Source organism: Dongia sp., from assembly GCF_041918875.1.
GTDB lineage: Bacteria > Pseudomonadota > Alphaproteobacteria > Dongiales > Dongiaceae > Dongia.
Window position 1 is genome coordinate 1 of sequence record NZ_JAYRUV010000022.1, and the last position, 56,293, is coordinate 56,293.

Sequence of the window (56,293 nt, forward strand, 5' to 3'; positions counted from 1 at the left end):
GGAGAGGGTTCAAGAGGTGCCTCAGGGCAAAGTTTGGGGGGGGGGCAGATTGGGCTAAACAGAAGGTATCAGTTCCATGGGTTTCAATTGCGGTATCGTCGGCCTGCCCAATGTCGGCAAATCGACTCTGTTCAACGCGCTGACCGCGACCGCCGCGGCGCAGGCGGCCAATTATCCGTTCTGCACGATCGAGCCCAATGTGGGCCGGGTCTCGGTGCCGGACGAGCGGCTGGAAAAATGCGCGGTGATTGCCAAATCCGGCAAGCTCATCCCGACCCAGCTGGAATTCGTCGACATCGCCGGCCTGGTGCGCGGCGCCAGCAAGGGCGAGGGTCTGGGCAACAAGTTCCTCGCCAACATCCGCGAGGTCGACGCCATCGTCCATGTGCTGCGCTGCTTCGAGGGCGAAGTCACCCATGTCGAAGGCTCGGTCGATCCGATCCGCGATGCCGAGACGGTCGAGACTGAATTGATGCTGGCCGATCTGGAAAGCGTCGAGAAGCGTCTCGATGCCGCCAGCAAGAAGGCCAAGAGCGGCGACAAGGAAGCCAAGGCGCTGGTCGATATCCTGGCCCCCGCCGTCGAAGCCCTGCGCGAGGGCAGGCCCGCGCGCACCGTGCTCAAGGATCTCTCGCCCGAACAGAAGATCCAGTTCCGCCAGCTGCAGCTGATGACCGGCAAGCCCGTCCTCTATGTCTGCAACGTCGAGGAAAGCGCCGCCGCCACCGGCAATGCCTGGTCGGCAAAGGTCGCCGAAATGGCCAAGGCGCAGGGTGCCGCCACCGTGGTCATCTCCGCCGCCATCGAGGCGGAAGTGGCGCAGCTGACCGACGAAGCCGAGAAGCAGGAGTTCCTCTCGACGCTCGGCCTCGAGGAAACCGGCCTCGCGCGCGTCATCCGTGCCGGCTACAAGCTCCTCGACCTCATCACCTTCTTCACCATCGGGCCGAAGGAGGCGCGTGCCTGGACCGTGCGCCATGGCGCCAAGGCACCGGAGGCGGCCGGCGTCATCCACACCGATTTCGAACGCGGCTTCATTCGCGCCGAAACCATGTCCTGCGACGATTTCATCGCTTATGGCGGTGAAGCGGGCGTCAGGGAAGCCGGCAAGTTCCGCCAGGAAGGCAAGGAATATGTCGTGGAGGACGGCGACATCTTCAATTTCCGCTTCAACGTCTAGCACGTCGGCAGGCCCGGCCAATTCCCGCGGTGCCCCGTTTCCGCCTCGATCGGCGGGGTGCGGGCGGCGCCTGGCTAGCCAGCCCGCATCGGCGGCATCGCTTTGCAGACCTGACCATAGCCATGGGCGCTGTTTCGGGCGGGATGGCGCTTTGGCCTGGCCATCGCTATGGTGGGGGCCGCCTCCGTCGCCCATGATTTCAGTCCCTTCATGAACGTCCCAGCCAAAGCCCATTCGCCCCACGCGGCCGATCGCCCGATCTTCGCTATCTTGTTGATGAATCTGGCCGTCCTCATTTTCACGTCAATGGACGGCTTGGTTAAGCACGTCTCGGAGATCTATCCGACCGGCCAGATTGTCTTCGTGCGCAACCTCTTCGCCTTCCTGCCGCTCATCGGTTACATGCTGGTGGTGGAGAAGCGCCTGCAGTTGCGCACCGCCCGGCCCTGGGGCCATGTCTGGCGGGGTGCCGCTGGCGTCTCCGCCATGTTCTGCTACTTCCTTTCCTACAGGCTCCTGCCACTGTCGGACGCGATCGCGCTGGGTCTGTCGGGCCCGATCTTCCTCACCATCCTCTCGGTGCCGCTGCTGGGTGAAAAAGTCGGCTGGCGGCGCTGGAGTGCCGTCACCGTGGGCTTCATCGGCGTGCTGATCATGACGCGGCCGGGTTCCGGCATATTCGACGTGGCGGCCCTGGTGCCGCTGCTGGCCTCGGTCTTCTATGCGCTGGCGATGATTTCCATCCGCCGCCTTGCTGCGACCGAGCCGCCGACCACCATCGTCTTCCATTTTACCTTGTTCGCGACCGTCGCCGCGCTCTTCACCCTGCCGCTGGGCGCACTGGATGCCGGTCTTGCCTGGCGCTGGCCGCAATCGCTTGACGAACTCTGGCCCCTCATTCTCATCGGCATCATGGGGGGTGCGGCGCAGATCGCCCTCACCACCGCGTTCCGCCGCGCTTCGGTTTCGGTGGTGGCGCCGTTCGATTACATGGCCCTGGTCTATGGCTTCCTGATCGGCTTCATCGTCTTCAGCGAACGGCCCGACCGCTATCTCATCGTCGGTGGCGCCGTCGTGGTGGCGAGTGGTATCTACATCATCCACCGCGAAACCGTGCTCGCGCGCCAGCGCCGGCGCAAGGCGTCGGTGCCCTCGCTGCCCGTCACCGAATAGGAACGCAGCCCACTTCCCGCGCGGCCAACACCATGATCGGCATGTTTCTGGAACTTTCCGAATAGAATCAGCGGCGACTTATTTTTCACGCGGAAAGGCCCGTTTTTCCTACACTTCCTGGCGTTTCAACCGTCTTGGGGAGATGTGGATCATGGCAATCATCAACGGCACCAATGCGCCCGAGGAACTCTACGGGACCGAAACGGCCGACACGATCAACGGCTGGGCGGCGGCCAATCTGCCGGGCGATTTCGGTCCCGCGGACGACAATGACACGATCTTCGGCTTTGCCGGAAATGACGTGCTGAACGGGGGCAGCGGCAATGATGCGCTGGTTGGCGATATCGGGCTCGATACGCTGTCCGGTGGCGCCGGCAATGATGGATTGTGGGGCGGCGACGAGAACGATTCCCTGCGCGGCGATGCCGGCGACGACCAGTTGAACGGCGATGCCGGCAACGACTATCTTTCCGGCGGCGGCGGCAATGATTTCATCTGGGGCGGCGCTGGTGTCGACACGTTGAAGGGCGAGGACGGCAACGACTATCTTTCGGCCGATGACGGCGACGATTTCGTCAATGGCGGCAATGGCGACGACGATGTGCGCGGCGGCGGCGGCAACGACACCGTTTCCGGTGGCGAGGGCAACGACATCGTCATCGGCGAGGACGGCAACGACAAGCTCCATGGCAACGATGGCGACGATCGCCTATGGGGCGGCTTGGGCGACGACAAGCTCGATGGCGATGCCGGCGATGACGAACTCAATGGCGAGTTCGGCAACGATACCTTGGATGGCGGCGCCGGCAACGACATCTTGTTCGGCGAGGACGGGGCCGACAATCTCAGCGGCGGCGCCGGCAACGACCAGCTTGTCGGCGGCGCCGGCACCGACACGATCGCGGGCGGCGTCGGCGACGACTTCGCCTGGGGCGGCGACGGCACCGACAGGATCATGGGCGATGCCGGCAACGATTGGCTGGAAGGCAATGACGGCCATGATTCGCTCTACGGCGGCGTCGGCGACGACACGCTGCTGGGCGGTACGGGGAATGACAGCCTGACCGGCGAGGACGGTGCCGACCAGATGGTGGGCGATGCCGGCAACGATTCGCTCTATGGCGGCAATGACGGCGACATCCTGTGGGGTTCGGATGGCGAGGATCGCCTGTTCGGCGATGCCGGCGACGACAATCTCATCGGCGGTGCCGGCAACGATACGCTGACCGGCGGCACGGGCGCCGACACCTTCACTTTCGGCCTTGAAGCAGGGATCGACACGATCAAGGATTTCAGCGTCGCCGATGACGGCATCGCCTTCGACCGCGCCGCCTTCGGCATTGCCGAGGATGCGGCGATCGAGGATTACCTGCTCTTCTCCGCGAGCAGGACGCTGCCCACGGCGCCCAATGCCGGTCATGGCTACTTCCTGGTTTCGACCGGTGCCGTCTGGTGGGACGCGGATGGCAGCGGATCGGAGAGCGCCGTGGCACTCACGCGCTTTGGCGTGGAGACGCCTGGGCTGAACGCTGCGAATTTCGAGTTTGCATGACGAAGCCCTCCTCCCCCCACCCGTCGGCGAATGCCGACATGCGTCGGCGGCGGGGCGAGGGGCGCGCTGACAGCCCGGCTGGGAACGCTCTAGGGTTGGGGTGAGGGGGCTATCTCAGAGCCTGGCTTCGATCGCGTCCCAGATCCGGTCTTCGAGGCAGACGCCGTCGAAGCGGTTGATCTGCTGCAGGCCCGTGGGCGAGGTGACGTTGATTTCGGTAAGATAGCTGCCGATCACATCGATGCCGACGAAGATGAGGCCGCGTTTTTTCAGTTCCGGGCCGATGATCTCGCAGATTTCGAGGTCGCGCCTGCTCAATTCCGACTTAACCGCCTGGCCCCCGACATGCATGTTGGAGCGCGCCTCGCCCGCCGCCGGCACGCGATTGATGGCGCCCACGGCCTTGCCGTCGATGAGGATGATGCGCTTGTCGCCCTGGCGCACGGCCGGCTCGTAGCGCTGGATCTGGATCGGCTCGCGGTAGAATTGCGTGAACATCTCCAGCAGCGAGGCCAGATTCTCGTCATCCGGTTTCACGTGAAACACACCGGCGCCGCCATTGCCGAACAGGGGTTTGACGATGATGTCCTTATGCTCGTTACGGAAGGCCATGATCTCGTAGCGGTCGCTGGTGATGAGCGTCGGCGGCATCACATTCCTGAATTCGGTAACCGACAGCTTTTCCGGCGCATTGCGGACATGGCTGGGGTCGTTGACCACCAGCGTGTCGGGATGGATCCGCTCCAGGATATGCGTCGCCGTGATATAGGCCATGTCGAAGGGTGGATCCTGCCGCATCAGGATGACATCGAGCTTGGAGAGGTCCAGGACCTCCTCGGCGCCCAGTGTCGCATGGTTGCCGCGTTCGCGCCGGAACGTGACGGGCCGCGCCCGCGCGGTCACCTTGCCGTCTCGCCAGGATAGTTGGCGCGGATGGTAATGATAAAGATGATGGCCGCGGGCTTGTGCCGCAAGGCCCAGCACGAAGGAAGAATCGCCGTCGATATCGATGGTTTCGACGGGATCCATCTGAATGGCAACCGCAAGGGACATGTGGGCAATCTCTCGAATGATGTTCGGGCAGGAGTTTAGCGGGCGATGGCGCTGACGCAAGCCATCGCTATTGCAGGCGCTGATCGATATCCTGCAGCAGGCGCGCCACCTGGTGGCGCTGCGCGTCATTGTCGGCGAGATCGAGGAAGCGCGACAAAGCCAGCTTGGCCGCCAGCAGATTGCCGAGCCGCGAATGGATGAGGCCGGCTTCGCGCCAGAAGGGGGCGGCACCGGGCGCCACCAGCAGCATGCGTTCGACCACCGCGGCCGCCCGCGGCAGGTTGCCCTCCTGGATGAGACGAACCTTGATGTTGTTCTCTAGCCGCAGCAGGATATCGCGGTTGCCGATGGCGGCATAATGGCTGGGCTGCAATTCCGCCGCATCGCCGAGCGTGGTCTTCAGGCGCTGCCGAAGATCGCCGGTTTCCAGCACCTGCCCGCCATCGAACGGATCGAGGATCGCCGCCTTGCCGTCGTGAAACAGGCGGATGACGAAATGGCCGGGAAAGTTGACGCCTTCGACTGACCAGCCCTGGCTGCGCGCGGCGTGGATGTAGAGGATGGCGAGCGCCACGGGCAGGCCCTGGCGGCGGTCGATCACGCGCATCAGGTTGGCATTCTTGAGATCGTCGTAATTCACCCGGTCGCCGCGATAGGCGAATTCGCCGGCCATGATATCGGCCAGTATCCGGCAGCGCGCCGCCAGCCCCGCCTGCCCCGCCCCCTGCAAGGCCGGGAGGCCCGCCGCCTGCTTCATCGCATCGGCAATGGCGGCCAGATGTAGCTGATAGGAGAGGCGCGCGGTTTCCGGCCGCTCGCTTGCCGCCAGCGCCAGCGCTGCCTCGGCGAGGTCGATTTCGGCGTCGGATTGCCCCCCGATGCGGGTCAGATCGGCCTCGATCTCGGCGCTGGCGATCTTGTCTGGCATGGAATCCGGGCGTGGCTTGCGTTACGGCTGAGAAGCCGGAACGTTCTTCTGCGACGCCGGTTGCGTCGATTTCGGCAAGTCGCTGGAAGCGACGCTGACATCGGCCGCGGGCACCGCCGGCAAGGGCGCATCGCCGCCGGCAACGACCGGCGCATCCAGCGGTCCCGGCGCCGATTTTGGCTTCCGTGCGGGGATCGCGGGCAGTGGATCGGCCACCAGCCGCACCCGGCTCACCACCTCGCGCACATAGGCGATGTCGCGGGCATGGTCGATGACGCGCTGCCGCTCGGCCTCGTCCTGGGCGACGCCCATCAGGTAGACGGTGGAACGGATGCAGTCGATGGAGAAATTGTTGGCCCGGACCTGGCGGTCGGCCATCAGCTTCAGGCGCAGGCGGTTGATCAGCCAGGCATCCTCCGAATAATCGCCGAGATCCAAGCTGCGGCCGATCTTGATCTCGTTCATCACCTCGCGCACGCCGCTGGACTGCCACGCAATCTCGGTGGCGGCGACCCGGTCCTCCGGTTTCTGCACGAAGCCGGTCAGGAGCACGCGCCCTTCATGGACCTGCAAGCTCACCTTCTGGAACAGATACTGATCCTTGCGCAGCAGCCGCTCGTTGATGCTGACCCAGGTCAGATTGTCGTCGACGCCCGTGACCAGGCCGCGTTCCTGGGTGGCAAGGTTAATGGTCGTGGCGGCGACGCCCACCGCGGTCCCCACCGGCGAACAGCCCGCCAGTAAACAGGCGGCGATACCCCCGGCGGCCAGGCGCGGCGGAAGTCGTTCGATGAAACGCGCAACGGGCGGCTTGGCCGGGTTCATGGCGCGAATCATGCCCGAACTCCAGCGGAGGCTCAAGAGATGTCTTAACGATGACCTCTAACTATTTGCCAAATCTGGACGACTATGCCTCAGCCTGCCACGCGTCGATGAGATGGATCGGCCAGCCCAGCCTGCCGAAGGCGATAATGTCGCAGCGCAGATCTAGCCCGGCCAGCCCCGGCCGGGTCTTCAGGTAATGCCCCAATGCCCGGATCAGCCTTTGCCGTTGCGGTGCCAGCACCGCGCCCCTGGCCAGATCCCGGTCGCCCCGGGTCTTCACCTCGACCAGCGCCAGCACATTGCCTTTGCGCACCAGGATATCGATCTCGCCCAGTTTCGAGCGCCAGTTGCGCTCCAGGATCCGATAGCCCTTGAGGCGCAGATAGGCGACGGCGAGGCTTTCGGCGAAATGCCCGCGCTGGCGCGACTGCCGTCCGCGCCGGCGCCGGCCCAGCTGGCGCCCGCCCAGTTCGGTCATTGATGCCCCTGCTTGAGTTCCAGCGCCCGCTGATAGACCTGCCGCTTCGGAAGTCCCGTGGCGGCGGCCACGGCTTCGGCCGCCTCCTTGACCCGCATGGCGGTGAGCGCCTTCAGCAGCGCGGCGTCGAGATCTTCGGCGACGGTGCCGGAGGCGGGCAAGGGCGGGCCGACGACGAGGCAGATTTCGCCCTTCGGGGGGCCGGCGTCCCGGTAATGCGCCAGCAGCTCGGACAGGGTCCCGCGCCGCACCTCCTCGAACATCTTGGTGAGTTCCCGCGTCACCGCCGCCGGCCGGTCGCCCAGCACGGCCCCGAGATCTTCCAGCGCGGTCACCAGACGGGGCGCCGTTTCGAACAGGATGAGGCTGGCGCGCAAACCCGCTATTTCCTCCAGCTCGGCGCGCCGCGCGGCCGATTTGGCGGAGAGGAAGCCCAGAAACAGGAAGCGGTCGGTGGGCAGGCCGGACAGGATGAGCGCCATGACCGGCGCCGAGGGTCCCGGCAAGGCGGTGACGTCGAGCCCCAATGCCGCCGCCTCGCGCACCAACTTGAAGCCGGGGTCCGAAATGAGCGGCGTTCCGGCATCGGAAACCAGGGCGATCTTCTCGCCGCGCTGCAGCCGTTCGATCAACCTGGGGCGCATCTCGTCGGCATTGTGGTCGTGATAGGAGAGCAGCGGCTTCTTGATGCCCAGATGCCGCAGCAGGCGGATGGTGATGCGGCTGTCTTCGCACGCGATCGCGTCAGCCGCCTTGAGATAGTCGGCGGCACGCGGCGCCAGGTCGCCCAGATTGCCGATCGGCGTCGCCACCAGTCCCAATTCGCCCGCTTCCCGGCCTGACTTCGGTTTACTTGATGGGCCGCTATCGTTAGGCTTTGTCATCTGTTCTCAATTATTTGCCCGCCGGAGTGATCATGACGGAAGTATCGAAAACGCAGCGCCCCTTCTGTGCCTTGGCGGGTGCCGTCTTGTCGAGCTTCCTCTTGGCGGCGGGCCTCTCCGCATGCGCCCCCACCGTAGCGCCGCCGCCGCCGGTTAGCCAGCCGGCCCCGCCGCCAGTGGTGACGCCGCCCGTCGTCGCCCCCAGCACGCCGGTCGAGCCGGCCGATACCGATATCAGGGTGGGCCTGCTGCTGCCTCTGTCGGGGCCGCAGGCGAGCCTTGGCCGTTCCATGCTGCAGGCGGCCGAGATGGGCCTGTTCGATGTCGGGGGCGACGATTTCAAGCTGGTGGTACGCGACAGCGCCACATCCGGCGGACCGGCGGCGGCGGCACGCGAGGTTCTGTCCGACAAGGCGGACATCGTCCTGGGCCCGCTCTTCGGCGCCGAACTCAAGCAGGCGGCCGCCCCCGTCACCGCCGCCCGCGTACCGATGGTGAGCTTCAGCAACGATTCCTCCCAGGCGCAGTCGGGCGTCTACATACTGGGCGTCACGCCGGAGAGCCAGATCGCCCGTGTGGTCGGCTATGCCGCGCGTCAGGGGGTGAAGCGCTTCGCCATCATGACGCCCAATTCCACCTATGGCCGCCTGGTGCTGGCGACCTATCAGGAGCAGGTGGTGAAAGCCGGCGGCACGATCGCGCAGGTCACCTTCTACGATCCGAAATCGCCCGACCTCACCGTGCCGGTGCGCGAGATGGCCGACGCCTATAAGCGCAGCGGGTTCGACGCGCTGATGATTCCCGAAGGCGGCCAGAAGCTGCGCGCCTTCGCCGCCATGCTGCCGGCCTTCGAACTGCCGACGGGCCTGGTGCGCCTGCTGGGTACGTCGCAATGGCAGGATCCGTCCGTCGCCGCCGAACCGGCCCTGGTCGGCGGCTGGTTCGCGGCCCCGGCGCCGGAGCGCTTCCAGAGCTTCGCGCAGCGCTACGCCAGTCTTTACGGCAGCCAGCCCGACCCCCGCGCCGGTATCGTCTACGATGCCGTGACCCTGGCCGTGGCCCTCGCCCAATCCAAGGAAGGCGGCGATTTCTCGTCGGCCCGCATGACCGACCCCTCGGGCTTTGCCGGCGTCACCGGCGTGTTCCGCCTCAATGCCGATGGCAAGGCGGAGCGTGGCCTCGCCATCATGGAAGTTGCCCCGGGCACCTTCACCGTGAAGGATCCGGCCCCGGCGACCTTCGCGGCCGTCATCAACTGAGCCGGACGGCAATCAGGACGCCGCTCCTAGAACGCGCGCGAAAGCGCGCGATGCCGGTCACCTTTCGTTAGTTTTTGTGTGACATAAGCGAACCCAGGTTCGCTTCGCGGCCGCCCTTATGCCGCGTCGCCCCAAAAAAATGGAGGCTGTCACAGATGCTGAGCAAGATTTCCATCGCCGGGCGCATGACCGTCACCATCGCCGCCTTTCTCGTGCTGCTTTCCGCGGGCCTCATCGTTTCGGCCTATCTGCTGGTTTCCGACAAGATGGAGGAACAGGCGACGGCAGCACAGAAGACCAGCATGCGCGTGGCCTGGGATGTGCTGAAGCAGAGCGGCACCAGCTTCAGCGTCAAGGACGGCAAGCTCTATGCCGGCGACGTCCTGCTCAACGACAATTTCGCCCTGGTCGACCGGGTCAAGGAACTGGTCGGCGGCACGGCCACCATCTTCCAGGGCGATACGCGCGTCGCCACCAATGTGATGAAGCCGGACGGATCGGGCCGGGCCGTGGGCACGAAGCTGGCCAAGAACGCGGCCTATGATTCCGTGCTGGGCCAGGGCAAGCCCTATAACGGCACCGTCGACATTCTGGGCCAAACCTTCTTCACTGGCTACGACCCGATCAAGAACGATGCCGGCGAAACGATCGGCATCCTTTATGTCGGCGTGAAGAAGAGCGACTATTTCGAGCTGGTCGACAGCCTGCTCATGAATTTCGGCCTGGTGACCCTGATCGTGACCGTGCTGCTCGCGGTGCTCGGCTTCTGGGTGACGAGACGGCTGCTGCGCCCGCTGAGGCAGCTGCGCGAAGCCCTGACGGCGTTGGGCGCCGGCAATGCTTCCGTCGAGATCCTGCACACCGGGCGCCATGACGAAATCGGCGTGATGGCCCGCACCGTGGGCCTTTTCAAGGACGGCATGGCCGAACGCAGCCGCCTGCAGACCGCCCAGGAAACCGAACGCGCGGCGGCACAGGCCGACCGCGCCAGGGCGCTGCAGGGTGTGGCCGAGCAGTTCCGCCAGTCGGTGCTGGGCGTGGTCGACCGCGTCGCGGATGCCACCAACAATCTGAAGGGGGGCGCCGATGCCGTGGCGGTACAGGTCGGTAGCACGACCGGCGATGTCGGTACGGCCAACGACGCGGCCCAGCGCGTTGCCAGCAATGTCGAAGCGGTGGCCGCGGCCACGGAAGAGCTGACGGCCTCGATCGGCGACATCTCGCGCCAGGTTGCGGAAACCTCCGCCGCGGCGGAACGCGCCGTGGGCGAGGCCAACGAGACCAGCAGCACCATGCAGAACCTTGCCGATGCCGCCAACCGGATCGGCGAAGTGGTCCGGCTCATCAACGAGATCGCCAGCCAGACCAACCTCCTCGCGCTCAACGCGACGATCGAGGCGGCGCGCGCGGGCGAGGCCGGAAAGGGCTTTGCCGTCGTGGCGTCCGAGGTGAAGAACCTCGCCACCCAGACGGCCAAGGCGACCGAGGACATTCAGACCCAGATCCTGGACATCCAGGCGGAAACGACCAAGGCCGTCGGCGCCATCGGCGGCATCGCCACCACCATCCAGGAAATCAGCAGCAAGGCGCATGCGGTGACCGACGCGGTGGCCCAGCAGATGGATGCCACCAACGAAATCGCGCGCAATGTGCAGCAGGCCTCGTCGGAAACGGAAGTGGTGAGTCAGCGCATTTCGACCGCGGCGTCCGGCGCCACCCAATCCGGTTCCGCCGCGGCCAAGCTGCGCGAGGAGGCGGTGGCCCTGGCTGGCGATGTCGAGCAGCTCCGCAGCCTGTCGGGCGACTTCATCAACCGGATCGCCACGGTCTAGGCCGCCAAGGATCTGGATCCCCGCGATCTCACAGCCTCGTCACAAATCCGTAAGGGGATGCGTACGGCCGGAATAAACGGGCGGGTTTGGCCGTTTTTTCTTTCCAGCCGCTGGCATGGCTGGCAATAAAGCGCGCTCTTCACCGCATTTCAGCCGCTTCGCGCGTACGGATGTGTGATCTTCCTTGTATGCATCTTGTCGTTTGCCGTTACCGCCGGATTCAACCTAGAGTGAAATTATAGGTGCATCTCTGCGAGTGGGCGATCCATATGGCCGGCAAGGCGGGCGCGCTGTGGGAGCGCTATGCAACTGCAGTACACAGGCTGATCAGCCGGCAGTTGCCGAATCATCCGACGTTCAATTATTGCCTCGCCCTACCGCGTTTCTGCCATGGCAATCGCCGTCTGCCGCGCCGCATGGACGATCCGCGCGCGACGCTCAACGACATCATTTTCCATCGCATGATCCGCGACGATTGGTCTGCGCTGCAGCAATCCTGCGTTGATAAAGAATATGCCAAGACCTTGGCCATGGCCAGGGCGCCGGGGGTGAAGGCGGCCCGCACGGAGGCCATCTTCCATCTGCGGGATGGGACGCGCGTGGAAGAGGTCGCGGCATGGCTCACGCCCTATCTCGGCCGCAAGCTGGTCGTCAAGCCGACCCATAGTTACGGCAGCATCCTCTATCTCGACGAGGAGCTGGAACCCGCGCGCCTGGCGCGGTTCGTCCGCTATGCGAAGCGGAACTTCTTCCATGCCGCGCGCGAGACTCAGTATCGGCGGCTGGAGAAAAAGCTGATCGTCGAGGAAAATCTCGCACCGGACCAGCGCCTCAACGATTACAAATTCACCTGCGCCGATGGCCGCGTCCTCTATGGGCGAATGGATGTCGGCCGCTTCACGCCGGACCATCGCCGGGCGCTCTTCACCGTGCCGGACTTCGACATCATTCCGGTACGCTGCGGCGGACTCGATTTCCCGGAGCGTATTGTCCCGCCGCCGCATCTCTCGGAGATGATCGGGATTGCCGCCCAATTGTCGCGCGGCTTCGATTTCGTGCGCGTCGATCTCTACGACACGCCCGACGGCGTCTATTTCGGCGAGTTCACCTTCACGCCCAGCGCCGGCGCCTGCTCCTATTCGGACGAGCGGATCGCGATTGAAATGGCCCAGCGCCTGCGCGCCGCCTCAGCCGAGCAATTCGCCCAGAACGGCATCGAGCCGCTGGCGCCCGGCATCGGTGGCCACGAGCCGGCCGTCGCGGGTCTCGAGAAAACCTCCCTCGTGCAGGCGTCGTAGCCGCGCGGGATCCAGGCATGCGGCAAAGGGCCGGCCGGCCTCCGCCTCGAAGCGCGCCAGCGGAATCCCTTCGGCAAGGCGCAGTCCCATCATGGTGAGTTCGCCGATACGTGCCTCGATGGGCACGGTGTCGGACTGGCGCGTGGCGTGACCCTGCGCTGCCACCATCTCCAGCCAGCGTTCCGGCGCGCGGTGCTGGCGCGTGGCGAGCTTGCGCCCATCCAGGGTCAGCCGGCCATGGGCGCCGGGGCCAATGCCGACATAATCGCCATACCGCCAATAGGTCAGATTGTGGCGCGATTCCGATCCCGGTTTGGCATGATTGGATATTTCATAGGCCGCCAGCCCCGCCGCCCCCAGCATGTCTTGCGTCATTTCGAAGAGCTCGGCCTGCGCATCCTCATCCGGCAGGACGAAATCGCCGCGCGCGTGAGACTGCTCGAACATCGTGCCCGTTTCGATGGTGAGCTGGTAGAGCGAGATGTGATCGGCGGCGAAGGTCAGCGCGCGCGCCAACTCTTTTTCCCAAGCCCGCGGCGTCTGGCCGGGCCGCGCATAGATAAGGTCGAAGGTGAAACGGTCGAACGTGCCCGCAGCCAGATCGAGCGCCGCCAGGGCCTCGCGCTGATTGTGCTGGCGCCCCAGGAATTTGAGATCCGCCTCATCGAGCGCCTGGATGCCCAGCGACACGCGGTTGACGCCCGCCGCGCGGAAGCCGTTGAGCTTGGCCCCCTCGACCGACGTCGGATTGGCTTCGAGCGTGATTTCGACATCGTTGGCAACGCGCCAGGCCCTCGCCACCGCGTCGATCACCGCCTCGGTGGTGGCGGGGTCCATCAAGGACGGCGTGCCGCCGCCAAAGAAGATGCTGCTGACGGTACGCCCCGGCGTCAGCGCCGCATAATGCGCCAGCTCCTTGAGATAGGAGGCGCGCCAGGCTTCCTCCTCGATCCGCTCGCGGACATGCGAATTGAAATCGCAGTAGGGGCACTTGGCCTTGCAGAACGGCCAATGGATATAGATGCCGAAACCGCGGGGGTCTTCCGTCACGTCAAGGTCTCAAGAAGATCCATGAAAACGCCTTCCGGATTCGCCAGAATTTCATTGTTCCAGTAACGCTTCACGCGATAGCCATTCCTTATGAGCCATGTCGTCCTGATTTCGTCATTTGCCGACACGGCGTGCTGACCGCCATCTGCTTCGACGATCAGCTTTGCTTTCGAGCAATAGAAGTCGACGACATAGCTTCCCAAAGGGACTTGGCGACGAAATTTCCAGCCTTCAAGTCTTCTATCTCTTAGCAAGCTCCAAAGCCTCTTCTCCGCTTCGGTCGAATTGCGCCGCAGAATCTTTGCCAAAGCCGTCTTCGTCACGGCACTACCCCCTCACCCTAACCCTCTCCCGCGAGGGGAGAGGGAATGCGCCTTTGCCGGCATTACCGTATCCGTCAAAGAGATGAAAATCGAGCCGCGTGGCAAGAGCCCCTCTCCCCTCGCGGGAGAGGGGTTGGGGTGAGGGGGTGCGACTGAAGACCCTACCCCCGCCGGCGCCGGCGCCGTCCGCCGTCATCGCCTTCGGGCTGTGCAGCCGTTTTCGGTTCGGGGAGATTCACCGCCTTGGCGAGGTGCGGATAGGGTGCCGTCTTGTGCGGCAGCGCCATGGCTTCGATGAAATGTTCCTGGAACTTCGCCTCGACCGCCGTCTCGATCTTCTCGACCTGCTTCACCACGCGCGCGATCTCGTCGCGGGCCGCGCGGTTGAGCAGGGCGATGCGCGCACCCGTGCCGGCGGCATTGCCGGCGCTCGTCACCTTGGCAAGGTCGCAATCGGGGATCATGCCCAGCACCATGGCGTATTTCACGTCGATATGGCTGCCGAAGGCACCGGCCAGCGTGATGCGCTCGACCTTGTCGACGCCGAGCTTGTCCATGAGCAGCCTGGCACCGGCATAGAGCGCGGCCTTGGCGAGCTGGATGGCCCGGATATCGTTCTGCGTGATCTTCAATTGCGGCTGGCCGTCATGCAGCAGATAGAAGAAGGTGCGGCCGTCCGCCTGGATACGCTGGCTCTTCGCCGCCATGCTGCCGTCGACGACGCCGTCCTGCGTGAGAATCCCGGCCAGGAACATTTCCGCCAGCGCCTCGATGATGCCGGAACCGCACACGCCGGTAACGCCGAAGGCTTCCGTTTCCTTGGCGAAGTCCGGATGATCCGACCACAGGTCGCAGCCGATCACCTTGAAGCGCGGCTCCAGCGTGTTGCGGTCGATGCGTACGCGCTCAACCGCACCGGGAGCCGCGCGCTGGCCGCAGGAAATCTGCGCGCCTTCGAAAGCGGGGCCCGTGGGCGAGGAGGCCGCGAGCAGCTTGTGCTTGTTGCCGAGCACGATTTCCGCATTGGTGCCGACATCGACGATGAGCGTCATCTCCTCCGCCTCATAGGGCGTTTCGGAAAGAATGACGCCCGCCGTATCGGCGCCGACATGGCCGGCGATGCAGGGCAGCACATAGATGCGCGCGTTGGGGTGCACATGCAGGTCGATCTCGCTGGCCCAGATCTGCACCGGCCCATCGGTCGCCAGCGCAAACGGCGCCCAGCCAAGCTCGATCGGGTTAATGCCCAGCAGCAGATGATGCATGATCGGGTTGCCGACGAAGGTGCATTCCAGAATGTCGTTGACCGTGCAGCCGGCTTCCCTTGCCACCGCCTGGACGAGGTCGTTCAAGGCTTCCCGCACCGCCTTGGTCATGTCGGCATCGCCGCCCGGATTCATCATGACGTAGGAGACGCGGCTCATCAGATCCTCGCCGAAGCGGATCTGCGGGTTCATGAGGCCGGACGAGGCGACGACTTCGCCGGTCGCCAGGTCGCAGAGATGCCCGGCGATGGTGGTCGACCCCACATCGACGGCAAAGCCGTAGATCCTGTCCTGGAAGCCCGGCCAGACGGCGGTGATCTGCTTGCCCTGGTGAACGGCGACGGTCACTTTCCATTCGCCCTTGCGCAGCGCCTGCTGCAGCCCCTGGATGGCGCGCACGTCGCAATCGAGCCCTTCGAGGTCCCATTGCGCCTTCAGGGCCTTTTCGAGCCGCTGCAGATCGCCGGTGGGATCGTGCATGTCGGGTTCCTGCACCTCGACATAATGCAGCCGGATGACCGGATCGAGCGTGATGTCGCGCATCTCGGCGCGCTTACGGACCACCTGCTTATGGACCTGGCTGTCGGCCGGCACGTCGATGACCAGATCGCCCAGGAGCTGGGCCGAGCAGGAGAGGCGCCGCCCCGGCTTCATGCCGCGCTTGTCGGCATAACGCTGTTCGACACTGGAGAAATCGGAAAGATGATGCGCGTCGGACGTTACGCCGAGCTTGGCGAATTCGCCTTCCGACACCACGACCTGACAGCGCCCGCAGATGCCGCGCCCGCCGCAGACGGAATCGATATCGACGCCGAGCTGGCGCGCGGCGGTGAGGATCGGCGTCCCCCTGGCGAAGCGCCCGCGCTTGCCGGACGGCATGAAGACCAGCAAGGCTTCGTCATCGGATTCAGCGCCCTTGCCGCCATTCTCCAGATTAGCCGTGCCGACATCCGCCATGATGCAAGTTCCTGCGTTGATAGTATGGTCTTTTGCGGCCCAAAAATGCCAAACCCCATCCCTGGGTTCAAGGATGGGGAAGAGAAAGTCTTCAGTTGCTCCCCCTCTCCCCGACCCTCCCCCACGTTGGGGGGAGGGAGCTCACCGAGTTCGCAGAAGCATTTGCGTTCAAGCTGGCTGGAATTCCCTCCCCCAACGTGGAGAAGGGTTCGGGAGAGGGGGCCTTCTCAGTTACGCGCTGGCCGTCTCCGGTGCGGCACCGCCGGCGGCACCGCCACCGCGACGGCCGGAGCGTTCGCGGCGGCCGCGGCCGCCGGCATCGCCTTCGGCGGCCGGTTCGCGGAAGCGCTTGATCCAGTGGGCGCAATGGGCGTCGGTGCCCATGAGCACGTCGGCGCCCCAGATGCCGGTCATTTCTTCCATGTGCAGCGGGTTCATGATGGCCGAGGTCATGCCGGCACCGATCGCCATCGCGAGGAAGGATTGGTTGAGGCCGTGGCGGTTCGGAAGGCCGAAGCTGATGTTCGAGGCGCCGCAGGTCGTGTTGACCTTCAGTTCCTCGCGCAGGCGGCGAATGAGGCTGAAGGCGGCCTTCCCCGCATTCCCCAAGGCACCGATCGGCATGACCAGCGGGTCGACCACGATATCCTTATAGGGGATGCCGAAATCGGCCGCGCGCTGCACGATCTTCTTGGCCACTTCGAAACGCACGTCGGGATCTTCCGAAATGCCGGTCTCGTCATTCGAGATGGCAACGACGGCGGCGCCGTATTTCTTCACCAGCGGCAGCACGACTTCGAGGCGTTCCTCTTCGCCCGTGACCGAATTGACCAGCGCCTTGCCCTTATAGACCGAGAGGCCGGCTTCGAGTGCCGCCACGATCGAGCTGTCGATCGAGAGCGGCGTGTCGGTCAGCGACTGCACCAGCTGGATGGCTTCGGCCAGGATGCGCGGCTCGTCGGCCATCGGGATACCGGCATTGACGTCGAGCATATGGGCGCCGGCTTCGACCTGGGCCAGGGCGTCGGACTTGACGCGGCTGTAATCCCCTGCCGCCATTTCCGCGGCCAGCAGCTTGCGCCCCGTGGGGTTGATACGCTCGCCGATCACGCAGAAGGGGCGGTCGAAGCCGATGACGATTTCCTTGGTGGCCGAGCTGACGACGGTATCGGTCATAACGAATAATCCTTTCTGATAACGGATGCTGTGGGTCAGGCCAGGGCCTCGACGGATTCCGCGGGGCGCGGAGCGCGTCTGGGCTGGCGATTCTTCATCACGCCCGAGGCGTGGATGATGTCGTTGACGAATTCCTCCTGGCGATAGGCCATGACGTGGACGCCGTGCACGCCCTCGATCTCCTTGATCTCCTGGATGAGGTCGATGGCCAATTGCTTGCCTTCCGCCTTCTCGTTCTTGGACTTTTCCATCCGCTCGATCACCGCGTCCGGAATATGCACGCCCGGCACATTGCTGCGCATCCAGCGCGCGGTCTTCGAGGAAGGGAGCGGCCCGACGCCGATGAGGAAGAAGGTTTTCTCATGCAGTCCCTGCGCGCGCACCTTGTCCATGAACGAGCGCAGCATGGGGACGTCATAGCAATATTGCGTCTGGATGAACTGCGCGCCGGCGGCGATCTTCTTGCCGATATGCGTGGCGCGATACTCGTGGGGCGGCACGAAGGGATTGGCGGCACCGCCCAGGAACACGCGCGGCGGCACCGTGATCTTGCGGCCCGAGAGGAACCTGCCCTCGTCGCGCATGCCGCGGATGCATTTGAGCAGCGAGGTCGAATCGAAATCGAAGACCGGTTTGGCTTCCGGCTGGTCGCCGGCCTGCACGCCGTCGCCGGTGAGGCACAGGATATTCTGCACGCCCATGGCGGCGGCACCCAGTACGTCGCCCTGGATGGCGATCCTGTTCCGGTCGCGGCAGGAGATCTGCATGATGACCGCATAGCCGGCGCGCGTCAGCAGCGAGCAGATGCCGACCGAGGACATATGGCAATTGGCGCCCGAGGCATCGGTCGCATTGATGGCGTCGCACACTTCCGAAAGCACCAGCGCGCGGTCATAGACATCGCGCGGGTCGGCGGAATCGGGCGGGTTGAGTTCGGCCGTCACGGCGAACTTGCCGGAACGCAGGATGCGCTCCAGGCGGCCGCCCGACGAATGGCCGGGCAGAGAGGGAAGCGGCGCGGCGGGATCGATCTGCGGGTCCATCACGCGGCCTTCCCTTCGCCGGCCATCTTTGCCGGGGCGGCAGCTTCCGGCTTTTTCGCGGGCGGAGCTTTCGGCGGCTTCGGGGCGAATTCGCCGACCTTCTTTTCCATGCGCACGACGCGCAGCCACGAGGAACGGCCTTTGAGCTTGTTGTCGACCTGGAGCTGCACTTCCTGGATCTTTCCAAGATCGCCCATGCGTTCCGCTCCGGCCCAGCCCTGGACCCAGACGCACTTCATTTCCGGCTTCACCTCGCAATGGCCATTGGGGCGCACACCGCCGCAGGGCCCATTGCGCAATGTCTTGGGGCAATTCATCGGGCAGGACATGCCGGTCGAGGAAAGCGCGCATTGTCCGCACATCTGGCAGTCGAACAGGAAGCCCTTGGTGGCTTTCTCGAACAGCTGGAAGGGCTTCTCGACCTTCTCGTAGCCGAGCTTGTTCCACAGCGGATGCAGGCCGACCAGCACGCGCTCGAAAGCCTTGTAAAAGCGGTTGAGGCCCTTTGCGTGGCGCACCGACCAGAGGCGCACGGCGTACATGGGATCAGCCTTCGCCGGCGGCGACGCCGCCAGTCTCGACAAGGGCTTTGAGTTTTTCCTCCGGAAAGGCCGCTTCCAGCGCGGCTTTGGCCTTGACGGCTTCGGCTTCCAGATCGTCGCTCACCTCGACCGGCGCCGCGCGGCGCCACTCGGCCAGATAGGAATCCGTGTCGCGCAGATTGGCGCGCATGGCGGCGCGGTCGATCGCCTTCTCGAAGCGCTCGTCGAGCTGCTTCTTGGCGCTGTCGCGGCCCTTCTTGACGATGACCTGGGCGGGAATGTCGCGCCAGTAGACGGTGATGAGCTGAGCCATCTCTTCTTCAATCCTGTTTTGCTGTACCCGCCGCCTTCTTCATGAAGGTCGCGAGCTCGCCATATCCTGTAAAACGCCGCTCGAACGCCAGATCCAACCTCTTCGCCGCATCTTCCGCCCTCGCCGTCAGCGCCGGATCGTCCACTTGCGCCAGATAGACGACACGGCGGTAATGGCCGAAATAGGCATCGCGCAATTCCGGATGGCGATCCAGCCCCATGCCCTGCCAGATCAGCCGGTCGAAATGACGGGTGATGTAGTCGGTCAGGAACAGGGTTCCCAACTCCTCCTCCATCATCCCCTCGAAGACCGCATGCCCGGCGAAGAAATCGTAGCAATGCGGGCCTTCGATCCGTTCGACCCCTTCCTCCCTCAACACCTCGTCCAGCACCCCGCCGGTGCCGCAATCGCCATAGAGCACGAAGATCTCTTTGAAGCGCTTCCTGCCCCAGCGAATTTTAGCGCGCACACCTTCCGGGATCTTTTCCGGGCGGTTATGCCAGATTGCCGGCAGGCAGGTCACCGCCAATTGATTCTCCGACCAGCCATTGGCCGCGCGTACAGCAAGGAACTCCTTCGCCAGCGCGCCGCAGGCAATGATCAGGCAACCGTTCTTGGTCTCATTCGACATTCCCACTCCGACAATCGGCTTATTGCTAGGCCGTCCACCCTGAGATGGCTGCAATTGGGGCGACCGCTGATAGTCGATTAACGACCAGCTGTCATGTCGCAAACTGAACTTTTCTCACCTGCCAGTGAGGCTGGGTCATGGTCACGGTACGGCAGGCCCGCCGATGACGCATTACGCGTTTCGAACCGGGCCGCGGCTTGCGTCATCCGTTCCGCTCCGACCGGCGGAGGCTGGACTTTCTACCCAAGCCTGGCCGGTGGAAATGTGCATTCCGTCTTTCCATAGGAACCGGACGGGTTTCCGCGCCACAGCGACCCCTTGATCTTCGTCCGCCTCGGCTTTCCCACTTCGATTGCGCTGGGTCAATTTCGATCGAGCCAGTTCTGGTAGTTATCTGCTTTGATATAGGAAGTCGCGTGGAAAACTGTCTTCAACCCTTCGACCCAGCGGGTAGGCGACATGCAGACAGCCAAACAGGATCTTCACATTGCCGAGCGCCTGGCCTTTTCCGGCATCGACGAGACGGTGCTGAAAGTCATCGGCGATTTCCGCGCCGAGATTGAGGCCGTGCTGCCCGCCGCCATCGCCGATTTCTACAACCACTTATCCAAATGGCCCCAGCTCACGGGCATGTTCGCCGATCCGCAGCGGATGGAATATGCCAAGGCGGCCCAGGTCGCGCATTGGAAGCGGCTCTTTTCCGGCCGGTTGGACGAGGCCTATTTCCAGTCCGCGCTGAAGATCGGCCTGGTGCATGCGCGCATCGGGTTGGAACCGCGCTGGTATATCGCCGCCTATTATCGCACCCTCTCGCATCTCATTCGGCGTGCCGTCGTCGCCAGCTATTCGCGCCTCCACGCCCACCGCGCCACGGTGGAGCTGGGCGACATCGTCGCCGCCATGACCCAGCTCGCCATGCTCGACATGGACATCGCCGTCTCCGCCTATTTCGACGAGCTGCAGAATCGCCACGCGCAGGAGATCGCGCGCATCGGCGAGGATTTCCGCACCAAGGTCGGTGGCGTCATCGCGGCGCTGAAGCAGGTGTCGGCACACCTGCAATCGGGCTCGACCGAATTGCTGAGCAGCGCCAATTCCGCGACCAGCGATGCCGAGGCGGTCTCGCAAGCCTCGCGCATCACGGCCGAGAATGTGGAAAGCGTCGCCGCCGCCGCCGATGAACTGACGGCCGCCATCGGCGAAATCCAGCGTCAGACGGCCAGCGCCAGCACCATCGCCCACCAGGCGGTCGGCGAGGCGAACCGTTCCAACGATTCGGTGGCGAGCCTTGAACAGGCCGCCGGGCATATCGGCAATGTGGTCAAGCTCATCGACGATATCGCCGGGCATACCAACCTGCTGGCGCTCAACGCCACCATCGAAGCGGCGCGGGCCGGCGATGCGGGCCGTGGCTTCCAGATCGTCGCCGCCGAGGTGAAGGGCCTGTCGCGCCAGACCGCCGATGCGACCAGCCAGATTTCCGGCCAGATCAAGGCCATGCAATTGGCCACCGGACAGTCCGCCCAGGCGATCCGCTCCATCGCCAGCACCATCGGCCGGATCAGCGACACCACCACCGCCATCGCCGCCGCCGTCGAACAGCAGGGAGCGGCGACGACCGAGATCGCGCGCAGCGTCGAAACCGTGTCGCAGAGCACGACGGCCGTCACCAACCGGATTGCGGCCGTGGCCAGCTCGATCAACGTCGCCAACCGCATCGCGGACAGCGTCTCGCACGAGATCGCCGACCTGCTGGCGGAAACGGGCGCGCTGGAGCGTGAAGTGGAAGGCTTCCTCGCCAGCCTCAGCGAGCGCGAATAACGGAGAAAAGATACCACGTTGTTAGGACGATTTGCGGCAGGCGAGTGATCGTTTCCCGCCTGCGCCTATACGAAGGTATCGAGATCGAACACATCTGTATCGAGCCAGGGCATTTAATCGCTTCTTCATCGATGCAGCTTTAACCTGCCCGCCGAGTGCGATTGGAATCCGTTGATATGTTTTGATCCAAAGGGGAGGACGTCGTGAGAAATCTCCGCATCGGTATGAAGCTGGCGCTGGCCATCGGCATTCTCCTTTTGGGCATGATGGGGCTGGGCGCCTTGTCGATCTACAATCTTGGCGTCGTCAACGATCAATCGACCATCATTGCCACGAATTGGCTGCCGAGCGTCGACATCACCGACAAGCTCAACATGAATACGTCCGACCTGCGCATTGCGCAGGGCACGCATATCATGTCGACGACCGATGAGGGAATGGCGAAGGCCGAAGCCGATATCGACCTGCAGACGAAGACGATCGCGGCCAACCGCGAAATCTACGAATCGCTCATTTCCAGCGAGGAGGAACGCCAGATCTATCTGGCTTTCGCCAAGCAATGGGACGCCTATCTCGCAACCAGCCGGCAAGTCCTGGCTCTGTCGCGCAAGAACATCAACGACGAAGCCTCCGCTTTGTTCAAGGGCGAGGCACGGGTGCAGTTCGACGATGCCTCCCTGACCCTGACCAGGCTGGCCGAACTCAACAGGGCCGGCGCCGATGCCGCCAGCGCCCTGGGCGATGCCATCTATGCCCAGTCGCAGCTCATCATCATCGTGACCTTCGTGCTGCTTCTGGCCTTCAGCGTCGTCATCGGCTTTGTTCTGGTGCGCAGCATCAGCCGTCCAGCCGGGGCAATCGCCGCCACCCTGCAGACGATGGCCACCGGCAATCTGGACATCGCGGTGCCGGAAACCGACCGTGGCGACGAAATGGGCGATATCGCCAAGGCAAGCCTGGTGTTCCAGGAAGGGATGCAGAAAGCCCGCAAGCTCGACGCGGAAGCCAAGCGCGAAGCCGAGCGCCAGGCGGAACGCGGCCGCCTGATGGAGCAGGCGGTAGCCAAGTTCGAAGATGTCATTCGCGACGTGGTGACGGCGGTCAATGCGGCATCGATCCAGCTGCAGGCGACGGCGCAATCGCTCTCGGCAACGGCGGAGGAAACGGCGCAGCAATCGACCGCGGTGGCCGCCGCGTCGGAGGAAATGACCCAGAACGTCCAGACGGTCGCCTCCGCCACCGAGGAATTGTCGGCCTCCATCGCCGAGATTTCCGGCCAGGTGACGGAATCGACCCGCATCGTCGGCGAGGCGGTCAGTCAGGCCAATGATACCAACGCCAAAGTGAAGAGCCTGTCCGAGGCGGCCGTGAAGATCGGCGAGGTCGTCAACCTCATCAACGATATCGCCGGGCAGACCAATCTCCTCGCCCTCAACGCCACCATCGAAGCGGCGCGGGCCGGCGAGGCCGGCAAGGGCTTTGCCGTGGTGGCGTCCGAAGTGAAGACGCTGGCCACCCAGACCGCCCGCGCGACCGACGAAATCGCCTCGCAGGTACGTTCGATTCAGGATGCGACCGACAGTTCGGCGACCGCGATCGGCGCCATCACCCAGACAATCGGCCGGGTCAGCGAGATTTCGACCGCCATTGCCTCGGCCGTCGAGGAACAAGGCGCCGCCACCCAGGAGATTTCGCGCAACGTCCAGCAGGCGGCGACGGGCAGCGCGGAAGTCGCCAGCAACATCGTCGGCGTCACCCAGGCATCGCAGCAGACCAGCGCCGGTTCCGGGCAGGTGCTGACCGCCGCCGGCGAACTGGCCCAGAACGGCGAAAGATTGAAGCGCGAGGTCGACAGCTTCCTCCGCACGGTGCGCAGCCTCTAGGATGCTTGAGCCGATTTACGCAAAAATTGTTTCACGTGAAACATTGCCGCAGGCCCAGGAAAGTTCTCTTTCGGGCATTGCATTCCGGACATGCCGTCCCCATATCGAATCTCATGACGGATGGAGCCGCCTTGCGGCCGTCCTTGTCGAGATAGGTCCGGTCATCGGCTTCACGCCAACGACCCGGACCCGCCGCCCAACCCTTTGCCAGATCACGGATGTACTGACTGGCAAGGCGCTGGGCCGGCGACGATCCCTCCTCGCGACATAATCGGATTTACTGCGCGGCCTTCATGCGATCGAGTTCGGCGAGGCTGTGCGCGATCCAGTGGCGGGTCAGTTTTTCCTGGACCGATTGCTGGCCCAGGCGCTGCCGCAGGCCGCCGAAATCGACCCGGTCGAGATCCTGATCCTGGTTGAAGCAGGAGAAGACCACGCTCTCCTTGCCCGTCACCGGATCCTTGTGCGGCTGCAGGCACTGGGCGCAGATTTCCTTCATCATGCATTGCATGGGCGAGTTGATCGAACCCACGGCGCAATGGCTGGGCTTCAGGTAAGGCTTCAGCACGTCATGCCGCGCGCGCTGGACCGCCGCCATCATGCCGTCGGAGCCGATGGCGATGATGCGGTCGACATCCTGCAGCCTGATCTCCGTGGCGCCGAGCTTGCCCTCGGCATATTGAACGATGCTCTCGATGATGTTGCCGACATGGGACTTGTCCCGCGGGCGCGTGGGTTGAAAGCCCGGCGCCTCGTCGCTGGACCAGATCACGATATCGGCCGCCGCCTCGATATCGGCGACCTTGTAGCGATCCTCGAGCTTCTTATAACCCGCGAAATAGAGCACCTTCGAGCCGGCTGCGCGCAGTGCCCGGCCGATCGAGAACAGAACCGCATTGCCAAGGCCCCCGCCCGCCAGCAGCACGGTTTCGCCCGCCGGCGTTTCGGTGGGCGCCCCCGTGGGGCCCATCAGAATCACCGGCTCGCCCGGCTGCAATTGCGCGCAGAGCGATGAAGAGCCGCCCATCTCCAGCACGATGAGGCCGACCAGCCCGTGTTCGGCATCGGTCCAGGCGCCGGTCAGCGCCAGTCCTTCCATCGCCAGCACGGTATCCTGCGTGCGCGGCGCCAGGCTTTCAAAATTCTGCAGGCGGTAGAATTCGCCCGGCTGGAAATTGGAGGCGGCCTGCGGCGCCTCGACCACCACTTCGACGATGGTGGGGGTCAGCCGGTTGACGGCGCGCACGCGGGCGCGCAGGCGCCGGTTGAGATCCCGCAGGAACGTTTCCGAACCGGGGCCTGCCGCTCGTTCAGCCAGGGACGCCGACACCACGCGCCAGCCCTGTTTGGCGCTGCCCATGGCCTTCACCACATTGCCGGCGAAGCTGGGATGGAGATCGCCGAAGAAGCTCACCGCCCGCCCATCGGGATGCGACTGCGTGATGACGCGCACCTGGTTGGGCTTGGCGAGCTTTTCCGGTGTCACCACCGCGCCGTTTTCGTCGAGCGCCCTGAAATACTGCCCGTCGAGGCCGAAATTGGCTGCATCCTCGCGCGCCAGAACGGTGTTGGGACGCGTGCCGGCGGCGACCAGGACAGACCGGGCCGGCAGGACATGTTCGGTGCCGTCGGCATGTTTCATGTGGATGCGCTCGGCGAAGCCCTGCGCATCCACATCGATGCGGGTCGGCGTCAGATTTTCGGCAAAGCGGATATTCTCCTCCAGCGCCTTTTCCACTTCCTCGTGGTTGAGCGTGTAGGAAGGCGCATCGATGAGGCGGCGGCGGTAGGCCAGCGTCACCCCACCCCATTCCTGCAGCATCTCCGAAATGCGCGGCTGGGTATCCGCCGTGGCGGCGCGGGCGCGTTCGGCGCGAATTTCCCTGGCATGGTGAAGGAACTCGTCGACGATAACGAGTTCCGCCGCCGACCAGCCGGCGCGCAAGCCAGCCTCGCCCTTCTCCGCCGCCACGATCTCGTACCGCTTCAGGAATTTCTCGACCTGCAGCGGGTAATAGGCCATCGCCTCGGTCGCCGTGTCGATGGCGGTAAGGCCTCCGCCGATGACGATTGCCGGCAGGCGCAGCTGCAGATTGGCGATCGAATCCGTTTTGGCGGCGCCGGTCAGTTGCAGCGCCATCAGGAAGTCCGACGCCATGCGCACACCCTTGGCAAGCCCGCCCGGCATGTCGAGCAGGGTGGGCTTGCCGGCACCCATGGCCAGCGCCACATGGTCGAAGCCCATCTCCCAGGCCTGGGCAAGCGTGATCGTGCCGCCGAAGCGCACGCCGCCGAACATGGCAAAGCGTGCTCGTCGCTCGATCAGCAGGCGGACGATCTTGAGGAAGTTCTTGTCCCAGCGCACGGTGATGCCGTATTCGGCGACACCGCCGAAGCCGGCCATGGCGCGGCTGCCCAGCTCCTCGGTCAACTCGGAAAGATCGCGGATCGGCTTGAAGGGCACGCGGCCGCCATCCCGCGCCACGCCGGAGATGTCCTGGGCCAAGGGTTCGATCTTCAGCCCGTCGATCGCCACCACCGTATGGCCGTCGTTCAGCAGATAATGCGACAGCGTGTAGCCGGCGGGGCCCAATCCCACGACCAGCACCTTCTTGCCGGAGGCCGGTTTGGCAATTGGGTGGCGAAGGTTGAGCGGGTTCCAGCGGGTCAGCAGGCTGTAGAGTTCGAAGCCGAAGGGCAGCGCCAGGATGTCCTTCAGCGTGCGAGTTTCCGCCTGCGGAATATCGACCGGCTCCTGCTTCTGATAGATGCAGGCCTTCATGCAATCGTTGCAGATGCGGTGCCCCGTGGCCGCCACCATCGGATTGTCGATGGCGATGATGGCGAGTGCCGCCAAGGGCTGGCCATTCGCCTTGGCCGCATGCATTTCGGAAATCTTTTCTTCCAGCGGACAGCCGGCCAGCGTCACGCCGAAGACGCTCTTCTTGAAGCCGCCATCCTTCTCGTGCAGGCCCTTCGAGCAGCTGTCCTTCCCTTGATGATGGCACCAGATGCAGTAATTGGCCTGATCGAGCGCGCCTTTGAGGTCGGTGCCGCGATCGGTGAGGGCGAAGCCTTCGCGGTGGCGCAGCTTGCCGGAGCCGAGCTTGAACGAGGTGACGCCGTTGCGCGTCTCCGTCTCCATATGAAGAAGATGCAGCGGATCGATTTTGCGCGGCGCCTTGAACAGCACGCCGGCGCCGTGCAGCGTCTTGCCCGCCTCGCTCTGCGCCGCCCAGGCCGCGTATTGCAGCGCCAGATCGATCTCGCGCGCATGGGCCGTCTCGTCCTTGCCCCATTCTTCCACCTGGGTGGCAAAGCGCAGTTCGTCGAAGGCGCCGCCGAGCAGCGCGGTCAGTTCCCGGCGCAGGGCATCGGCATCGATGGCGGCGATCTTGTCGGGCCCGTAAGCCTTGAGCGCCCGGCGCTGCACGAACAGGCGTTTGCAGGTGTAGAGCGGCGCCAATTCGTTATGCCGCGCCTGCAGCGCGCCGAGTTCAAGCGCGATGCCGAAAAGATGCCCCAGGAAATCTTCCAGCGGGCCGGCCAGATCGAGAATGAGCTGGGATTCGGTCTTTGCATCGAGCGCGCCGGCATCGGCCCGCGCCGCCCGAAGCCGCCCGGCAAGAGCCGCATCGCCCTCGCCCAACTGGGCCAGGAACGCCGCATCGAGCCTTGCAAGGCCGGCGGGATCGTAGAGATCCTCGAACCGCAGATCGTGCGCGAGCGAGAGGTCAGGCATGCGGTGGCTTCCTTCATAACACACTGAACGCGCGGCATTTAGGTGGCTCCGATGGCGGATATTATTCGTGTACAAACAAAAGCACGCAAGCCCAATCGGGGCCGCACCCCTGCGACGAAAATACCGCGATGCGAAAGCGCCGCGGCAACGGGTAACATTTCCGCTCCCAATCGCGAATTCGTGCTTGGACATTTCGCGCGCCATTCCAAATACTTGCCGACTCGCGGCATTGGACTGCGTCGGATGGGCGCCGGGTGGGACGGCAACGGAAGGACGCATGCCCCGGCCCGCTGTGACCCGCTTCACAGCAGAAGTCGGAGGTATCGGTTAACTTTTAAATCGAAGGCGGCCGGCGGATTTCGGTGCCGCGACGCCTCAACCGTCAGACAGATGCAATATCGATCGAACAGGAGAGAAAGATGACCAGTTTCCGTCTTGCCACGATTGCCGCCCTCGCGGGCTTGAGCCTTGGGCTTGCCAGCCAGGCCTTCTCGATGGGCTCGGACTCGACGGCGCCGACGGCCAAGGCCGACGATTACAAGAAGGCCGTCGACCTGATCGATGACGAGAAATACAGCGCGGCTATCCCGCTGCTGCAGAAATCGATCAAGGAAAAGGGCGAATATGCCGACGCCCTCAACCAGCTGGGCTTCGCCAACCGCAAGATGGGCAATTGGAAGGCCGGGATGGAATATTACCTCAAGGCCCTCGCCCTCGAACCCAAGCATCTCGGCGCCAACGAATATCTGGGCGAGCTCTATCTCGAGCAGAAGGATCTGCCCAATGCCGAGAAGCAGCTCGCCGTCCTCAAATCCGCCTGCGGCGATTGCGACGAATTCGACGAGCTCGAAGACGCGATCGACGATTACAAGGACGACAACAACATCAATTGAGGCCTTCCCCTCACCCCGACCCGCTCCCCGCGATAGCGGGGAGCGGGTCGGGGTGAGGGGCGCTTCATCCCCGCCGCACCACCAGATAGCCCCTCGGCTTCCCATTCGCGCAAGAGCGCGCCATTGACTTCAGGAGATGTTCGACCGGCGCCCAGGCGGGTTCGTAATCGGCTTTGTAGACATCGAGCACCAGCACGCGGTCGCGGGTGGCGTCGAAGGCGGCCAGGGGCGAGAAATGGCCGACATCCGTGCCATCGCCGTAGAAATCGTCGAGATGGAAATTGGCGATGGGAAAGATGCCGGGATCTGCTTCCAGCGCCGCGAGATCGGTGCGCAATCGCGCGGCGCTTGCCGCGTCGGCCGCCGCTATCGGCCGTCTGTCGACGCGCCATCCGTCAAGGCCGTAATGCCCCAGCGCCTCGGCAAGATGATCGGCCAGCTCCAGCAATTTGCGCCCGCCGCCTTCCGTGGCGATGCCGGCGCGCCAGTCGGTATGGTCGAAGAGATCGAGCAGCCTCTTCTCGCTGACCAGTCCGCCGATGCGGTTGAGCCCCATCTGCCCGCGCGCGGCGTTGAGCACCATGGTCGCGCTGGCCAGCGAGCAGGAGGAATCGGTGTGCTGGTGAATCTGATGCGGCATCAGCGCCCAGAAATTGGGCGCCGGGCTGGTGCGCAGATAGGCATTGTCCTCGGCCAGGCGCGACAGGATGGGTTGCTGGCGCATCTCGTTCATCGCGTCAATCCTTCATGACCCCGGCTTCCTCATGCGGCCTTTCCGCGATTTCCTCGCCGCCAGCCTCCTGCGCCGATTTCAACGCCAGCACGCCCAGGGTCTGCTCGCGCCCGCGCACCAGCAATTGATGCAGATGGGAGGCGTCATAGGCAAGGCCCGCGCGGTGGGCAACCTGCTCGGATATGACCAATTGGCTGTCGAACTCCTTGGTCGCCGTTTCCAGGCGGCTGGCCGTGTTGACCGTGTCGCCGATGGCGGTGAGGTGCTGGTTGGCGCCATAGCCCATGTCGCCGACGATGACGGGACCGAAATGAATGCCGATGCCGATGCGCAAGGGCTGCTTCAGATCGGCCGTCAGATGCCGGTTGAGGTCGTCCAGATTGACCGACATGCGCCGCGCCGCTTCGAGGGCCTGCATGCAGGCGCGCTTGCCATCGTCTCCAGCCATGCCGGATTCGATGCCGAAAAGCGCCATGACTCCGTCGCCGATGAACTTGTCAAGATAGCCGCCGGCACCGCTGACCGCTTCGCCCATCGCCTTGAAATAGCGGTTGAGCAGGAAGACGACGTCATAAGGCAGGCGCTGTTCGGAAAGCTGGGTGAAGCCCCTGAGGTCGGCAAAGAGCACGGCAATCTCCAGCTCGCGGCCGGAATGATAGTCGCCCCGTGCCTGGGCCTGTAGCGGCCCGGCCTGGGCTGGAAGGAGCGGTGCCACGGTGACCGGTGCGCTGGGCCGCAGCTGGCAGGCAAGGCGCGTATCGGGTGCCGCACCGACGCGCGCCAGCACGCGCTTCTCATCGTCGCTGGGCAGGGGCAATTGCCGGTCGCCTTTGAGAATCTTCACCCGGCAGGTCGAGCAGCGCCCGCGCCCGCCGCAGACCGAGGCATGCGGAATGTTGGCGATGCGGCTTGCCTCCAGCACGGTCATGCCGGACTGGATGCGCACCTTGGCGCCGCTTTCATAGGCGATCTCGATCGCCTGGCGGCGGTGCACCTGCTGCCGGACGAGGCGCGCCAGGAGAACCGCGCCGAGCAGCCCGCCGCAGATCCAGAGGCCGAGCATCTGGAGCGCATGCACCTCGGCCGCGGCTTCGGCGCCCGGAAGATTGTCGCGCGCGATCAGCGCCGGCAGCCAGGTTTCGTCTTCCGACCTTTCCGCGACCGCCCGGCCGGCATCGGCAAAGCCGATGAGCGCCATGACCGGCAGGATGACCGAAAAGGCAAAGAGATAGGGCCTCGCCGCGGGATACCAGGCATTGAGCCGCAGCCAATAGGTCATGCCGATACAGCCATGAATCCAGGTCGTCGCCACCGCCAGCGCCTGCAGCGCGCCATAGCCCGGCTGGAACACCCAGAGGGAAAGCAGCACATAGGCGTAGGAATCCTTGAAGTCGAAGCGGTCATGGGCATAGGCGGTGCCCAGAACATGCAGCAGCAGCAAGGGCGGCGTCGCCAGCCCCAGCACGAGCTGGGCGCCTTCCCAGAACGGCATTTTCAGCGACCGGCGCCGGTAGAGTGCAATCAGTGCCACGACGACATGCAGGGAGATCGCGGCAAAGAGCGCCCATTCGATGGGCGGGAAGCGCCAGAAACCCAGGAAGATCGCGCGCCCCGCTTCCAGCCATTTCAGGGAGACGATGCCGAGCGCGTGATTGAGATTGTGCGTCAGCACATAGGCAAAGAGGACAAGTCCCGTCACCAGCCGCACGCGGCCAAGATAGAGAGTGGCATGCGCCGCCAGCGATGCGGGGATTGTCGATGCGGGAAATGTCCTGGCGAATGGCAATCTATGCAGCTCCCGGATAGGTCGCACGCGTTGCGCTCGTTTGCGAGACGGTCGGCGGTTTGATAATAGTCGCAGCCATGACCGAATGGAAACCGCCCCAACTGCCCGCCCGCATCTTCATCAATCCACGCCTGAGCCCGGCCGAGGAAAGCCTTGCCGCTGCGGCTCCCGGCGTGGTCGACGCGGAAGGCTTCGCCCGCGCCGCCGCGGCAATCGAAGCCTGGCCCGGCTACCAGCCCACACCTTTACGCCAGCTCGACGGCCTGGCTGGCGCCCTTGGCGTGGCGCGTATCGCCTATAAGGATGAAGGCGGCCGCTTCGGCCTGGGTGCCTTCAAGGCGGTGGGCGGTGCCTATGCCGTGCTGCGGCATCTGCAGGACAAATTGGGCGGCAATGTCACCGTCGCCGACCTCATCGCCGGCAAATACCGCGCCCGCACGACGGACATCACCGTCTGCACGGCGACCGATGGCAATCACGGCAAATCGGTCGCCTGGGGCGCCCGGCTCTTCGGCTGCCGCTCCGTCATTTATATCCACCAGGGCGTCAGTGTCGGGCGCGAGCGAGCCATCGCCGCATATGGCGCCGAAATGCGCCGCATCCCGGACAATTATGATGCCTCGGTCCGGGCCTGCGCCAGGGACGCGGCCAGGAATGGCTGGCAGGTGATCTCGGACACGACCTGGGACGGCTATCGGGAAATTCCGCGCCATGTCATGCATGGTTATGGCGTCATGATGGGCGAAGTGCTGGCGCAATTGCTGCCGCGCGAGGACATCACCCATGTCTTCGTCCAGGCCGGTGTCGGCGGCCTGCCGGCGGCTGTCGCCGGCTATCTGTGGCTGGAACAGGATGCGCTGCGCCCGAAGATCGTCGTGGTCGAGCCGGAAAAGGCCGATTGCCACTTTCAGAGTGCCAAGGAAGGCAAGCCCACTGCCGTGACCGGCAAGCTGGATACGCTGATGGCGGGGCTGGCCTGTGGCGAGGTTTCTCCGCTGGCCTGGTCCCTGCTCGACAAGGCGAGCTTCGCCTTCATGACCGTGCCGGACGAGGCGGCGGTCTTCGCCATGAAAACGCTCGCGCAAGGCGTCGGCGGCGACCCCAGGATCGTCGGCGGCGAAGCCGGGGTCGGCGGTCTTGCCGGACTGATCGTCGCCGCCACCGACGGCGATGCGCGCCGCGCGCTGCTGCTCGACGCGAATTCCAAGATTCTCATCATCGGCAGCGAGGGGGCGACCGATCCCGTCCTCTATGCTCAATTGGTCGGACGCAGGCCCGAAGAGGTGCTGGCCGCCCACGAGGCGCTGACGATATGAGCGACGATGCGCGCCAGAAGGGTGTCGCCGAGGGCCAGCGCCTGATGCAGGACAAGCTCGCGCGCCAGGAACGGCGCGCCGAGCGCATGCGGCTCCTCGCTTCCGGCCCGCCCTCGCCCTGCATCAGCGTCTGCCAGATGGACCCGATGACCGGCTATTGCATCGGCTGCACGCGCACCATCGACGAGATCCGCGACTGGATCATCTCGACGCCGGACGAGCGCAACGCCATTCTCGCGCGCATCGCGGAACGCCGCGCCAAGACCCTGGAAAAGTGAGAGCGCGATGAGCGAGCAGACGAGGGCGCTGGGCGAACCGGCCCGCACCGATAGCGCGGCAACGGGCATCGTCCTGCTGGCGCTCATCACCCTCTTCTGGGGCGTCAACTGGCCGGCCATCAAGCTGTCGGTCAACGAAGTGCCGGTCTGGGCCTTTCGCAGCATCTGCCTGCTGGCGGGCGCCGGCGGTCTTTTCGCCATCGCCGCCGCGGCGCGCCTGCCCTTGCGCATTCCGCGCCAGGATTTGAAGCCGCTCCTCATCGCGGCGCTCGGCAATATCACTTTCTGGCATCTCTTCTCGGCGCTGGGCGTCACCATGATGCAGCCGGGCCGCGCCTCGATCCTCGCTTTCACCATGCCGCTCTGGGCGGCACCCATCGCCGCCATCTGGCTGAAGGAAAGGATCGACCGTCTGCGCATGGCCGGCCTGGGAATCGGCATGATCGGCCTGGCCGTATTGGTGGTGCCGGATTGGCAGGGCCTGCAGGCCGCCCCCTGGGGTCCGATCCTCATGCTGCTCGCTGCCATCGCCTGGGCCTTCGGTACGGTCGCCTTGAAGACGCATCGTTATTCGATGCCGACAACGTCGCTTGTCGCCTGGCAGATGCTGTTGGGCGGCATGCCGATTTTCATCGGCGCCATCCTGTTCGACCGCGATTTCGACCCCGGCGCCGTGAGCAGCCTGGGCTGGGGCGCCGTGGCTTACGCCGCCCTCATCCCGATGATCTTCTGCCATTGGGCCTGGTTCCGCGTGGTCGCCATCTATCCCGCCGTCGTCGCCGCCATCGGCACGCTGGCCATCCCCGTCATCGGCATCATCTCATCGGCGCTGATCACCGGCGACGTCGTTGGCTGGGACGAGATTCTGTCCCTGGCCCTCGTCGTCTTTGCCCTGTTCCTGGTGCTGGTGGCACCGCAATTGCGGCGGCGGGCCTAGCCCCTCACCCCGACCCTCTCCCCGCAAGCGGGGCGAGGAAGTTTTGACCGAACTCGCTCTGAAGCCCCTCGCCCCTCTGGGGAGAGGGGTGGGGGTGAGGCGGATCGCCGTAGATCTAAGCTTTCACGGCCACGCAGTTGAGCAATGTCTCTTCGCGGGTCTTGGGCGGCTTGATGCCGAAGCAGCGTTCGAGCAAGCCCAGATCGTTGCGGCTCCACCACAGATAGGGATAGGAGATCGCGGTTTCGCCCACGTCGAAACCGGCGCGCCGGATCATCGCGAGATATTCCGGCGCCGTGCGCTGCACATCCATCGGGTGTCGGAAGAGCAGGCGGATCATCGGCGAGTGGATGTATTTCCGGGTCGATTCGGCAAAGAGGAACAGGCCACCGGGTTTGAGCACGCGGTGGAACTCGGCCAGCGCCGTTTCCTGATCCATCAGATGATGGAAGGTCTGGTGGCAGAAGATCATGTCGACCGAGGCGTCCGGCAGCATCAGCCGCGACGAGGTCGTTTGCTGGAATTCGACCGCCATGCCCTCGCGCGCCGTCTCGGCCGCGGCGATCTTCAGCATGGCATCATCGACGTCGATGCCGACCATGCGGTGGGGGCGAAACCGCGCTTGCAGCAGGCCGAACGACCGGCCGCGCCCGCAGCCCACATCGACGATGACCGGATAGCTCGGCTGCCGGCTGGGAATCAGCCGCTCCAAATCCTTGAGCGCCCGTTCCAGCACATGCACGGCCCAGGTTTCGGTCTTCAGGAACCACATGCCGAAACGCGATTCCGGCACGAACATGCCGGCGCTGAGCGCGTCATTGCGTTGGTAGAGGGGTGAAATCATGAGCGGTCCGCGAGTTGCAGAGTCTCGGCTGTTGATGCCACTCGGAGTTGTTGCTGGCAAGCCCCACTCATGGAAACTACGCCCCTCACCCCAACCCTCGCCCCGCTTGCGGGGAGAGGGTTGGGGTGAGGGGATCTGTTTAAGCCGCCGTGCCGCCCACCGTGAGCGCGTCGATGCGCAAGGTCGGCTGGCCGACGCCAACGGGGACGCCCTGGCCGTCCTTGCCGCAGGTGCCGACACCGGTATCGAGCTTCATGTCGTTGCCGATCATGCCGACCTTGGTGAGCACGTCCGGGCCGTTGCCGATGAGGGTGGCACCCTTCACCGCCGGGCCGATCTTGCCGTCCTCGATGAGATAGGCTTCGGAGGCCGAGAAGACGAACTTGCCCGACGTGATGTCGACCTGGCCGCCGCCGAAATTGACCGCGTAGAGGCCCTTCCTCACCGAGGCGAGGATTTCGTCCGGGGTGCTTTTCCCGGCCAGCATGATGGTGTTGGTCATGCGCGGCATCGGGTTATGCGCAAAGCTCTGGCGCCTGCCATTGCCGGTCGGCTTCATGCCCATGAGGCGCGCATTCTGCCGGTCCTGGATATAGCCCTTGAGGATGCCGTCCTCGATGAGGGTCGTGCATTGCGTGGGCGTTCCCTCGTCATCGATGGTGAGGGAGCCCCTGCGGTCGGTGAGGGTGCCGTCATCGACCACGGTGACGCCGGGCGCGGCGATGCGCTGGCCCATCAGGCCGGCAAAGGCCGAGGTCTTCTTGCGGTTGAAGTCGCCCTCGAGCCCGTGACCGATCGCTTCGTGGAGCAGGATGCCAGGCCAGCCGGGGCCGAGCACGACGGGCATTTCGCCGGCCGGCGCCGGGACGGAGGATAGATTGACGATAGCCTGGCGCAGCGCTTCGTCGGCGCCGGCCTGCCAATGGGCGGGATCGACCACGCCGTCATAGGTGACGCGGCCGCCGGAGCCGAACGAGCCCGTTTCCATGCGACCGTCCTGTTCCACCATCACCGAGATGTTGAGCCGCACCAGCGGGCGGATATCCGCCATGCGGTGGCCGTCGCCGCGGACGATCTGGATGGCCGACCAGGAACCGGAAATGGAACACATGACCTGACGCACGCGGCTGTCCCTGGCGCGCGCATAGGCGTCGATCTCCTCCAGCAGCTTCACCTTCTTCTCGAACGGCAGCAGGCCAAGGGGATTGTCCGGCGCATAGAGCTGGCGGTTGGTGCCGGCGGGGCCGACATCGAGGACGCCGTCATGGCCGGCATGCACCGCCTTCACCGTCTGTGCCGCACGGGCGAGCGCCCCTTCCGAAAGGTCGCTTGCATGCGCATAGCCGGAGATTTCGCCCGAAATGGCGCGCAGGCCAAAGCCCTGCGTGGTATCGAAGCTGGCGCTCTTGAGGCGCCCGTCATCGAAGGAGAGCGCTTCCGACTGCTGGTATTCCAGATAGAGTTCGCCATCGTCGGCACCCTTGAGCGCATCGCCCACCAAGGCCTCCGTCTTGGCCCGGTCGAGGCCGGCACGTTCGAAAAACAGCTGGTCGGTAGTGGCGAGATTGGACATCGGTCGGGGCTCCGCATGCGGCGTGATGATCTGGGCTGAAGATATAGGACGGCGGTGGCGGAATTGCCACCGTCACCGTATTTCCATCAGCGGAAGCGGGGGTTAGCCGGAAATGCCGATACGCCGTTCGATTTCGGAGAGAAGGCGCGGTATATCGACCGGCTCGCCGCCGCCATTGCGCTCCTCGGCCTGGTTGGCGCCGAGGTCGAGCACCGGAATCCGGCGCTGCTCCGCCACCGCGAGGAGACGGCGGCGCGATTCCTGGCGCGACGGATCGGAACCGCCCACATCGACGAGAATGAGATTGGGCGCCATCGAGCGCATGGCAACCAGGGCCAGCTCCGCCGTGTGCACGGTGGTGAGCGAGACGGCGGGGATCTGGCCGAGCGCGCGTTCGATCAGCCGCACATGGGCCGGATTGTCTTCCACATAGAGCAGACGCCTTTGTTCCCGGGCGATCCGGGAATGGTTGGTGCCCTGGGGCGGCGGAGCGCCCTGGCCGTCCGCCGGCATGGGTGGCTCGGTGGGGGCGGCAAGGCCCTGGCCGGCGATCGGCAGATCGACCCAGAAGGTGCTTCCCTCGTCCACCACGCTCTGATAGCCGATCCGGCCGCCCATCAGTTCGACCAGCTTCCTGGTCAGCGACAGGCCGATACCGGTTCCCTCGATCGCCAGCGTTTCGGCACCCAGCCGGCTGAAGGGCACGAACAGTTCGGCCTGCCGCTCCGGCTTGATGCCAAGCCCGGTATCGCGCACCGAGATGCGCAGGAAACCGGGGCGCGTCTCGGCGCAGGTGACGTCGACGCGACCGCCAAGCTTGTTGTACTTGATCGCGTTGCTGAGCAGATTGAGAAACACCTGCCGCAGCCGTACCCGGTCGGCCAGCATCTGCGGCAGGCCCGCGGCCGGCCGGCTTACATGCAAGGTGATGGCGCGTGCCGCCGCCATGCTTTCGATGAGCGGCAACGCGTCGCCGATGACGGCCAGAGCGTCGATCGGTTCGATCTTCAGGCCGATGCGGCCGGCATCGATCTTGGCCAGTTCGAGAATGTCCTGGATAAGCTCGAGGAGATGCCGCCCGCCGGCCATGATGTCGCGCAGATATTCGCGCTGCTTGGGTTCCAGCGGGCCGGCGCGTTCGGTCTCCAGCAACTGCGCATAGCCGAGGATGGCGTTGAGCGGCGTGCGCAGTTCGTGGCTCATATTGGCGAGGAAATCCATCTTGGCGCGGTTGGCGCTTTCGGCGCTTTCCTTGGCCTGGCGCAGGGCTATTTCGGTCTGCTTGCGGCTGGTCACGTCCTGCACCGTCCCGATCGAGCGCAAGGGCGTGCCGTCCTCGGCATACGTCGTGTGGCCGCGCACCTCGACATACTTGATCCGGCCGTCCGGCATCAGCAGGCGGTGCGTCAGATCGTAAGGCATGCGGTTGGCGATCGCCTCGGCATTGGTCTTCTGGATGAGGGCGCGGTCCTGCGGATGCACGCGCTGCTCGAATATCTCGAAGGTGGGATTGGCGATGGTGTTTTCGATCTCCAGGATCGTGAACAGCTCGTCGGACCAGATGCGCGATTCGGTGCGATGCTCGATCTCGTAGGAAGCCAGCCGCGCGATGTTCTGTGCCTGCCGGAGACGCATCTCGCTGGCGCGCAGCGCCTGCTCGGTCTGCATCATGTGGTTGATATCTTCGATCACGCCGACCAGGCGATGCGGCGCGCCGTCGGGCGTACGCGAGAGAGTCACCGTGATCCGGACCCAGACCACTTCGCCGGATTTCCGGATATAGCGCTTCTCCAGCGTGTAGGGGCCCCGCGTTCCCGCAATCAGCTCGTCGCCCAGGCGCGCGTCGATGGCGATATCGTCCGGGTGCGTGATCTCGGCAAAGCTGCGCCCGACCAGCTCCGCCGCCGCATAGCCGGCGATCTCGCAGAAACGCGGATTGACGCGGATGAAGTGGCCGGCGAAATCGGAACAGCAGACGCCGACGGAACTCTGCTCGAAAAGAGCATGAAAGAGCGAAACCGATTCTTCGATTTCGTTCATCGGCTTAGCTGGGCTGATTCGCTTTTTGTCCGCCTGCATCGCTCCCATCTTACCGGTCTGCCCGGCCAGCACTGAATCGGGCGGTACGCCGGTCCAGGACCGACACCACCCCGATTTTGAGTCTAGAACCTAAGTTGCTAAAGATTCCTTAGCTGGGACAACGCATTGCCGGCAAAGAGAAACCCGCCGGCAACCATCTCCCGGGCTGCCGGCGGTCGAAGAGCTAGGACTCAATTCCATTCGATATTGAAGTCGTTCAACGTCATGCCGTTCTGGTACTGCACATTGGCAAGGGTCAGCGTCCCGCCCCCATCGAAGGTGAATTCGACCATGCCAGCCGCGTTCTGGCCGATGGCGACATCCGTGTCGTAGGCGTCGTTGAAGACCAGGAAGTCCTCGTTCACGTTGAAGTCCACGATGTCGGAGGCCAGCAACGTATTGTTGGGAGTGACCGCGAACCTGTCGGCGCCGCCGCCGCCGGTGGCGTTGTTCGATCCGGCGGTCAGGTCGAAATAATCGTCGCCGGCACCGCCGATCAGCACATTGATCCCCTCGCCGCCAGCCAGGAAATCGTTGCCGGCACCGCCATTGAGATAGTCGACCCCCTCATTGCCGAAGAGCACGTCGTTGCCATTGTCGCCATAGAGATCGTCATTGCCCTTGCCGCCGGTCAGCGTGTCGTTCTGGTCGCCGCCGAAGAGCAGATCGTCGCCATCCTCACCGAACAGCTGATCGATGCCGGAATCGCCATAGATGGAATCGTCGCCGGTGCCGCCTTTTCCGGTATCGTTGCCGGAGCCGCCACGCAGTTCGTCATTGCCCGACCCACCGGACAAGGTGTCGTCGCCGGCATTGCCGTTCAGCACGTCGTCGCCCGACCCGCCGGCGGCATAATCATCGCCGTCGCCGCCGCTGACATGATCGTCCTGTTCCTCGCCGTTGAGATAATCGTTGCCTTCGCCGCCGAACATGAAGTCCTTGCCTTCATCGCCATAAATCTGGTCGTCGCCGGTTTCTCCCCACATCCAGTCGTCGCCGGTGCCGCCATCCATCCAGTCATTGCCCTCACCGCCGGTGACGCCGTCATTGCCGGCATCGCCATAGAGACGATCATTGTGCAGCCCGCCATAAATGCGGTCGCTGTCATTGCCGCCATAGATGATGTCGTTGCCGGCACCGCCCCAGAGCGTGTCGTTGCCGTCGCCGCCATTGAGTTCGTCATTGCCGCCGGCCCCGTTCAGGAGATCGTTGCCGCCAAAGCCATAGATGTGATCGCTGCTTTCGGTCCCGAGAATCTGGTTGTAATTGTCGTTTCCGTAGATGGCGTTCTGGACCGCGTAATGGACGCGGGATTTGCGAATGGTGCCTTCGATCGGTTCGGTGGGCATGATCTTCTCTTGTCCTCACATCTTTCTGGTGGTGATGGCGGTTAGTCTCACGAGGCCCTTTGCCGGTTTTCCCGCGCGGGCATGGCTGTGACTAGGCGCACATTCGCCCATCAGGGCCTAACTATCTGAATAAGTTAGATAAAATCACGTATTTCAAATGATGGTTTTCGGCCGCCCGGGCCGAAAGAATTGGGGCGGCGTGAGGATCATTGCTCGCGAAGGAGCGGACCTGTAGGTTCCGGCCCACTTCAATCTCAAGGAAAGTCACCCCATCATGCGTCCTTCCGGCCGCGCCGCCGACCAGCTGCGCAATATCGAATTCATCGTCGGCTTCAACCGCCACGCCGAAGGCTCGTGCCTGGTGAAGTTCGGCGACACGCATGTCATCTGCACCGCGTCGCTGGATGAGAAGGTGCCGCCCTTCCTGAAGAATTCCGGCAAGGGCTGGGTGACGGCGGAATACGGCATGCTGCCGCGCGCCACGCATACCCGGGGCGACCGCGAAGCCGCCAAGGGCAAGCAGTCGGGCCGCACTCAGGAAATCCAGCGCCTGATTGGGCGCGCGCTGCGCGCCGTCACGGATCTGAAGGCCATCGGCGAAAAGCAGATCAAGATCGATTGCGACGTCATCCAGGCCGATGGCGGCACGCGCACGGCGGCCATCACCGGCTCCTATATCGCCCTTCATGAATGCTTCCGCCTGATGAAGGATCTGGGCGCCATCAAGCAGATTCCGCTGACCGACCAGGTGGCGGCCATCTCGTGCGGCCTCTATGAAGGCAATGCCGTGCTCGACCTCGATTATCCGGAAGATTCCAATGCCGAGGCCGATGCCAATTTCGTCCTCACCAACAAGGGTGGCATGGTCGAAGTGCAGGCGACGGCCGAGAAGGAAGCGTTCACCGATCCGCAATTCGCCCAATTGCTGGCGCTGGCGCGCAAGGGAACGGCCGAGCTCTTCGAGATGCAGCGCGCGGCACTCGCCGCCGCCCTGGAAAAGAAGAGATAGGAATGGCGCGGCGCTTCAGCGGCGGCAAGCTGGTCGTCGCCAGCCACAATCCCGGCAAGCTGCGCGAGATCGTCGAGCTTCTGGCGCCCTTCGGCATAGAGGTGGTCTCGGCCGGCGCTTTGGGCCTGCCGGAACCGGCGGAGACAGAGACCAGCTTCATCGGCAATGCGCGCCTCAAGGCCGTGGCGGCCGCGACCGCCAGCGGCCTGCCGGCACTGGCCGACGATTCCGGCCTTGAAGTGATGGCCCTGGGTCGCGATCCCGGCATCTATTCGGCGCGCTGGGCGGGGCCGGGCAAGGATTTCGGCAGCGCCATGGCGCGGGTGCTGAATCTCCTGAAAGATCAGAAGGGCCGGCGCGCGCGTTTCGTCTCGGCCCTGGCCCTCGCCTGGCCGGATGGGCATTGCGACGAATTCGAGGGCGATGTCTGGGGCGATATCGTCGATGCGCCAAAGGGCGCGCACGGCTTCGGCTATGATCCGATCTTCCGGCCCGACGGCTACAACGTCACCTTCGGCGAGATGGACCCGGCCATCAAGCACGCTATCAGCCACCGCGCCGTGGCCTTCCGCCTGTTCGTCGCGGGCTGTATTCAGAATTAAGCAATGGCCCTCTTTTGTCATGGCCCGCGAAGGCGGGCCATCCACGAGTTTGACCGCAATTGACGAAAGAAACTCGTGGATGCCCCGGCCAAGCCGGGGCATGGCATGTTCGATCAATCTTTCATTACACCGCGCGGCTGTGGCGCTTGGCTTCGGGCACCAGATAGGCATCGAAGGCCGCCGCCACCACGCGCTGGAACGGCAGACCACGCTCCGTCACCGTGAGGTCGCAGCCATTGAGATGGATGAGCCCGTCCTCGATCAGCGGCCACAGCGCGATCATGACCGATGCGGGATCGAAATCGAAGGCGGCGAGATCGACCGAACCATAGCACATGATCTGTTCGATGATGGCGCGGCGGCGGCGATCCTCGGCGGTGACGGCGACACCTTTCACCGCGGCAAGCCGCCCTTCGCTGACCGCCCGCGCCCAGGGCGCATGGTCCGGTGCATTCTGGATGTAGCCCTGCGGCAAGGCGGAGATGGCCGAAGGACCGAAACCGATCAGCGCGTCGGCGCGGTCGACCGTATAGCCCTGGAAATTCCGCTTCAGCGTGTGATTGTCCCGCGCCACGCGCAAGGTATCGCCGGCCCTGGCGAAATGATCGAGGCCGATCCGGCCATAGTCCGCCGCGGCCAGCGCCTGCGCCGCCGCCTCGAACTGGCGAAAGCGGGCATAGGCGTCGGGTAGGCTCGCTTCATCGATCAACCGCTGATGCGGCTTCATCCATGGCACATGGGCATAGCCGAAGAGGGCAATGCGATCGGGGGCCAGATCGACCGCCTGGGCGACCGTGCGGCGGATTCCGGAAACGCTTTGGAACGGCAGACCGTAGATGAGATCGAGATTGAGCGAACGGATGCCGCTCGCGCGCAGCTTCCCGACGCAATCCTGCACCAGTTCGAAGGGTTGCACGCGGTTGACGGCGGTCTGCACGACGGGATCGAAATCCTGCACGCCCAACGAGGCGCGGCTGACGCCGACGCGGCGCATGGCGGCCAGGAATTCGTCGTTGACGGTGCGCGGATCGAGTTCGATGGCAAGGTCGAGATCGTGCTCCAGCGCAAAATGATGGTCGAGCGCCGCCATGATGCGCTCGAACTCGTCCGGCGCCAGGCTGTTGGGCGTCCCGCCACCGAAATGAATGGAGCTGACGATCCGCTTGTGGCGGACGGCGGCCAGCAGGTCGCCCACCCGCGCGATCTCGGCCAGCAGGGTGCCGGCGAAATCGCCGATCGGCTGGTGCCGTGCCACGATCTGCGTATTGCAGCCGCAATACCAGCACATCTGCTGGCAGAACGGCACGTGAAGATAAAGCGAAAGCGGCGCTTCGGCCGGCAGGCCCGCCAGCCACTCCGCCATGGTGGCGGCGTCGATGCCGGCATGGAATTGCGGCGCCGTCGGATAGGACGTGTAGCGCGGCACCGGCCGGTCATAGACGGAGATAAGGTGATCCGTGATCATGCGACGAAGGCTAAGTGTTGACCGGCTGCAGGTTCTTGATTCAAATCAAACCGGAAAAGCGTGGCAACAAGGAAAGAACGGCCATGGGTGCGACAAATTTGACGATTCCGGCGCGCAAGGGCCTCGCAGTCAAGATCGGCAAGGATCAAACCTTCAGCGTGATCAATACACATGGCACCCAAGTGGTCGATACATGGGTCTTCAACGCCGCCGACATGGCGGAGTTCATGTCGATGGAGCATAGCCGCGCGGCCTTGCGCCGCCTCATCACCCAGATCGGCGATTCCTATGTCACCAACAAGCGCCGGCCGATCGTCACCGTGACGGACGACACCTCGCCCGGCCGCCACGACACGCTGATCGCCGCCTGCGACATCTATCGCTACCAGGCGCTGGGGCATCGGGGCCATCACGACAATTGCACCGACAATCTGCGCGGCGCCTTGGCCGCGATCGGCCTCAAGGCGCCGGAGACGCCCTCGCCGCTCAACCTCTTCATGAACATTCCCTGGGAGCCCAATGGCGATCTTTATTGGAACGAGCCGATGAGCATGGCCGGCGACGCGGTCACCTTCCGTGCCGAGATGGACATCGTCGCCGTCTTTTCCGCCTGCCCGATGGATCTGCTGCCCATCAACGGCAAGGATTGCATCGTCCGCGATGCCCATGTCGCGGTGAATTAAGGGCAGGGCTCGAGAATGGCCGGACCTTCCGCCCCCGTTTCCGGAATCGGATGGCAGGCGCCGTTGCCGCAGACCTGCCACGCACCGCCCGTGGCGCCGGAACGTGCCAGCACCAGCCGGTCTTCGACGAAGGCCAGCGCCGGGCGATAGCGCCACACCTTGCCGTCAAGGATTGCGCCTTCCGGCGGCTCCATGCCGGCCCCGCTGCCTGCGATGCGCGCCTCGACGAGCTGAAAGCCGGCAAGGCCGACCTGCCAATCTTCCTCCCAGCGCGTCTTTTCCACCGAATGCGACCAGGCCAGCGTGAAGGTGCTGCCGGCCAGAAGCAGTTTCTTGGCGCCGAGCAGCAGGCAGACATTCATGTGTGGATCGCGCGGCGCGCGCGCCAGGCATGTTGCGCCACGAACAAGGCCGCCAGCGCGAAACCCGTCTCGTCGGTTGCCGGCAGGGCGACCACCAGGCTGAAAGCGGCGATGGTGGCAAAGATCCGCTCCCACAAGGCCAGCGGACAGATGAGAAATCCGATGCCGGCCGCCCCCCAGAGGGCAATCGCCAGGATCGCCTTGAAGACGATATAGGCGACTTCGGCCGGATAGCCGAATTGCTGCGCCATCCAGCCGCCATCCTGCAGCATCAGCGACGGCGTATAGACCGCCATGAAGGGGATGACGAAACCGGCCAGCGCGATCTTCACCGCCTGGATGCCGATCTTCAATCCGGATTCCTTGGCAATGGGCGCTGCCGCGAAGGCCGCCAGCGCTACAGGTGGCGTGAGATCGGCCAGAATGCCGAAATAGAAGACGAACATATGGCTGACGATGAGCGGCACGCCGAGATGCAGCAGGGCCGGACCAGCCAGGGACGAGGTGATGATGTAGTTCGGAATGGTCGGTATCCCCATGCCGAGGATGAGACAGGTCACCATGGTAAGGACGAGCGACAGAAACAGGCTCTTCTCGCCGATCGAAACCACGAAATCGCCGAAGGTGGTGGCGGCGCCGGTCAAGGTCATGGTGCCGACGATGATCCCGACGATGGCACAGGCGATGCCGACGGGCAGCGCCGTCTTGGCGCCTTCGGCCAGGCTGTCGCGGCAGACAGCCAAGGTCCCGTGCCCCCCGCGATTGAACAGATTGACGGCGATCAGCGCCGCCAAGGCGAGCGCGATGATCCACAGGCCGAATTTGAAGGCAGCGGCGCTGGCCAACCCCAGGACCACCCAGAAGACGAGGCGCAGGCCGGTCCGCGAAACGCCCATCATGGCGCCGCCACCCAGCAACAGCATGACCGTGAGGGCAAGACCGATCGTGCCGGAAAAAAGCGGCGTGTAGCCATCGAACAGCAGATAGATGAGTGCCAGCAAAGGGAGAACCAGATGCCAGCCCTTGCGCAAGGCGCCCCAGGCCGAGGGGCATTGCTCTTTCGGCATGCCGAGCAGGCCGCGCTTGCCGGCTTCGAGATGCACCATCCAGAAAGCGGAGGCGAAATAGAGCAGGGCTGGAACGATGGCCGCCTTGACGATCTCGCTATAAGGCACGTCGATCGTTTCGGCCATGATGAAGGCCACCGCACCCATCACCGGCGGCATGATCTGGCCACCCATGGACGAGGTCGCCTCGACACCGCCGGCGAAATCAGCGCGATAGCCGAAGCGTTTCATCATCGGAATGGTGAACTGGCCGGTGGTCACGACATTGGCGACACCCGAACCGGAGATCATGCCCATGAGGCCCGAGGCGATGACGGCGACCTTGGCGGCACCGCCGCGCGCATGGCCCACCAGCCCCAGCGATACGTCGGTGAAGAGCGTGATCATGCCCGTACGCTCGAGAAACACGCCGAACAGGATGAAGAGGAAGATATAGCTCGACGACACATAGGTCGGCGTGCCGTAGATTCCTTCCGTGCCATAGGCCATCTGGTCGACGATCTGCGCGAAATCGTAGGGCCGGTGATCGAAGGGAGCCGGCAAATGCTCGCCGAAGAGCGCGTAGGCCAGGAACAGGCCCGATATGATCGGCAGCGCCGGCCCCATCACCCGCCAGGCCGCAATGAACAGCAAGGAAAGCGCGCCGATTCCGAAGAGGATATCGATCCGCGTCGGATCGCCCGCCCGCTGCAGCAGATCCTCGTAGAACAGCCATTGATAAACGCCCACCGCCATGCCGAGACCGCCCAGCAGCCAGAACAGCGCCTTCGTCGCCGGCGGATGATTGCGGACCGCACTCAGCAGGGGCAGCGCCAGCAGGATCAGGAAGGCCACATGGACGGCCCGGACCACCTGGCTTGGCAGATTGACGGCATGGGCCGCCGTCGCCAACTGGAAGACCGAGAAGGCGAAGGCAATCCAGAACAGCAGGCGTCCTTCGCGGCCGGCGGGAAAATCGGCGGCGAGCGCGTCATGCTGCGCGCCCGCCGCTGAAGGATCGGCGGTATTATTGCTCATGCGGCGGGATCAGAGAATCCCGGCTTCCTTGTAATAGCGCTCCGCGCCCGGATGCAGCGGCACCGGCATGTCCTTGGCCGCGTCCGCGAGCACGATGCCCGAGGCGGCCTTATGCGCCGCCACCATGTCGGGCAGATTGTCGAAAAGCTGCTTGGTCATCTGATAGCCGATCTCGTCCGAAACACCGTCGCGCGTGACGAGGAAGTTGACGACGGCCGCCGTCGGCACATCATCGGCCTGGCCGTCATAGGTGCCGGCCGGAATCTGCTTGGCGACATAGGGCGCGCCGATCTTGGCGACGGTATCCGCCGGCACGGACACCATCTGGATCGGCAGCGAGGTGCCGAGGTCGCGGATCGAGGCGACGCCAAGCCCGGCCGATTGCAGGGTTGCATCCAATTGCCGGTTCTTCATCAATTCGACCGATTCGCCAAACGGCAGATACTCGACCCGGCCGAGATCGTCATAGCTCAGACCGGCGGCATTGAGGATGGCGCGGGCATTGAGCTCGGTGCCGGATTTGGCGGCACCCACCGAGAGCGCCTTGCCCTTGAGGTCGGCCAGGGTCTTGATGCCGGATTCCTGCGACGCCACGATCTGGATGTAGTTGGGATAGATCGCGGCAATCCCGCGCAATTTGTCGAGCTTGGCCTTGAAACCCGCTTCCTCATTGCCGTCCCAGGCGAATTTCACCGAATCGCCCAGCGCGAAGGCAATCTCGCCCTTGCCCTGCTGCAGCAAATTGAGGTTTTCGACCGAGGCCTTGGTCGCCTGCACCTGCGTGCGCACGCCGGCGATCTTGTCGCCGTAGATTTTGGCCAAGGCCACGCCCAGCGGGTAATAGACGCCGCTGGTGCCGCCGCTCAGCACATTGACGAACTCGTCGGCGAAAGCCGGTGCCGTCATGCCGCGCAGGATGAACGGTGCCGCCAAGGCGAGGCTGCCGCCGCCGACAAGGAATTGACGCCGATTCCAATCGCTCATGCTTCTTCCTCCCGAGAGTTTATTACGCCTGACCTTGAGTCAAACTTGGTTAAGAACTATGACCTATTCATACGGAGGTCGCACCCCCCGACCTTCGTATGAGGCCGCGTCGGGCGTCGGAAACGGGTGAATTACCCCCGCATTGCATTTGTCATGGGCACGGGTCCAATATCCGACCTGAATGACGCAATGCAACATCGATCGTGGGTGTTCCCCGCGCTGGCAACATCAAGGGAGTCATCATGCAGCTCAAAGGCAAAGTCGCCCTCATCACCGGAGCCGCCAGCGGGATTGGCAAGGCCATCGCCGAGACATATGCGGCGGCGGGGGCCGCGGTGGCCATCGCCGATCTCAACCAGGCGGGCGCCGATGCGGCGGCAACCGAGATCACGGCCAAGGGCGGCAAGGCCTTGGGGCTCGCGATGGATGTGACCGATGAAGCCGCCGTCGATAACGGCACCGCGCTTTGCATCGAGAAGCTGGGCGGGCTCGACATCCTCATTTCCAATGCCGGCATCCAGATCGTGAAGCCGATCGTCGAGTTTGCGTATCGCGACTGGCAGAAGATGCTGGCGATCCACATGGACGGAGCCTTCCTCACCACGCGCGCCGCCATGCGGCACATGTATAAGGACAAGCGCGGGGGTACGATCCTTTACATGGGGTCGGTGCATTCGCATCTCGCCTCCAAACTGAAGGCGCCCTATGTGGCGGCCAAGCACGGCTTGCTTGGGCTGGCCCGCGTCGCCGCCAAGGAAGGGGCGGAATATAATGTGCGGGTCAACGTGATCTGCCCCGGCTTCGTGCGGACACCCTTGGTCGAAAAGCAGATCCCGGAACAAGCCAGGGAATTCGGCATATCGGAAGAACAGGTCGTCAAGACCATCATGCTGAAGGATACCGTGGATGGCATCTTCACTACCGTCGACGATGTGGCGCAGACGGCCTTGTTCCTTGCCGCTTTCCCGAGTGCCGCGCTGACGGGCCAATCGATCACCGTCAGCCATGGTTGGCATATGCAGTGAGCGCGCTCGCCAAACTCGCGCTGCCGGCTTACGAGACCGTCGCCCTGGTCCTGCAGGGCGGCGGGGCGTTGGGGAGCTATCAGGCCGGCGTCTATCAGGGCTTGGCGGAAGCTGGCATCGAGCCGAACTGGTTTGCCGGCATCTCCATCGGCGCCTTGAACGCCGCGATCCTCGGCGGCAATCCGCCGGCAACGCGGGTCGAGAAGCTCACCGAATTCTGGGAGACGATCTGCCAATCGGCCCTCTTTCCCGCCTTCACCCTGGGAGCGGAGGTCGCGAGCCTGCTGGGCGACGGCGACATGCGCACGCTGGCCGGTGCCTGGTCCTCCATGCGTGCGATCGTCGAGGGCCAGCGCGGCTTTTTCGTGCCGCGCCTGGTGCCGCCCTTCCTCAATACGTTCGGCGGGCCGCAATCGAGCAGCTTCTACGATACCGCGCCCTTGAAGGAGACGCTGGAGCGACTCTGCGATTTCGACCGCATCAATGCGCGGATCGAGCGCGTCTCGGTCGGCGCGGTCGATATCGAGACCGGCAATTTCGAGTATTTCGACAATGCCAACCGGAAGCTGGGGCCCGAGCATTTCATGGCGTCCGGTGCGCTGCCGCCGGGCTTCCCCGCGGTCGAAATCGACGGCAGGCACTATTGGGATGGCGGGCTTGTCTCCAACACGCCGCTGATGGAAGTGCTCTCAAGGCCGCCCCGGCGCGATACGCTGGCTTTCCAGGTCGATCTGTGGTCGGCCAAGGGACCCTTGCCGCAGAACCTGCTCGATGTCGACGAGCGCAGGAAGGACATCGTCTATTCCAGCCGCACGCGGCTCGTGACCGATGTCGCCGGCTACATGCAGCATCTGCGCCATGCCCTGCGCAAGGCGCTGGACCGGATTCCGGCCGACCAGCAGGACGATCCCGAGATCGCCAAACTGCGCGAACTCGCCTGCTCCAAGGTCTACAACACGGTCCAGCTCATCTACCGCGACAAGCAGTACGAGACCCACAGCAAGGATTACGAATTCAGCCTCGTCACCATGCGCGAGCATTGGCAGGCCGGCCTCGACGATATCCGCCACACCCTGCTGCACCCCGAATGGCTGGCCCGCCCCACCGGCAGCACCGCCGTGGTGACGCACGACGTGCATCGGGTGGAGGGATGAAGTAAAAGCGCCTCTATAGAGCCCTCCCACCTTCAGGGGGGCTATCGCATATGGCAAATGGTGCTCAATATATCCGTCATTGCCGGGCTTGACCCGGCAATCTGGTCCCGCTGCCGAGCTGTTGCGCGCAGATCCCCGGGTCAAGCTCGGGGATGACGACTCAAGAAGTAGCCATATACGATAGCCTTACCCTGAAGGGCGAGGGCGCAAATCACCGCAACGCCGCCTGCACCTCGCCGGCGCGCGTCACCCAATGTTCTTCATCATCGGTCATGGCGAAGAGCTTGCCGTGCTTGATCACTTCGGCGAGCTGGTCGAAGGAGCGCTCCTTGAAGCCCTGCTTCCACAGGAATTCGGCATAGTAGTAACGCGCTTCCAGACGCCTTGCCTCGAGGCTGTCCTTGCGTTCGAGCAGCGCCTCGAGTTCGGCGGTGGCGGTCGCGAAATCGCCGGCGCCGGCCAGGGCACGCGCGGTCAGGATGGCGCGCTCCTGGGCAAAGGATTTGGGATGCGCTTCGGCCAGTTCGCGCAAGGTCTGCCGGCACGGGGCGAACTCGCCATTTTCCAGCTGCGCCCGCGCCAGGCCCAGCAGGATGTCGGCGGCGTTGACGAAGTGACCCTCGCGCGCACTTTCATAGAGACGGATTGCGTCGCGATAAAGCTCGCGCCGCATGCATTCCTCGGCCCAGGAAATCTTGTCGTTGATCGAGCCGGTATTGATCACGTCGTCGACGCTACGCGATTTCACCTCGCGCTCACGCTCTTGCTTGGCGTGCTGCCAGCGTGCCTGCTGCATGCGCACGACCTTGGGCTGGGCTTGCAAGGTCGGCAGGATTTCGACGAAGAAGTAAACGAGGCTGCCGATCAGCGGAAAGACGAGGATGATGCCGATCCACCAGCAAGTCTTGCCATTTCGGATGACATGCACGGCCATGAAGATATCGAGGCCAAGGATGGCCAAGGACAGAATAGGCATCGCAACGAATCCGTTTGTTCTAACCTTATTGGGGGAATACAACATACGGGATACAACCCGTCAAGATAGGTGATTTCAGGGCTGAAAGAAACTTCACTTGCGCCCCCACCCCACCCTCCCCCTGAAGGGAGAAGGCCGGGGTGGGGGTTGGCGCCGCTTCACCACCACCTACAAACAAAAACCCCGCGGCATTGCTGCCGCGGGGTCTTCGACTTGATCAGTTCTGAGAGGCTTGGACTTAGAAGTCCATGCCGCCCATGCCGCCCATGTCCGGAGCACCACCCATCGGGGGGGCCTTCTTTTCCGGACGGTCGGCGATCATGGCTTCCGTCGTGATCAGCAGGCCGGCCACCGAGGCGGCGTCCTGGAGAGCGCAACGCACGACCTTCGCCGGGTCGATGACGCCGTCCTTCACGAGATCGGTGAATTCACCGGTCTGCGCGTTGTAGCCCCAGTTGGCACCCTTGCCTTCCAGGAGCTTGCCGGCGATGACCGCACCGTCGACGCCGGCGTTTTCGGCGATCTGACGGACCGGCGCCTGCAGCGCGCGGCGGACGATATCGATACCGACCTTCTGGTCTTCGTTCTCGACCTTCAGCTTGTCGAGCGCCTTGATCGAATAGAGGAGGGCGACGCCGCCGCCGGCGACGATGCCTTCTTCGACCGCCGCGCGGGTGGCGTGCATGGCGTCGTCAACGCGGTCCTTGCGCTCCTTCACCTCGACCTCGGTCGCACCGCCGACGCGGATGACGGCAACGCCGCCCGCGAGCTTGGCCAGACGTTCGGCGAGCTTTTCCTTGTCATATTCCGACGAGGTCTCGTCGATCTGGGCGCGGATCTGGGCGCAACGGCCTTCGATCTCTTTCTTCTTGCCGGCGCCGTCGACGATGGTGGTGTTTTCCTTCTCGATCACGACCTTCTTGGCCTTGCCGAGCATGTCGAGGGTGACGGTCTCGAGCTTAATGCCGAGGTCTTCGCTGATGACCTGGCCACCGGTGAGGATGGCGATGTCTTCCAGCATGGCCTTGCGGCGATCGCCGAAGCCCGGGGCCTTCACGGCCGCGACCTTCAAGCCGCCGCGCAGCTTGTTGACAACCAGGGTCGCCAAGGCCTCACCTTCGACGTCTTCCGAGATGATGAGGAGCGGACGGCCCGACTGCACCACCGCTTCGAGAACCGGCAGCATCGACTGCAGGTTCGAGAGCTTCTTCTCGTGCAGCAGGATGTAGGGGTTGTCGAGGTCGGTGATCATCTTCTCGGCGTTGGTGATGAAGTAGGGCGAGAGATAGCCACGGTCGAACTGCATGCCCTCGACGACTTCGAGCTCGGTGTCGAGGCCCTTGGCTTCTTCAACCGTGATGACGCCTTCATTGCCGACCTTCTGCATCGCCTTGGCGATCATGGCGCCGATTTCTTTTTCGCCATTGGCGGAAATCGTGCCGACCTGGGCGATCTCTTCGGAGGTCGAGACCTTCTTCGAGCGCTTCTTCACATCCTCGACGACGGCTTCGACGGCGAGGTCGATGCCGCGCTTCAGGTCCATCGGGTTCATGCCGGCGGCCACGGCCTTGGCGCCTTCACGAACGATCGACTGAGCGAGCACGGTGGCGGTGGTGGTGCCGTCGCCAGCGAGGTCGTTGGTCTTCGAGGCCACTTCGCGCACCATCTGGGCGCCCATGTTCTCGAACTTGTCGGCCAATTCGATTTCCTTGGCGACCGTCACACCGTCCTTGGTGATGCGGGGCGCGCCGAAGGCCTTGTCGATGACGACATTGCGGCCCTTCGGGCCCAAGGTCACCTTCACGGCATTGGCGAGGATGTCGACGCCGCGCAGCATGCGGTCGCGGGCGTCGGCGGAAAAGCGTACGTCTTTAGCAGCCATGTGGAATAACTCCTGTTGGGATTTTCGAAAGAAGCGGTGCCGAGCTTCAGGAAGCTCAGGCGACCTTCTTCTTCGAGCCGGAAGCGGTGCCCTCGATGATGCCGAGGATGTCCGATTCCTTCATGATGAGCAGGTCTTCGCCGTCGACCTTCACTTCCGTGCCCGACCATTTGCCGAACAGGATGCGGTCGCCCGCCTTGACGTCGAGCGGGGTGACCTTGCCGTCCTCGGACTTGGCGCCGGCGCCGGCGGCGATGACTTCGCCCTCTTGCGGCTTTTCCTTGGCGGTGTCCGGAATGATGATGCCGCCAGCGGTCTTCTCCAGGCCCTCGATACGACGCACGAGAACGCGGTCGTGGAGCGGACGGAACTTCATGGTGATCCTCCGTAAGAGTATGAAAATATTGAGTTTCCCTAGTGCGCTTGCCCTGGGCGCGTCTGCCCTGGGACCAGCGCCGCTTGGCACGGCTGTTAGCACTCAGGACAAACGAGTGCCAGCGATTTAGGCCGATTACCCCCGTCCGTCAAGGGGCGCCCCTGCGATTTCCGCCCGGCGGGCGGTCCGGAAAAGCGAATCTCGTCAAAGGCTTGGCGCACACGACTTGCCCTCACCTGGCAGCAATCATCGTTAACGAGTGCTAACTATTTGTAATCACAGAGAGTTTTATTCTTTGTTAGCAAATGCTGCGGCATCATGACCTTCACGAAACCGCCATCCAACGATCAGCAAAGGTTCACCATCGGACGAACAGCCTGAAGGAGGATAAATGGGTACGAACGCGCTCAGCCTGCAGCTCAGGGACTATCGCCTGGTCACGGCCGAAATCCTCTATCACCTGCCGGACCATCCCGGCCTGCTGCAAAGCTATGTCTGGCAGGATTACGACCTCGCCCCGCGCCTGCCGGTGCTCCACAAATTCCTCGATTTCTGGAGCCACAATCTGGACGGCAAGCTGCATTCCGTGAAAGTAGCCAAGGCCGGCATCATCACGCCGGGCGAATGGCGGCACGCCGAGGCGCTGCTCAGCATCCACTGAGACCTTTCAAGGGCAGGCGCGCGCCCCCGATTGTGCGCGTGCGAGCAACCTGTTAGGGAGGGGGCCCTTAGTTCACGCCGAAGCGGGGTCCCGCGTTGCTGCGTCGCCTTTACGATTGGATCATGCGCCTCTCCGAAAGCCCCAAGGCTCTCTGGGCGCTGTTCCTGGTCTCTTTCGCCGAAAGCTCGTTCTTTCCCATCCCGCCCGACCCGATGCTGGTGCCGATGGTGCTGGCCAACCGCCGCCGCGCCTTCACCTTTGCCGCCGTCTGCACGGTGGCTTCAGTGCTGGGCGGGATTGTTGGCTATTACATCGGTTATGCCCTGGAAGACCTGGGCATCTGGATCCTGTCTCTCTACGGCGAAAATGACGGAATGGCGAAATTCCATGCCTGGTACGCGGAATGGGGTCTGTGGATCATCTTGGTGAAAGGGCTGACACCGATCCCCTACAAGTTCGTCACCATCTTGTCTGGCATAGCGAACTTCGACCTGAAGGTCTTCATCGCCGCCTCGGTGGTAACGCGCGGGGCACGCTTCTTCCTTGTTGCAGCCCTGTTGTACTTTTTCGGCGAGCCGATCCGCGCCTTCATCGAAAAGCGCCTGACGCTGGTGACGACGCTTTTCGTCCTGCTGGTCGTGGGCGGCTTCGTCGCCCTCAAATACCTTTTCTAGGTCCGCGCAAATGTCCGCATCCAATCAAAGCTTCATCGACCCCCGGCACGTTCCCTGGCTGACCGCCGGCATGAGCCTTGCCGCCCTCTGCGCCGCCTGGCTCGCGCAATACGGTTTCGGCCTCGCTCCCTGTCATCTCTGCCTGCTGCAGCGGGACGCCTATTGGGCGGCGATCGCCCTTTCCATCGGCGCCATTGCGCTGGGCGTGCGCTCCCCGCTGCGCCGCTGGGTCTTGGCACTCGTCGGCCTGGCCTTCCTCGCCGGTGCCGGCGTCGCGCTCTATCATGTCGGCGTCGAGCGGCAATGGTGGCAGGGTTCGGAAGCTTGCATCGGCGGCATCGCCGGCCTTTCCGGTGCCGATCTCGAAGCCGCCATCATGAACGCGCCGGTCACGCGTTGCGACGAGATCGCTTTCGAGTTTTTAGGAATTTCGATGGCGGGCTATAATGGCCTGCTGTCGCTGGCGCTGGCGGCCTTCGCCTTCTGGGGCTTCGCCCGCGCCCCGCGCGCTTGAGGAAAGGTCCAGATCATGGCCGGAACCGAAAATCCACAGGGCCGTGCGCTCCCCGGAGACCTGTCGGCGCAAGCGCTGGTCGAGCGCGTCATCCGGGTCGATCATGCCGGCGAATATGGCGCCAAGCGCATCTATGAGGGCCAGTTGGCCGTGCTGGGCCGCAAGGCCGAGGGCCCCGTCATCCGGCACATGCTGGAGCAGGAGCTCAAGCATCTCGACGCATTCGAGAAACTGATGGTCGAGCGCCGCGCGCGGCCCTCCTTGCTCTTTCCGGTCTGGCATGTGGCGGGCTTCGCGCTGGGTGCCGCCACCGCGCTGATGGGCCCCAAGGCCGCCATGGCCTGCACCGTCGCCGTCGAGGAAGTGATCGACGAGCATTACCGCCAGCAGATGAACGAGCTGGCATCGTCCGAGCCCGCCATCACCGAGAAGATCGAGACCTTCCGCGCCGAGGAGGTCGAGCATCGCGACACGGGCCTGGCCCACGGCGCCGAACAGGCCCCGGCCTATGAAGTGCTGAGCGGCGCCATCAAGGCCGGCTCGCGCCTGGCCATCTGGCTGGCCGAAAGAATCTAGCGGACCGGGTCGCTCTCGGGCGCCGCTTCGGGCCCCAGGATCTCCGTCACCATCGCTTCCAGGCGCTGGGCGAGTTTTTCGCCCAAGGCGCCGCCATCGCCGCGGATGCCTTGCGCCAGCACCAGGCTGAGAGCGTCGAGGTGCGATTGGACGACGTTGAGCTCATTGTCGGAAAAAGGGCGCTTGCCGCGCGTCAGGCGGCACAGCGAATTGCCAATCCGCGTCATCAGCGGAAAGCCGAAGGACGTGCCCTGTCCCTTGATGTTATGGGCGACCGCATAGAGTTCCTGCACGGCCGCGGCCCGCGCCTCCGCCACCGTTTCGCGGGCGGTGGCCAGTTGCCCGCCGCATTTTTCGACGTCGGCCGACGCCCAGCCGACATAGCTCTTGGCAAGATCAGCGACCGCCGCCTCGGCCCGGGCGAGACGCCGCGCCATCTCGCTCTCTTCATTGTCGTCGTTCATCTCGTCGCGTATTCCACCGGCACAGATCGCAGGCCTTTTTAGAAGAATCAACGATTTATCTTAGCGGCCCTGTCACATTTCTCCTAGGGGCTTGCTGATGGCCGATGGAACCGGCCGCTCCTCAAGCTGCGGTAGTGGCTAAAGGCGACGCGGCAAATATTTGGCGAACATGCCGACCGTCAGCATCAGCAGGCCGTAGGCGATATAGACCGCGCGCTGGTCGAAGAATTGCAGCAGGGCCGAGAAGACCGCGAAGGGCAGTAGGTTGCCGATATCGATATAGGTGCGGAAGACCGACATCATTTGCGGGCGCTCCAGCGGCCGGACCGCGCGCAGGAACGGGATGTTGCCGAGCGAATCCAGCATCACCACGAAGAAGGCCGCCACCATCAGCAGGATGCCGACGGCAAGGGGACTGGCGAAGGCGAACGGGATGGCCAGCGTGGTGAGGCCGGCCCCGAAGAAAGCCACCATGATGGGCAGGCGCACGCCGGTGCGCCGCGCGATCCAGCCGAAGACCGGCGCCAGGACAAGCAGGATGTTGGCGGCACCGGTGACGAAGCCGGACCAGAAATCGTCCACCTTCATGTCGCGGAAATAGAGGGCTGGATAGACGAAGAACAATGACCACCAGCCGGAGCGGCCGAAGGCGATGGTCCAGGCAAGGCGCAGCCGCGGCTGGCCGAAGAAGCGGCCGATGCTGTGCAGCGGATTGGGCGGCGGCTTGGTGGCGGCGGCCACCGCCGGATTTTCAGTGAGGCGCAGATAGGCAAAGAGGGCGACGGCGACGAGGGCTGCACCCAGGCCCACCGCCGCCACCGACCATGTTCCATAGGCTTTGTAGAGGGCGACGCCAGCCAGCGGCCCCAAACCCCAGGGAATGCAGCCCAGCAGCAGTTTCAGGGGTTCGTAGCGGACCAGGTCTTCGCGCGGGATGAAGTCAAGCACGTAGAGGGTGAGCGCCACGATGCAGGCCGTGCCGGACAGCGTGCGCAGCACCTGCCCCGTGAATTGCCCGATCGGATTGTCGAAGGCCAGCGCCACGACGGCAAGCCCGCCGACGATAAGCCCCATCGAATAGACCCAGCGCCGCCGGTAGCGGTGAATGAGCAGCGGGACGGCGAACCCGGCGACGAGCCCGAAGATCGTGACGCCGAGATAGACCGCCGTCACGCGCGCGTCCGAGCCAAAGATTTCCTTCGCCTGCAGCGGCATCACGGTCAGCACGAGGGCCCGGGTGGTCGATTCCAGCATATAGAGAATGGCAAAGACCATCGCCCCGGGCTTGTGGCCGGAAAGCGGCGCGTTGGGAGATTCGATGGCCATGCGGCGGGATTCGGAACTGAAATGAGGCTAGGCCGATTTGAATAGCATGCCGGGACGCCGCTCACCCGAGCGGAAGCGGCATGGCTCGAATACAAATCGGCATGACGCTTCGATGAACGCATGGCCGGATTGTGCACTGCGGGGCGACAGAGCGTCTCTGCAAAGCGCCTTGGCGTCTCTGCAAAGCACCTTGCCTTCCAGGCGCAAAAAGGCGACAAGACATAAACTTACCGGCACTTCGACGGACCATATGGCGAAACGCAGCCTAGACGATATCGACCGCAAGCTCCTTTCCTTGCTGCGCAACAATGCGCGGACCCCCACGGCGGCGCTGGGGCGGCAACTCTCCCTCTCGCGCAGCGCCGTGCAGGAACGCCTGAAACGCCTGGAGCGCGACGGCATCATCGCCGGCTATACGCTGGTGGTGGGCAAGGATGGCGAGGCGCCGGGTGTCGGCGCACATGTGCTGCTCTCGGTCGA

51 protein-coding genes (1 of these 51 cut by a window edge) are annotated in these 56,293 nt (G+C 64.1%); 22 read left to right on the forward strand and 29 right to left on the reverse strand.

The genetic code is table 11. From position 1 onward, the window contains the following. Positions 1–76: 76 nt before the first annotated feature. The 3 genes from ychF (at position 77) to ACE3TY_RS18960 (ending at position 3,905) form a co-directional block, all read left to right on the forward strand. Complete coding sequence (gene ychF, locus ACE3TY_RS18950) at positions 77–1,180, forward strand: redox-regulated ATPase YchF (RefSeq protein WP_374655897.1); 1,104 nt, start codon at positions 77–79, stop codon at positions 1,178–1,180. 210 nt (positions 1,181–1,390) lie between these two features. Then, positions 1,391–2,353 (forward strand): DMT family transporter, encoded by a 963-nt coding sequence (locus tag ACE3TY_RS18955; protein WP_374655899.1) that lies wholly within the window; start codon positions 1,391–1,393, stop codon positions 2,351–2,353. Positions 2,354–2,504: 151 nt separating this feature from the next. Continuing rightward, on the forward strand, positions 2,505–3,905 hold the full coding sequence (locus ACE3TY_RS18960) for a calcium-binding protein (protein ID WP_374655901.1): 1,401 nt from the start codon (positions 2,505–2,507) through the stop codon (positions 3,903–3,905). A 114-nt stretch (positions 3,906–4,019) separates the two neighbouring features. On the opposite strand, the gene gshB is transcribed toward ACE3TY_RS18960, so the two are convergent. The 5 genes from gshB to rsmI form a co-directional block, all read right to left on the reverse strand. After that, positions 4,020–4,958: a glutathione synthase gene (gene gshB, locus ACE3TY_RS18965; RefSeq protein ID WP_374655903.1), complete on the reverse strand. Its 939-nt coding sequence runs from the start codon at positions 4,956–4,958 to the stop codon at positions 4,020–4,022. A 67-nt stretch (positions 4,959–5,025) separates the two neighbouring features. Further along, positions 5,026–5,886, reverse strand: coding sequence for a SirB1 family protein (locus tag ACE3TY_RS18970; RefSeq protein ID WP_374655905.1), 861 nt, complete (start codon positions 5,884–5,886; stop codon positions 5,026–5,028). A 21-nt stretch (positions 5,887–5,907) separates the two neighbouring features. Then, complete coding sequence (locus ACE3TY_RS18975) at positions 5,908–6,723, reverse strand: BON domain-containing protein (protein ID WP_374655907.1); 816 nt, start codon at positions 6,721–6,723, stop codon at positions 5,908–5,910. Positions 6,724–6,793: 70 nt separating this feature from the next. Next, positions 6,794–7,189 carry a YraN family protein gene (locus tag ACE3TY_RS18980; RefSeq protein ID WP_374655909.1) on the reverse strand — a complete coding sequence of 132 codons (396 nt, stop codon included), beginning with the start codon at positions 7,187–7,189 and terminating at the stop codon, positions 6,794–6,796. Further along, on the reverse strand, positions 7,186–8,073 hold the full coding sequence (gene rsmI / locus ACE3TY_RS18985) for a 16S rRNA (cytidine(1402)-2'-O)-methyltransferase (protein WP_374655911.1): 888 nt from the start codon (positions 8,071–8,073) through the stop codon (positions 7,186–7,188). Before rsmI ends, ACE3TY_RS18980 begins: the two co-directional genes overlap by 4 nt. A 32-nt stretch (positions 8,074–8,105) precedes the next feature. On the opposite strand from rsmI, the gene ACE3TY_RS18990 reads away from it, so the two are divergent. From ACE3TY_RS18990 to ACE3TY_RS19000, 3 genes are all read left to right on the forward strand, one after another. Beyond that, positions 8,106–9,332 carry a penicillin-binding protein activator gene (locus ACE3TY_RS18990; RefSeq protein WP_374655913.1) on the forward strand — a complete coding sequence of 409 codons (1,227 nt, stop codon included), beginning with the start codon at positions 8,106–8,108 and terminating at the stop codon, positions 9,330–9,332. A gap of 155 nt (positions 9,333–9,487) precedes the next feature. After that, the gene (locus tag ACE3TY_RS18995; protein ID WP_374655915.1) at positions 9,488–11,164 is read left to right on the forward strand and encodes a methyl-accepting chemotaxis protein; all 1,677 of its coding nucleotides are present in this window, start codon (positions 9,488–9,490) and stop codon (positions 11,162–11,164) included. Between the two features lie 242 nt (positions 11,165–11,406). Next, positions 11,407–12,462, forward strand: coding sequence for an ATP-grasp fold amidoligase family protein (locus ACE3TY_RS19000; RefSeq protein ID WP_374655917.1), 1,056 nt, complete (start codon positions 11,407–11,409; stop codon positions 12,460–12,462). Here the strand turns inward: ACE3TY_RS19000 and hemW are convergent. From hemW to ACE3TY_RS19040, 8 genes are all read right to left on the reverse strand, one after another. Further along, positions 12,352–13,512, reverse strand: coding sequence for a radical SAM family heme chaperone HemW (hemW, locus tag ACE3TY_RS19005; RefSeq protein ID WP_374655919.1), 1,161 nt, complete (start codon positions 13,510–13,512; stop codon positions 12,352–12,354). The two genes, ACE3TY_RS19000 and hemW, sit on opposite strands and share 111 nt — an antisense overlap. Continuing rightward, positions 13,509–13,835 carry an endonuclease domain-containing protein gene (locus ACE3TY_RS19010; RefSeq protein ID WP_374655921.1) on the reverse strand — a complete coding sequence of 109 codons (327 nt, stop codon included), beginning with the start codon at positions 13,833–13,835 and terminating at the stop codon, positions 13,509–13,511. The genes hemW and ACE3TY_RS19010 overlap by 4 nt, the downstream gene beginning before the upstream one ends. Positions 13,836–13,996: 161 nt before the next feature. Continuing rightward, positions 13,997–16,057 (reverse strand): ASKHA domain-containing protein, encoded by a 2,061-nt coding sequence (locus tag ACE3TY_RS19015; RefSeq protein WP_374655923.1) that lies wholly within the window; start codon positions 16,055–16,057, stop codon positions 13,997–13,999. A 231-nt stretch (positions 16,058–16,288) separates the two neighbouring features. Beyond that, positions 16,289–17,233: a methyltetrahydrofolate cobalamin methyltransferase gene (locus ACE3TY_RS19020; protein WP_374655925.1), complete on the reverse strand. Its 945-nt coding sequence runs from the start codon at positions 17,231–17,233 to the stop codon at positions 16,289–16,291. A 35-nt stretch (positions 17,234–17,268) separates the two neighbouring features. Next, positions 17,269–18,276, reverse strand: coding sequence for a methylenetetrahydrofolate reductase (locus tag ACE3TY_RS19025; RefSeq protein WP_374656033.1), 1,008 nt, complete (start codon positions 18,274–18,276; stop codon positions 17,269–17,271). Beyond that, positions 18,276–18,818 (reverse strand): methylenetetrahydrofolate reductase C-terminal domain-containing protein, encoded by a 543-nt coding sequence (locus ACE3TY_RS19030; RefSeq protein ID WP_374655927.1) that lies wholly within the window; start codon positions 18,816–18,818, stop codon positions 18,276–18,278. Before ACE3TY_RS19030 ends, ACE3TY_RS19025 begins: the two co-directional genes overlap by 1 nt. Positions 18,819–18,822: 4 nt before the next feature. Next, positions 18,823–19,131 (reverse strand): virulence factor, encoded by a 309-nt coding sequence (locus ACE3TY_RS19035; RefSeq protein WP_374655929.1) that lies wholly within the window; start codon positions 19,129–19,131, stop codon positions 18,823–18,825. Positions 19,132–19,138: 7 nt separating this feature from the next. Further along, positions 19,139–19,762, reverse strand: a complete 624-nt coding sequence (locus ACE3TY_RS19040; protein WP_374655931.1) for a DUF1638 domain-containing protein — start codon at positions 19,760–19,762, stop codon at positions 19,139–19,141. A gap of 459 nt (positions 19,763–20,221) precedes the next feature. Between ACE3TY_RS19040 and ACE3TY_RS19045 the strand changes: the two genes are divergently transcribed. Together ACE3TY_RS19045 and ACE3TY_RS19050 are read left to right on the forward strand one after the other, a co-directional pair. Continuing rightward, positions 20,222–21,583 carry a protoglobin domain-containing protein gene (locus ACE3TY_RS19045; protein ID WP_374655933.1) on the forward strand — a complete coding sequence of 454 codons (1,362 nt, stop codon included), beginning with the start codon at positions 20,222–20,224 and terminating at the stop codon, positions 21,581–21,583. Between the two features lie 203 nt (positions 21,584–21,786). Continuing rightward, on the forward strand, positions 21,787–23,466 hold the full coding sequence (locus ACE3TY_RS19050; RefSeq protein WP_374655935.1) for a methyl-accepting chemotaxis protein: 1,680 nt from the start codon (positions 21,787–21,789) through the stop codon (positions 23,464–23,466). Between the two features lie 277 nt (positions 23,467–23,743). Here ACE3TY_RS19050 and ACE3TY_RS19055 read toward each other — a convergent pair whose 3' ends face one another. Beyond that, on the reverse strand, positions 23,744–27,208 hold the full coding sequence (locus tag ACE3TY_RS19055) for an FAD-dependent oxidoreductase (protein ID WP_374655937.1): 3,465 nt from the start codon (positions 27,206–27,208) through the stop codon (positions 23,744–23,746). A gap of 419 nt (positions 27,209–27,627) precedes the next feature. Between ACE3TY_RS19055 and ACE3TY_RS19060 the strand changes: the two genes are divergently transcribed. Continuing rightward, positions 27,628–28,101, forward strand: a complete 474-nt coding sequence (locus ACE3TY_RS19060; RefSeq protein ID WP_374655939.1) for a tetratricopeptide repeat protein — start codon at positions 27,628–27,630, stop codon at positions 28,099–28,101. 64 nt (positions 28,102–28,165) lie between these two features. Here ACE3TY_RS19060 and ACE3TY_RS19065 read toward each other — a convergent pair whose 3' ends face one another. Together ACE3TY_RS19065 and ACE3TY_RS19070 are read right to left on the reverse strand one after the other, a co-directional pair. Then, positions 28,166–28,834: a phytochelatin synthase family protein gene (locus tag ACE3TY_RS19065; RefSeq protein ID WP_374655941.1), complete on the reverse strand. Its 669-nt coding sequence runs from the start codon at positions 28,832–28,834 to the stop codon at positions 28,166–28,168. A 4-nt stretch (positions 28,835–28,838) separates the two neighbouring features. Then, a complete protein-coding gene (locus tag ACE3TY_RS19070; protein ID WP_374655943.1) occupies positions 28,839–30,620 on the reverse strand; it encodes an adenylate/guanylate cyclase domain-containing protein in 1,782 nt (593 codons plus the stop codon). Positions 30,621–30,697: 77 nt separating this feature from the next. Here ACE3TY_RS19070 and ACE3TY_RS19075 point away from each other — a divergent pair, with 77 nt between their 5' ends. Genes ACE3TY_RS19075 through ACE3TY_RS19085 form a run of 3 tightly spaced genes read left to right on the forward strand, consistent with a single transcriptional unit; the run spans position 30,698 to position 33,151 of the window. Continuing rightward, a complete protein-coding gene (locus ACE3TY_RS19075; RefSeq protein WP_374655945.1) occupies positions 30,698–31,936 on the forward strand; it encodes a diaminopropionate ammonia-lyase in 1,239 nt (412 codons plus the stop codon). Next, on the forward strand, positions 31,933–32,214 hold the full coding sequence (locus ACE3TY_RS19080) for a DUF1289 domain-containing protein (RefSeq protein ID WP_374655947.1): 282 nt from the start codon (positions 31,933–31,935) through the stop codon (positions 32,212–32,214). Before ACE3TY_RS19075 ends, ACE3TY_RS19080 begins: the two co-directional genes overlap by 4 nt. Before the next feature lie 7 nt (positions 32,215–32,221). Next, positions 32,222–33,151, forward strand: coding sequence for a DMT family transporter (locus ACE3TY_RS19085; RefSeq protein WP_374655949.1), 930 nt, complete (start codon positions 32,222–32,224; stop codon positions 33,149–33,151). A 115-nt stretch (positions 33,152–33,266) separates the two neighbouring features. On the opposite strand, the gene ACE3TY_RS19090 is transcribed toward ACE3TY_RS19085, so the two are convergent. The 4 genes from ACE3TY_RS19090 to ACE3TY_RS19105 all read right to left on the reverse strand — a co-directional run bounded on the left by ACE3TY_RS19090 (position 33,267) and on the right by ACE3TY_RS19105 (position 38,996). Further along, entirely contained in the window at positions 33,267–33,995 is a 729-nt protein-coding gene (locus ACE3TY_RS19090) for a class I SAM-dependent methyltransferase (RefSeq protein ID WP_374655951.1), read from the reverse strand. A gap of 139 nt (positions 33,996–34,134) precedes the next feature. Continuing rightward, entirely contained in the window at positions 34,135–35,568 is a 1,434-nt protein-coding gene (gene tldD / locus ACE3TY_RS19095) for a metalloprotease TldD (protein WP_374655953.1), read from the reverse strand. Positions 35,569–35,670: 102 nt separating this feature from the next. Further along, positions 35,671–37,647 (reverse strand): PAS domain S-box protein, encoded by a 1,977-nt coding sequence (locus tag ACE3TY_RS19100; protein WP_374655955.1) that lies wholly within the window; start codon positions 37,645–37,647, stop codon positions 35,671–35,673. Between the two features lie 191 nt (positions 37,648–37,838). Next, a complete protein-coding gene (locus ACE3TY_RS19105; RefSeq protein WP_374655957.1) occupies positions 37,839–38,996 on the reverse strand; it encodes a calcium-binding protein in 1,158 nt (385 codons plus the stop codon). Positions 38,997–39,270: 274 nt separating this feature from the next. On the opposite strand from ACE3TY_RS19105, the gene rph reads away from it, so the two are divergent. Continuing rightward, positions 39,271–40,005, forward strand: a complete 735-nt coding sequence (gene rph, locus ACE3TY_RS19110; RefSeq protein WP_374655959.1) for a ribonuclease PH — start codon at positions 39,271–39,273, stop codon at positions 40,003–40,005. Then, positions 40,002–40,607, forward strand: coding sequence for an RdgB/HAM1 family non-canonical purine NTP pyrophosphatase (gene rdgB / locus ACE3TY_RS19115; RefSeq protein WP_374656035.1), 606 nt, complete (start codon positions 40,002–40,004; stop codon positions 40,605–40,607). The genes rph and rdgB overlap by 4 nt, the downstream gene beginning before the upstream one ends. A gap of 124 nt (positions 40,608–40,731) precedes the next feature. On the opposite strand, the gene hemN is transcribed toward rdgB, so the two are convergent. Then, a complete protein-coding gene (hemN, locus tag ACE3TY_RS19120; protein ID WP_374655961.1) occupies positions 40,732–42,072 on the reverse strand; it encodes an oxygen-independent coproporphyrinogen III oxidase in 1,341 nt (446 codons plus the stop codon). An 83-nt stretch (positions 42,073–42,155) separates the two neighbouring features. Between hemN and ACE3TY_RS19125 the strand changes: the two genes are divergently transcribed. Continuing rightward, positions 42,156–42,755 (forward strand): DUF1989 domain-containing protein, encoded by a 600-nt coding sequence (locus tag ACE3TY_RS19125; protein WP_374655963.1) that lies wholly within the window; start codon positions 42,156–42,158, stop codon positions 42,753–42,755. Here the strand turns inward: ACE3TY_RS19125 and ACE3TY_RS19130 are convergent. The 3 genes from ACE3TY_RS19130 to ACE3TY_RS19140 are packed head-to-tail and all read right to left on the reverse strand — an operon-like array spanning position 42,752 to position 46,185. Continuing rightward, positions 42,752–43,117, reverse strand: a complete 366-nt coding sequence (locus tag ACE3TY_RS19130; protein WP_374655965.1) for a DUF1850 domain-containing protein — start codon at positions 43,115–43,117, stop codon at positions 42,752–42,754. The two genes, ACE3TY_RS19125 and ACE3TY_RS19130, sit on opposite strands and share 4 nt — an antisense overlap. Continuing rightward, on the reverse strand, positions 43,114–45,201 hold the full coding sequence (locus ACE3TY_RS19135; RefSeq protein WP_374655967.1) for a TRAP transporter permease: 2,088 nt from the start codon (positions 45,199–45,201) through the stop codon (positions 43,114–43,116). The genes ACE3TY_RS19130 and ACE3TY_RS19135 overlap by 4 nt, the downstream gene beginning before the upstream one ends. Positions 45,202–45,210: 9 nt before the next feature. Next, positions 45,211–46,185 (reverse strand): TAXI family TRAP transporter solute-binding subunit, encoded by a 975-nt coding sequence (locus ACE3TY_RS19140; RefSeq protein ID WP_374655969.1) that lies wholly within the window; start codon positions 46,183–46,185, stop codon positions 45,211–45,213. 242 nt (positions 46,186–46,427) lie between these two features. Here ACE3TY_RS19140 and ACE3TY_RS19145 point away from each other — a divergent pair, with 242 nt between their 5' ends. Next, entirely contained in the window at positions 46,428–47,210 is a 783-nt protein-coding gene (locus tag ACE3TY_RS19145; protein ID WP_374655971.1) for a 3-hydroxybutyrate dehydrogenase, read from the forward strand. After that, complete coding sequence (locus tag ACE3TY_RS19150; protein ID WP_374655973.1) at positions 47,207–48,364, forward strand: DUF3734 domain-containing protein; 1,158 nt, start codon at positions 47,207–47,209, stop codon at positions 48,362–48,364. The genes ACE3TY_RS19145 and ACE3TY_RS19150 overlap by 4 nt, the downstream gene beginning before the upstream one ends. A gap of 211 nt (positions 48,365–48,575) precedes the next feature. On the opposite strand, the gene ACE3TY_RS19155 is transcribed toward ACE3TY_RS19150, so the two are convergent. From ACE3TY_RS19155 to groES, 3 genes are all read right to left on the reverse strand, one after another. Continuing rightward, positions 48,576–49,340: a tetratricopeptide repeat protein gene (locus tag ACE3TY_RS19155; RefSeq protein WP_374655975.1), complete on the reverse strand. Its 765-nt coding sequence runs from the start codon at positions 49,338–49,340 to the stop codon at positions 48,576–48,578. A gap of 238 nt (positions 49,341–49,578) precedes the next feature. Then, the gene (groL, locus tag ACE3TY_RS19160) at positions 49,579–51,222 is read right to left on the reverse strand and encodes a chaperonin GroEL (protein WP_374655977.1); all 1,644 of its coding nucleotides are present in this window, start codon (positions 51,220–51,222) and stop codon (positions 49,579–49,581) included. A gap of 55 nt (positions 51,223–51,277) precedes the next feature. Continuing rightward, complete coding sequence (groES, locus tag ACE3TY_RS19165) at positions 51,278–51,598, reverse strand: co-chaperone GroES (protein ID WP_374655979.1); 321 nt, start codon at positions 51,596–51,598, stop codon at positions 51,278–51,280. A gap of 391 nt (positions 51,599–51,989) precedes the next feature. Here groES and ACE3TY_RS19170 point away from each other — a divergent pair, with 391 nt between their 5' ends. The 4 genes from ACE3TY_RS19170 to ACE3TY_RS19185 all read left to right on the forward strand — a co-directional run bounded on the left by ACE3TY_RS19170 (position 51,990) and on the right by ACE3TY_RS19185 (position 54,023). Next, a complete protein-coding gene (locus ACE3TY_RS19170; protein WP_374655981.1) occupies positions 51,990–52,259 on the forward strand; it encodes an usg protein in 270 nt (89 codons plus the stop codon). Between the two features lie 95 nt (positions 52,260–52,354). Then, complete coding sequence (locus tag ACE3TY_RS19175; protein ID WP_374655983.1) at positions 52,355–52,933, forward strand: YqaA family protein; 579 nt, start codon at positions 52,355–52,357, stop codon at positions 52,931–52,933. 10 nt (positions 52,934–52,943) lie between these two features. Further along, the gene (locus tag ACE3TY_RS19180) at positions 52,944–53,447 is read left to right on the forward strand and encodes a disulfide bond formation protein B (RefSeq protein WP_374655985.1); all 504 of its coding nucleotides are present in this window, start codon (positions 52,944–52,946) and stop codon (positions 53,445–53,447) included. 15 nt (positions 53,448–53,462) lie between these two features. Next, complete coding sequence (locus ACE3TY_RS19185; protein ID WP_374655987.1) at positions 53,463–54,023, forward strand: demethoxyubiquinone hydroxylase family protein; 561 nt, start codon at positions 53,463–53,465, stop codon at positions 54,021–54,023. Here the strand turns inward: ACE3TY_RS19185 and ACE3TY_RS19190 are convergent. Continuing rightward, entirely contained in the window at positions 54,020–54,487 is a 468-nt protein-coding gene (locus tag ACE3TY_RS19190) for a hypothetical protein (protein WP_374655989.1), read from the reverse strand. The two genes, ACE3TY_RS19185 and ACE3TY_RS19190, sit on opposite strands and share 4 nt — an antisense overlap. 138 nt (positions 54,488–54,625) lie before the next feature. Continuing rightward, positions 54,626–55,813, reverse strand: coding sequence for an MFS transporter (locus ACE3TY_RS19195; RefSeq protein ID WP_374655991.1), 1,188 nt, complete (start codon positions 55,811–55,813; stop codon positions 54,626–54,628). Between the two features lie 250 nt (positions 55,814–56,063). Here ACE3TY_RS19195 and ACE3TY_RS19200 point away from each other — a divergent pair, with 250 nt between their 5' ends. Then, positions 56,064–56,293, forward strand: partial view of an Lrp/AsnC family transcriptional regulator gene (locus ACE3TY_RS19200; protein WP_374655993.1) — the 5' portion only. It continues 217 nt past the right edge of the window; 230 of the gene's 447 nt are visible here — the first part of the coding sequence; it begins with the start codon at positions 56,064–56,066; its stop codon lies beyond the right edge, outside the window.

Excerpts from the sequence above, each read along its gene's own strand:
- ACE3TY_RS19075 (WP_374655945.1), top strand. The coding sequence starts at position 30,698 with ATGACCGAATGGAAACCGCCCCAACTGCCCGCCCGCATCTTCATCAAT.
- groES (WP_374655979.1), bottom strand. The coding sequence starts at position 51,598 with ATGAAGTTCCGTCCGCTCCACGACCGCGTTCTCGTGCGTCGTATCGAG.
- ACE3TY_RS19170 (WP_374655981.1), top strand. The coding sequence starts at position 51,990 with ATGGGTACGAACGCGCTCAGCCTGCAGCTCAGGGACTATCGCCTGGTC.
- ACE3TY_RS19155 (WP_374655975.1), bottom strand. The coding sequence starts at position 49,340 with ATGCCTATTCTGTCCTTGGCCATCCTTGGCCTCGATATCTTCATGGCC.
- ACE3TY_RS19085 (WP_374655949.1), top strand. The coding sequence starts at position 32,222 with ATGAGCGAGCAGACGAGGGCGCTGGGCGAACCGGCCCGCACCGATAGC.
- ACE3TY_RS19185 (WP_374655987.1), top strand. The coding sequence starts at position 53,463 with ATGGCCGGAACCGAAAATCCACAGGGCCGTGCGCTCCCCGGAGACCTG.
- ACE3TY_RS19125 (WP_374655963.1), top strand. The coding sequence starts at position 42,156 with ATGGGTGCGACAAATTTGACGATTCCGGCGCGCAAGGGCCTCGCAGTC.
- ACE3TY_RS18990 (WP_374655913.1), top strand. The coding sequence starts at position 8,106 with ATGACGGAAGTATCGAAAACGCAGCGCCCCTTCTGTGCCTTGGCGGGT.
- rph (WP_374655959.1), top strand. The coding sequence starts at position 39,271 with ATGCGTCCTTCCGGCCGCGCCGCCGACCAGCTGCGCAATATCGAATTC.
- ACE3TY_RS19180 (WP_374655985.1), top strand. The coding sequence starts at position 52,944 with ATGTCCGCATCCAATCAAAGCTTCATCGACCCCCGGCACGTTCCCTGG.
- ACE3TY_RS19030 (WP_374655927.1), bottom strand. The coding sequence starts at position 18,818 with ATGTACGCCGTGCGCCTCTGGTCGGTGCGCCACGCAAAGGGCCTCAAC.
- ACE3TY_RS19135 (WP_374655967.1), bottom strand. The coding sequence starts at position 45,201 with ATGAGCAATAATACCGCCGATCCTTCAGCGGCGGGCGCGCAGCATGAC.
- ACE3TY_RS19060 (WP_374655939.1), top strand. The coding sequence starts at position 27,628 with ATGACCAGTTTCCGTCTTGCCACGATTGCCGCCCTCGCGGGCTTGAGC.
- ACE3TY_RS19055 (WP_374655937.1), bottom strand. The coding sequence starts at position 27,208 with ATGCCTGACCTCTCGCTCGCGCACGATCTGCGGTTCGAGGATCTCTAC.
- ACE3TY_RS18995 (WP_374655915.1), top strand. The coding sequence starts at position 9,488 with ATGCTGAGCAAGATTTCCATCGCCGGGCGCATGACCGTCACCATCGCC.
- ACE3TY_RS19105 (WP_374655957.1), bottom strand. The coding sequence starts at position 38,996 with ATGCCCACCGAACCGATCGAAGGCACCATTCGCAAATCCCGCGTCCAT.
- ACE3TY_RS19145 (WP_374655971.1), top strand. The coding sequence starts at position 46,428 with ATGCAGCTCAAAGGCAAAGTCGCCCTCATCACCGGAGCCGCCAGCGGG.
- groL (WP_374655977.1), bottom strand. The coding sequence starts at position 51,222 with ATGGCTGCTAAAGACGTACGCTTTTCCGCCGACGCCCGCGACCGCATG.
- ACE3TY_RS19020 (WP_374655925.1), bottom strand. The coding sequence starts at position 17,233 with ATGACCGATACCGTCGTCAGCTCGGCCACCAAGGAAATCGTCATCGGC.
- ACE3TY_RS19080 (WP_374655947.1), top strand. The coding sequence starts at position 31,933 with ATGAGCGACGATGCGCGCCAGAAGGGTGTCGCCGAGGGCCAGCGCCTG.
- ACE3TY_RS18955 (WP_374655899.1), top strand. The coding sequence starts at position 1,391 with ATGAACGTCCCAGCCAAAGCCCATTCGCCCCACGCGGCCGATCGCCCG.
- tldD (WP_374655953.1), bottom strand. The coding sequence starts at position 35,568 with ATGTCCAATCTCGCCACTACCGACCAGCTGTTTTTCGAACGTGCCGGC.
- rsmI (WP_374655911.1), bottom strand. The coding sequence starts at position 8,073 with ATGACAAAGCCTAACGATAGCGGCCCATCAAGTAAACCGAAGTCAGGC.
- ACE3TY_RS18980 (WP_374655909.1), bottom strand. The coding sequence starts at position 7,189 with ATGACCGAACTGGGCGGGCGCCAGCTGGGCCGGCGCCGGCGCGGACGG.
- ACE3TY_RS19090 (WP_374655951.1), bottom strand. The coding sequence starts at position 33,995 with ATGATTTCACCCCTCTACCAACGCAATGACGCGCTCAGCGCCGGCATG.
- ACE3TY_RS19035 (WP_374655929.1), bottom strand. The coding sequence starts at position 19,131 with ATGGCTCAGCTCATCACCGTCTACTGGCGCGACATTCCCGCCCAGGTC.
- ACE3TY_RS18970 (WP_374655905.1), bottom strand. The coding sequence starts at position 5,886 with ATGCCAGACAAGATCGCCAGCGCCGAGATCGAGGCCGATCTGACCCGC.
- ACE3TY_RS19045 (WP_374655933.1), top strand. The coding sequence starts at position 20,222 with ATGCAGACAGCCAAACAGGATCTTCACATTGCCGAGCGCCTGGCCTTT.
- ACE3TY_RS19190 (WP_374655989.1), bottom strand. The coding sequence starts at position 54,487 with ATGAACGACGACAATGAAGAGAGCGAGATGGCGCGGCGTCTCGCCCGG.
- ACE3TY_RS18975 (WP_374655907.1), bottom strand. The coding sequence starts at position 6,723 with ATGATTCGCGCCATGAACCCGGCCAAGCCGCCCGTTGCGCGTTTCATC.
- ACE3TY_RS19130 (WP_374655965.1), bottom strand. The coding sequence starts at position 43,117 with ATGAATGTCTGCCTGCTGCTCGGCGCCAAGAAACTGCTTCTGGCCGGC.
- ACE3TY_RS19195 (WP_374655991.1), bottom strand. The coding sequence starts at position 55,813 with ATGGCCATCGAATCTCCCAACGCGCCGCTTTCCGGCCACAAGCCCGGG.
- ychF (WP_374655897.1), top strand. The coding sequence starts at position 77 with ATGGGTTTCAATTGCGGTATCGTCGGCCTGCCCAATGTCGGCAAATCG.
- ACE3TY_RS19140 (WP_374655969.1), bottom strand. The coding sequence starts at position 46,185 with ATGAGCGATTGGAATCGGCGTCAATTCCTTGTCGGCGGCGGCAGCCTC.
- hemN (WP_374655961.1), bottom strand. The coding sequence starts at position 42,072 with ATGATCACGGATCACCTTATCTCCGTCTATGACCGGCCGGTGCCGCGC.
- ACE3TY_RS19065 (WP_374655941.1), bottom strand. The coding sequence starts at position 28,834 with ATGAACGAGATGCGCCAGCAACCCATCCTGTCGCGCCTGGCCGAGGAC.
- ACE3TY_RS19015 (WP_374655923.1), bottom strand. The coding sequence starts at position 16,057 with ATGGCGGATGTCGGCACGGCTAATCTGGAGAATGGCGGCAAGGGCGCT.
- ACE3TY_RS19100 (WP_374655955.1), bottom strand. The coding sequence starts at position 37,647 with ATGCAGGCGGACAAAAAGCGAATCAGCCCAGCTAAGCCGATGAACGAA.
- ACE3TY_RS19040 (WP_374655931.1), bottom strand. The coding sequence starts at position 19,762 with ATGTCGAATGAGACCAAGAACGGTTGCCTGATCATTGCCTGCGGCGCG.
- ACE3TY_RS18960 (WP_374655901.1), top strand. The coding sequence starts at position 2,505 with ATGGCAATCATCAACGGCACCAATGCGCCCGAGGAACTCTACGGGACC.
- ACE3TY_RS19025 (WP_374656033.1), bottom strand. The coding sequence starts at position 18,276 with ATGGACCCGCAGATCGATCCCGCCGCGCCGCTTCCCTCTCTGCCCGGC.
- gshB (WP_374655903.1), bottom strand. The coding sequence starts at position 4,958 with ATGTCCCTTGCGGTTGCCATTCAGATGGATCCCGTCGAAACCATCGAT.